The organism is Nocardiopsis sp. iso_25 (assembly GCF_056173305.1).
Window position 1 is genome coordinate 4,000,280 of the sequence record NZ_CM149667.1, and the last position, 57,671, is coordinate 4,057,950.

A 57,671-nucleotide genomic window follows, 5' to 3' on the forward strand; every position below is an offset into this window, starting at 1 on the left:
GCGCACGGCTTCCCTCCGGAGGCAGAGCTCGGAGGGAAGCCTCCGCGTCCGATGACCACAACCGGTCGCCTCATCCGTTACTCATTGAGGTTTGATTGTTTGTTTCCTGGCCGGGTACATACCCTCCTACCTGGAACTTCTCCACGAGGAGGGGCGCCATGGACGCCCACGACAAGCAGCAACGCCGCTTGAGGGCGGCCGCCCTGTTCGAGCAGGACCAGATGTCCGACGCCCGTATCGGCGAGATGCTCGGCGTCACCGTCCGCGCGGTCAACAACTGGCGGCGCGCCTGGCACCAGGGCGGCACCGACGCACTGATGAGCAAGGGCCGCACCGGCCCCCAGGGCTATCTGGACCCCGACCAACGCCACCGACTACGCCAACTCCTGCGCCGGGGCGCCAAGGACTACGGCTTTGCCACCGATGCCTGGACCCTGAACCGGGTACGGCGGGTGATCGCCGAGACCTTCGGGGCCACCTACACCGACCCCTCGGGGGTGTGGCGGCTGATGAAGGCGATGGGGTGGTCGGTACAGGTCCCGGCCCGCCGCGCCCTCGAACGCGACGAGCAGGCCATCGCCACCTGGATCGAGCAGACCTGGCCACGGATCGAAAAAAGGGGGCCCGGACCGGGGCCTGGATCCTGTTCGAGGACGAGGCGGGGGCGGGACTGACCGGGGCCCTGTCCCGTACCTTGGACTCCGGTGGGGCAGACCCCGGTGCTGCACGTGGTCAAGGGCCGCCCGGCGAAGATGTCGATGGCCGCGGTGTGCTGCTACCGGCGCGGCCATGCGCCGCGGATGCTGTTTCGTACCCGCCCGGGGTGGTACCACGACCGTGATCTGGTCGCCTTCGTGGACGGTGTCCACCGGGTGCTGGACGCGCCGGTGATTTTGGTGTGGGACAACCTGTCCGCCCATCGCAGCGGGCGGATACGCGCGGCGGTGCAGGCCCGGGAGTGGCTGGAGGTGGAGTATCTGCCCTCTTACGCCCCGGAGTTGAACCCGGTGGAGGACGTCTGGTCCCACGTGAAGGGCACAGGGTTGGCCAATCTCGCGGCGTTGTCCTTCGCGGAGCTGAGCGAAGCGGTTCGATCGGGGCTGCGTCGGCTGCGTTACCGCCCGGACCTGTTGGACGGGTTCCTCGCTCACACCGGACTCCAACTCGGAACCGAATAATCAAACCTCAGTCAGGTGACTGGACCTGGAGGTACCGCCTATGGGAACACCTCCGGGAGCAGGGCGCGGACGTCGACTTCGTGGGTCCCCACACAGGTCTGCACGATCTCTCCGAACCTGACCCGGAAGAGCACGTCCACACCTACCGAGATCCCGACTTCGACCAGGACCACAACGCGCTCTGGGGTCAGACCATCACCGAGGCCAAAGAGACCATCGGAAGCGAAGTCCTGGAGCACGATCCCGATCTGGCCCTTCTGCTTCTGGGAATCAACGACCTGGTCTGGTTCCAGACATCGCCCGAGTCGCTTGACGCAGAGCTCCGCACCTACATCGAAAATGCTCGGACAGGAAACCCGGAGCTTGATTTCATCATGTCCGAGCTTCTTCCCACCGCACGAGCGGGCGAGGACGAAGAGTTTCGGGATCTGGTCGCCGATTTCAACCAGAGGATGAACCAGATATCCTCGGACCTGTCGAACGAGGAATCCCTCGTCACGGTCACCGACATCGGTGGCACCGAAGGGTTCGACGTCGAGACCGACACCTACGACGGTGTGCACCCGAGTGCGAACGGCGAACTGAAGATCGCCGCAGCGTTCGCGGACGCCCTTGACGAGCGCTACTCCCTGGGCGCCCCCTACCCCCGCCCCCTCCCGGAACTCGGGGAGGAGGCCCCGGTCGGCGCTCCCGCGCTGGAATTGAGGGAGATCGCCCCCGGACAGATCGAGCTCTCGTGGACCCCGGTGGAAGGTGCCAGTTCCTACTGGGTATGGGTCAAGGAACCGGAATCCCCTGAGTGGGTCCGCCTGCCCTACCCGCTGTCCATGGAGTTCAATCCCTGGACTACCGACGGCCTGCTGCCCGGAGGAACGTACGAGTACAGACTACAGGCGGCCAAGGGGAATATTTCTGGCGATTTCTCCAACACCGTCACCTACCGCATCAGCGGCGACCTGCCAGACCCTCCCGAAGCTCCGGGCCAGTTCACCGTCGAGGCCGGTGACGGTGAGGCCCACCTCTCCTGGGAAGAGTCCGCCGACGCCACCGGTTACTACGTGCACGTCCGCAATCTGACGTGGGGCGAAGAGGATTTCACCCGCCTGCCCTACCCCGTCACCGGCACGGAATGGACGGCGGAGCTCCTGCTCAACGGGGCTGAGTACGAATTCAAGCTCCAGTCGGCTCACGGATTCCTCGACGGCGGGACGAGCGAGGCGGTATCCGTGACCCCGACGGGTCCGGTGCCGGATCCGCCGACACAGTTGACGGCCGAGGCCGGAAACGGTGAGGTCACTCTCCGCTGGTCGGAGTCCGCCAACGCCACCGGTTACTACGTGCACGTCCGCGACCTCACCCGGGGCGAGGAAGACTTCACCCGCCTGCCCTACCCCGTCACCGGCACGGAATGGGTCAACCGCGGTCTGGTCAACGGCGCGGACTACGAGTTCAGGCTCAGTGCCGCGAACGGCTACATCGAGGGCGGGCGGAGTTCCACGGTCTCGGCCACACCCACGGTGGAACCCCCCGGACCCCCCACCGGCCTGACCGCCACAGCCCAGAACGCCCAGGTCAAACTCGAATGGAACCAGGCGGAAAACGCCACCGCCCACTACATCTACATCAAGAACCTGACCGCAGGCGAAACCTCGTTCACCCGCCTCCCCTACCCGATCGAAGGCAACACCTGGACCGTCGAAGCACTCACCAACGGAGCCGACTACCAATTCCGGGTCCGCTCCATGAGCGGACTCATCGAAGGCGGACAGAGCTCAACGGTCTCAGCCACACCGACCGGCCCCGCCCCCAGCGCTCCGACCGGCTTCAGCGTGCGTTCCGGCAACCGCGAGGCGGTGCTCAGTTGGAACATGCCGGACAACGCCACATGTGTGTACGTCCAGGTGCGCGATGTGACTCATGGAGAGTCGGGCTTCACCCAGCTGCCCTTCCCCGTCTGCGCGGACAGCTGGATCGCCACCGGCCTGGTCAACGGCGCCACCTACGAGTACCGGGTACGTGCCTACAACGGCCTGATCGCCGGCGGAACGAGCAGCGCCGTATCAGTGAGTCCCACGGGACCGGGTGCGGCGGGACCGGAGGAACTGCACGCGTCCGGTGGTGACAACAGCGCCGCCCTGTCGTGGACAGGCGCCTCTCGGGCCACCGGATACTACGTCTGGGTCAAGGCGGTCACGCTCGGCGAGGACTGGCGTCGGCTGCCCATTCCCCTCGCGCAGACCAGTTGGATCTCTACCGGCCTGGTCAACGGAGCCACGTACCAGTTCCGGATCCAGTCGGTGGACGGTTACGAGGAAGGCGGGTACTCCAACACCGTCACCGTGACCGCGCAGGGGCCGAGACCCCAGGTGTCGGCACTGAACGTGTCGGCGAGGCTGGGGGAGGCCACGCTCTCATGGCAGAGGTACTCCTCCGCTGACGGCTACTACATCTACCTGCGCAATCGGAGTGCGGGGGAGTCGTTCGTCCGCATGCCCTACCCCGTGACCGCCGGTTCCTGGACTGCTGAGTACCTGGTCCCTGGAGAGACCTACGAGTTCCAGGTCCTCGCGGTCAGCGGGCTACAGGAAGGCGCCAGGAGCAGCGTCGTCAGGGCCACCATCCCGCGTCCGGGGACTCCGGGAGGGTTCTCAGCGACACAGGCGGGACCGTATGCGGCCTCCCTCGAATGGAACCGTGTTCCGGGAGCCGACGCCTACATCGTGTACCACGGAGTGTCGAACTCCGCGTTCGAGCAGCCGACCATGAGACCCCTGCCCTACCCGGTAACCGGCACATCGCTCACCGCCTCCTACCTCACTCAGCGAGGAATCCACTGGTTCGCCATCGCGGCCACGAAATACGGCGCCGAGGGAAGCCGGTCATCGGTCTCGACCATGAGCCCGCTCATGACCAACGTCAACTACTACAGCGCCTATATCCGGTATTTCGTCAACTCACCGGGACACGGGAACACGAGGCGCACCACCTGGGCACCCGCCGTCGGATCCAACAGCGGAATCCTGGTCAGCAGGGCGTTCATCGCAAACCGTGCCCCCTACGGCCCGATCAGCGACGGCCGGTTGTACAACGCCCACCCCGGGGCGAGCGCACGGATGCACGCTGCCTGGGACGCTTCGAGGGGACGGCTCTCCGCACTCGCGCAGCGCAGCTGCGTCGGGTCCATGTGCAACGGGGCGAGGCCGATCAGTTTCGCTTTCTCCAGCGTCCCGGACGGGGCTCCTCTCAGCGACAACCATGTTTGGAGCAACACGACCCCCAACGGGATCTCGATCACGTGGAAAGCCGTCAACTCCGACACCTACTGGGTGCCCGGACTCGCTGCCCATATCGATACCCGAACACTGTTCACGCATCAGGGCGGAAGCAATTTCAGCGTGTACCTCAGGGCTGATCATTTTCCCACGTACGAGGTCTACCAGTACCCCGAATACACCACGAACGGCAACCCCTCGGCACGGACCCTGACCCGCTGCGACCAGTACCACATCAACGGGCTCATGGACTCACCATCGCAACGGAGGACCTGCACATGAGTTCACGTGGAAACCTCTCTCCAGGGAATCCCCATGCCGATTAGCGACTTCACGCTCGGGATGTGCCTCGGCGGTCTCGTCGGACTGCTCGGAGTCCTCGTGTCGGTCTTCGCGGGGCTGCCGAGGACCGTGCTCTCGAACATCACCGTCATGGCTGTCCCCGCAGCTCTCGCCGTCAACGCGGGATGGGCCGTGGAAGTGCTCTCCGAGTACTCCCCCGACCTTCGCTGGGCCTTCCCCGGGCTGTCCGGGTTCGGCCTCGCCCTCGCCGTCGTCGTGTGGCTGCGGGCCGTGCTCACACCCCACGAGGAATACGTCCAGGTCCTGCTGAGCACGTCCATCGGGTTCTGCTCAGTGCCTCTGGGTTACCTCGCCTTTCTCATGGGCGGCCTCGGCGCGATTCCCGCGGCCACGGTGACCGGGTTCGCGAGCGCGTGGTTGGCCCTGATGGTCATGAGAGGGTCCGACGAGGGCCCGCGTGGTGGTTGCGCCGCGGCGGGAGCAGGATGCGTCACCCCCGTACTCCTCATCATTCCGCTCACATGGTTCTTCACCCATGTGTTCCTGACCCTCATGGGGAACTGACATGCGAGATCGCAGGGAACCACGACTGCTGGACCGTTTTCGGGGTCCCGCCCCCAGGGCGGTCCTCGCCTGCCTGGTTTGCGTGTCGTTGGTCGCGCTCGTCTTCTTGTTGCGCCCCGACAGCGCGGAGGAGGACGTCCGGGAGGAGGCCGTGGCAGATCCCACGATGTACGGGATGGAGTCTCCGGCCCCCTTCGTCGAGTCGGATGTGGAGTTCGTCCAGGACCTGTTGCTGCACCGACGCCAGTCACTGCACGTCCTCAACTCCTATGAAGGGGACAACCCTCGGATCCAGCAGATGTCATCCGGCCTGGCGACCGATTTCGTGCGCGAGGAACAGGAGCTGGTCCAGCTCCTGCAGGAATGGGGGAAGAGCCCGGAGACCGAGTTCGACGCGGCCGCGAGCCCCGAGGGAGACGGTTTCCTCGACCCTCAGGATCTGGAGGGCTTCCCTTCGTTGGAAGGCGGACAGCAGGACGCCCGGTTCATCGAACTGATGCTGGAGAACCAGCGATCCGTCCTCCGGCTCTCCACGGAGAAGCCCGGAGAGGATGCCTCCTCCGAAGTCCTGGACCTCGCTGGCAGGGCCTCCAACCAGGCGACTCCGATGATCATGGCGTTGGAGGGGATCGGCGAGGATCTCTGAGAAGGACCCTCAGGGACGCCCGGAGCCCGTCGTGTGCGGGGCCGCCCGAGCCCCCCGCGGACGACGGGGCCGCCCCGTGTCCGTCCGCTCCTGACCTCGTCCTCACGCGGTGAGGACGCCGCGTGGATGACAGTGGTCTTCACCGGTCTGGGCGGCGCCGAATTCGGTGCCGCCCAGACCAACCCCTGGTCGGGCCCGCCCAAGCTCGAATCGCTCATGGAGCAGGGCGGTGTTCAGTGGCGGGCCGGTCCCGCTGTCAGGAGCCGTTCCAGGATTCCGGCGCCAGGGATTTCGGGCAGTCCGGCGGAGGAGGCCACCCAGTAGGACATGGTGCTCTCGCCGAACCAGATGACCAGGTGCGGGTGGCGGGCCTGGAGGGCGGCGGACGTAGGAGTCGGCCTGCGCATGAACAGTGGTGGCCGCGGCCAGGGCTTCGGCCAGTGCCCCGACTGGGTCGGCCCCGGGCACCATGACGAACAGCACGTTCCAGCGTTAGTTCCGCAGTCGTGGCAGGAGTCCGGGCCTGGGCAAGGGAGGACTTACCGCTGCCGGAGGCGCCGATGACGGCCAGGAAGCGCTCGTGGGGGTCGGCACCGACCCCGTTGAGACGGCGCATGGCCTCGGTGGTCCGGGCGGCGCGTCCGAAGAAGATAACGGCCTCGTCCTCGTGGAAGGCTGCCGGGCCGGGATAGGCGAGCGCCCCGGTTCCCGGGCGAACTGGGGAAGCGGCGGGTGTTCCAGGCGGTAGGCCATGAAGTGGCCGACGAGCAGGACCACGAGGATGAGGACCATGTCTCGTGCCGGGTGCCTCGTGCAGTAGCAGCGGACGGTGTCCGGGAATCTGGTCGTCTCTCGGGAGTCAGCGGACCACACGCACGAGAGCGTCAGTCCTCTGTTTGACCTCAGCTGCCCCTTTGTACCTGTCTCCGCTGGTACCGGAGCCCGTCCAACAGCGGTCGGCGCCCCTCCCTGAGGGCATCGACCGCTGTCCGCCAACAACCCCTACGTGATCTCGGCGAGAACGTTGCGGACCTCGCGCCACCCCTCCGAGTCGAAGGGCGCCCGAGTGCGGTAGGCCCCGGCCTTCCAGGCCAGCAGACGCCCCAGCCTGTTCGCCAACCACCCCATCTGCGCGACCGGGTACCCGGACACCTGCCAGGCGTCCACCCCGAGCTGGGCCAAGCCGCCGCGAAGGAGTCCGGGGGCGACCTTCGCCATGCGTTTGCTGGCGCTCACGTCCAGCCGGAGAGAGGGCACCAAGTCCAACACCATGTCGATCATGGCCCGTGAAGGAGCGCGGAAGCGGTCGGGCACCCTGGTCATGGTGACCCTCGTCCCGCCAGGCTCCTGTCGGATGTCGATCCCAGCGGGACGGCCGTCCTCCGCCCTGCCCAGGGCCCACACGAGGAAGGCGAGCCCCTGGGCCTCACGCAGGGCGACGGTCACCTCGGGCTTGCCGTACCCGCTCGGACGAGCGGGCGGACCGAAGCGCACCCACGTCTCGGACACCCCTGGAAGCCGCTGCGCCACATCCAGGACCCCGGAGTACGCCTTCATCTCCTTGATGCTCCGGAGGATCCTGGCGATCTGAACGAGACCCTCGACCAGCTCACCCGTGTCGTTCGGCAGAACCTTGGACTCCGGCGTCATGGCGGCCTGGTCCAAGCCGAGAGCCAACCGAGCACACACCCTGCTCAGAGCCCGGGGTGTTGCGGCCTCTTCCTTCCGCGCAGCCTCTCCGTAGTAGGCCGCCAGAGCCCCGAGCCGCCTCTCATCGGGCTCCCCGCAGAGCTGTTCCGCCTGCCGCGCCCAGACGCGGAACCCTTCGGTGTTTCCAGTGCGCAGCAGGCCCGCGCCCAGGTATCCCTGTTCCAGGCAGTCAGCACGCTCCTGACCGGATGTCAGGGGAACGAGCCCGAACTGTAGACCGAGCAGCAACCGAGCGGGTGGAATCTGGTCAGGGGTGAGGTCCCACTCCACCGGCTCTCCGATCCGGTCCAGGATCTCCGTCACACCGGTGATAGCGCTGTCGACATCAGTACTTGACGCACCAGGGACTCGCGGCCCCTCCGCCTCACCCAGCACCGGGTGTCGAAGCAGCAAGTAGGTCTGCCAGTTCTGGGGGGTGCCACTCATGCGCGTGGCCTTGACGCTGTACGTGAGACCGAGCATGGCGCACAACTGGGAGAAGTCGGTTTCGGTCGTCGTCCTCGTACCCGGGCGCTCTCGGGAGGGTTCGTCCGGCCGCAACGGCACGGGCTTCGAGCTCTCCGCAACGACGTTGACGACCTCCATCCTGCCCTGGCGACCGGTCTCCACCCAGGAGCCCACCAGACGCGCCGTGAGCAGGGATTTTCTCTGCCGGAGATTTCCAGCGGACAGGCCTTTCCCAAAGCATTCACGCACCATGGCGTGCCACGTCCTCTTCTCCAGGGGGTCAGGCGCACGGTCCTCCTCCCGGCTGAGGGCTGTGGTCCGCCCGAAGACCTCAACGGCGTGGGTGTGCGTACGCAGCAATTCCCCCAGCACAACCGCGTAGTGGAAGCAGGTGTCCGTCTGGAACACCCCGTCCGACCGTGTCAGGCTGTCCAGCTTGTCGCCGATCCCCTGGAGGACCCGTTCCGCACCGCGTTCCGGCAGGCCCAGGGATCGGAGCCTCTCCAGTGCCTGACTCTGGTGGTGGTCCGGAACCTCACCTGGAGTTGGGGATGGCGCGTCGACTTCCTCCGGCCTGTGTGCGGCGCCGGTCGGCGGCCACCAGTCATAGCTGTGCAGCAGATGTTCCTTGGCGAAGTTCTGGGCGGCCACGGTGATCGCGCTCTTCTTCGTCTGCGCCTGCCCCTCCGCCGCACGACCCCGGTCGTCCCTGACCACTGCTCGGAACACCAGTGGCTTTTCACGGAACTTGCCGCAACTGATCGTGTGGTGGTCCTTCCCCAACCGTTCGGAGACGAAATCCTTCCACCCGATCTGTTGCCACCGCAGCGCGTCGAGAAGTTCACCGCAGGCACGCTCCACCAGGGAACGCAGTTCTGTCTCCTGCCCCCGCAGGGCGAGCACCCCCAGAGCACACAGGAGCAGACGTGCGGTCTCCCGGTCATCGCTCCGTGCGGGCTGTTGCCGTACCTCCGGCCGGGCGACCATCGTGGCGAGCACCCGTTTACGGGCCTCTGCGCTCCACTTACGCTCGGCTTTCTCGCTCGCGGGGAAGTAACGGCGCGTGAACACGTCCGCGAGGCACACGGCGAGCCATCGCTCCCCGAGGCTCTCAAGAAGCTCCAAGGCGTAGACCAGACCATCGTGCGTCTCCGGGGAATCGGACGCGGATCCCACCTCGGCCAAGGCGAGGAGCGGCCACTGTCGAGGAGAGTCTTCGCCCTCCGCGGTCCGCTTCTCCGGAGTCAACCGGTCGACGAGGTCGGAGAGCGACGCCAGCAGGTTCCGAAGCGTTTCCGGGTCGGGCTGCGATGGTTGATCATCAGGCTTTTTCTGCGGTTTCTCCAGCGGTTGTGAATCTTGGTACTCGGCAGCGTCGGGCTGCTTGACGCTCGCTTTGGGAGGTCTGGCGGGTTCCCGTTTCGGTGGGTCGGGCTCTTCCAGCCGGGTGAGCCCTTGCCCACACAGGTGCCACCGGGCGTCCGTCTTCTTGTCCACCTCGATCCACGCGGGAGGCACGAGCCGGTGAGGGGCGCCTTTCTTCAGTGTGCCCACCCGGTCGGGAAACCACAGGGCCGCTTCGCGGGTGCCCCCCTCCAAAGGGACCTCGACGTCGACGGGAAGGAGAAAGGAGTGGCCGGGTGGCGCGGTCGTCTTCTCCACGATGGTGCCCCTGGATCGGGGACGCACGATGATCTGTTCCACGTCCAAGGGCAACCGGGTGAGCGGCGGTGCCTCGGGTGCGGGTTCGGGTTTGAGTTCCGGAGCGGGCGCGGGCTTACTCACTCCGGCCTTGGGCATGTCCGGTGTGGTAAGCCCCCATTTGGTGAGAACACACTTCTCGAGGTTGACCCATGTCGTCCTCTTGCCTCGGAGGGTGCCGACCTCCGTGCGGTATCTGCTCCCGCCGCTCCCGCTGGCGCTGAGTCTGAGGACCAGACCGTATCCCCGGTCCTGGACCACCACCCGGTCACCTGAGACCTTGGATCCGTACAACCGGGTGTGCCAGGTCAGGTGGTTCGGTGTGTGGGGCTTCGACTTGCCCGGAGTCTGAAAGTGGACCGTGATACGGCCTTCTCCGGAAACGGTGTCGATCACCGCCTCCCGACAGGTTCCGCCCGCCTCGAAGTCACCGGTCAGCACGGCCTTGCGCGCGGCCACACCCTGTTGCGTGGACAGCCAGCGCCTCAGGTCACGCACGATGTAGAGGTGGTCGGCGCTGTCACCGTCGGTGTGCTGGCGATGGCACCTGTGTGGTTTGACGGCGTCGGGGATGTGCGCGAAGTGGGGGATGCGCTCCTGGCCGACCCGTGTGGTCAACCGCTTGCCGCATCCACCGAGCCAGTAGCCGCACCAGAAGCTGTTTCCGACGTACCTGCTCTGGTAGCGCAGCGCCTCCTGCCGTCCTTCCGGCATCTGCGTGGCCTCCTGGGAGCGCGCCCCTCCCACCACAGCGGTCTGCACCTTGCGTGTGTCGCTCTGGCCTGCCCGCACCGCACCCCTGCCCCTTCTCCACCCCACCGCTCCCGATGCCACCCGGAAAGTCAGCACCCGAGCCGCGGGAATCGCAACAAGGTGACCATCCTTACCGCCCTGGGGCCAGAATGGAAAAGCCCCCGTAGGGAACATCATGGCAACGAAACGTACTCCATCCAGGGATCGCTCTGGCTCTCCGCAGCACGGGCTCGCCCTTCGGTGCCGGGGCACGCGCACCCAGCGATAAGAAACTGACCCCAGAGCAGAAATTCGATCGCCTGTTCGGCAGCATTCAGTGACATGAACATCACTCACTCCTTGCTCTCACGGTTCCGCACATTGATGTCATTCACTACGAAAAACGCACGCACCACAACGGAATCTCTGGCATGGTGGGACTCCCCGGCAACCGCGCCTTGCTAGGACACCTCATTGATCAAGCGCATCACCCATGTCAAGGACTTCCGCTGCTACCAGAACTGGAGGCCGCACGACAACGTCAACGTCTTCGCGAGGCTCAACCTGGTCTATGCCCCCAACGGCACGGGAAAGAGCACCTTCGCGGAACTACTCAGCGGTGTCCCCAAAGATAAGCAATGGTCACACGGCATGAAGGCCGTGATCCAGCCGGGTGCCGACCCGAAGAAGACCGACACAATCGACGGCCCCGGGCACTGGATCTGGGACAACGTGCGGCTCTTCAACGCCGAGTACGTTCGGCGTAATCTGCGCTTCGACGCCAATGACGACGAGACAACTGGCCCGGACGCACCCGCACTGCTGTACCTGGGTGAGCTCGAAGTCGAGCAGAAGGAGCGCAGGGACGCGGCCCAGGCCGAGATCGAGCGCCTGACACCCGAACTGAAATCCCTGAGGAAGAAGCGGCGTTCGGTCGAGAGCAAGCGGGAGAAGCTCTGCACCGACCTGGGAGGCCGGGTCGCCAAACAGCTCAGCGCTGTGAGCAGCCGCTTCCCGCGGCACTTCAACAAGAGCCACGTCAAGAAGGCCCTGGAGCAGCCGCTGACCCCCTGGCGAAACCTTGAGGACACCTTCGGTCAGGACCGGACCCTGCTCGGTGGTGCCTCCCAGGAGCGGATCAGCCCGGTCAGCTCCACCGAACTGTCCCTCGACGGTCTCTGCTCCGAAGTCGGTGCCCTGGTGACACGCACCGTGACTTCCGAGGTGATCGGAACGCTCAGGGACCGTTCCCGGCACGAATTCTGGGTTCGTGAGGGCCTAGAACTGCATGAGGGACTCGACACCTGCCTGTTCTGCGAGGGCGAGCTCGACGATGATCGCCGGAGGCGGCTGGAGCACCACTTCGACGAAGGGTACACACGGCTTCTGGCGGACCTCGATCGCGCTCTCGCGAAGACAGGCCTGCTCCGGGAGCAGGCCTCACGGTTCTCCCACGACCTGCCTCGGCGGACGGAGTTCTTCGAGGACCTGCGCGGGGACTACGAGCAGACAGCCAAGAGGGTCGCGAGCTCGATCAATACGTTCCAGAACGGTCTGGAAGGTCTCGCCGACCTACTGCGGCGAAAGAAGGGAGCGATGTTCACCCCTCTTGATCCACCGCCCTCCGCCATCGAACGCGTGGCCGTCGACACCGCCGAGATGAACCAGATCATCGAAGAGCACAACCAGCGCACGCAGACACTGGAGGCCGACCGTGAACAGGCCGCGGAGCGCGAGTTCCAGCGCATGCTGCGCGACCTCGTGGGACCGTACCGGGACTACCAGAACGAGGAGGGCTCACTGGCGAAGGAGATCAGCGACCTCTCGGAGGAACTGAAGGGACATCAGGCCGTTCTACGCGAAGGACCCCAGAAGGAACGTGATCCCGAGTATTTCCTCAGCAAGCTGAACGGGGACATCCGTAGTCTGCTGCGACGTTCGGATCTGACCTTCGAGTACCGCGACGATCGCTACCAGGTTCTGCGTCACGATCAGCCCGCGCGCCACCTCAGCGAGGGCGAGAAGACCGCGATCGCGCTGATCTACTTCCTCCAGAGCCTGAGGGAGAAGGAGGGGGACCTGAGCCGTTCCATCGTCGTGGTGGATGACCCCGTCTCCAGCCTGGACGAACAGCTCATGTTCGGTATCTACTCCATGCTGATCGGCAACCTGGACCCGGAGGGAGGGATGTGCCGACAGCTCTTCGTCCTCACCCACAACACCTCCTTCCTGCGGCACTGGAACAAGGATCTCAAGAGCAACAACCACTCGGTCACCTTCCACCTGATGCGGTCCGTCGGTGACTCCAGTGGGGCTGGACGCTCACCGAGCCTGATTCCGGTGGATCCCAAGAACAGCCGCGAATCCGTCATTCTGGAGACCGAGTACCTGCTGGTCTTCCACAACGTCGCGCACAACCTCTTGGACGCCCTCGACGACACGTCCGTGGGCGCCGACCTCCGACTGCTCACGTCGGCCGCCAACGACGCCCGCAAAGTGCTGGAGCACTTTCTCCAGTTCAAGGCACCCAAGCAGGCCACCGACCTCACGGGAGCCATCAGGCACGTGCTCAAGAGCAATCCCGTACTGGCCAAGCGGCTGACCAGCTTCGTCCACGGCAGCTCCCATCGCGACGCGGACATGGCGAGCAAGCCCATCCTCGACCTGGCTGCCCGGGACACGCTCTCCGACGTGCTCACCCTGATCCGCGACGTCGACAGAGACCATTTCGAGGGCATGTGCCACCGATTGGACATCACCGACCGGATGGATCGGCTCACCTCACCGTAGGACCCCGCTCAGGAGAACCCGGCAGAGCGGACCCGGCCCTGGATCTGCTCGGGGATCACCCCCGGCCAGCACAGGTAGCCGATGACATGCATGATGCGCGGGGCCCCCACCAGCATGCTCGGGTGGGCCGGATGGGATGCTCGTAACCGCGCCTGGGCGTTGGTGGACATCGTCGAACGGAACCTGGCGCCTCCTCAGGCCCCCACGGAGACCGTGATCCCGCTGCTCGCGGGCTTGGCCGAGGTACTGCCGTGGGTCGACCGTGTGGGGGCGGGGATCGGCCCGCGCCGTGCGCACGGAGACGGTGCCGGGCTGGGAGGAGGTTCGCGGACTACCTGAACCGGCTGGGGCTCACCGAGGACGGAGTCACCGCGTGGAGACCGTCTCCCCCGCGCCGCGGGCGTCCGCCCAAGCGGGCCGGGAGCTGATCGTCCCCGTGCGCGCCGTCGCCTGTCCGGTGACGGTGCAGCCGGTACACCCGGCCCGATAGCGATTCTCGGCCGGGCCGGCGGCTCGGGTGGGGCTGGTTCCCACCCACTCCGAGGCCGCCCCGGGCTTCGCTCTACGGCCCCGCCCGACCCGGGCCGGGTGGGGGAAGAGCACTACTGTGCTGGGGAGCCGAAACCGACGATCGCCGGGTGTCGGCGACGGACCTGGCCACCGGCGAGCCGGTCCCCGGGATGACCTACGAGCACTACCGATACCGGGAGATCAGCGAGCGCCTCACCCTACGCCACGGCTACCTGGCATGGCCCACCACCGAGGAGGTCGTCGAAGTCCATCCCGACGAACTCACCGTCGTCGACAAGTCCTTCATCTACGTACAACAGGCGGATGACGGCTCCTGGGTGGGAAAGGTCCGCCTCCGCAGCGGGGTCCCCGAGGACCGGGACGTCGAAATCACTCACGCGGCCGGGCACACCTACCTCGCCGAAGCCGGAGACATCATCACCCTGCCCGACCTGGAACCGGTGCTCCCGGAGGACCCGTGGACGATGGTGTCGCGGATGACCGAGTGGGGCGGCCGTCCGGTCGCCGTCCTCGTCCAGGAGCGAAGCTACTCGCAGGGCCGACTCGTCATCCACCAACTCGGTACGCATGTGCTCGGCCACCGCAGCGCCCCTACCGCCGGACGCTCTCAATCAGAGTCCTTCCGGTCCTGACCTCCGGCCTGCGGCGGCCGATTCGGTCGGTTCAGCTGCTGGCCGGGGCGCCTTGTCGAACCGGTCCGTGCCGAGAGTGTGCCGGGGGCTCCGGTCGCCCGGCCCCGGTCGACGTAGGGGTCACGCATCACGGGCGGTTCGTCGATGGCTTCGGGCTGAACGACGACTTCTGAGACGTCGTGTTCATCCTCGTCCTGGCGGCGTTCGTACTCTTCCGGGGGCAGGACCTTCTTCCACCTGCGTGTCCGCATAGCCGGCAGCTCTCCGGCGTCTTCCCGAAGAGCTCGGTACACCGCGTACATCTGGAAGTATCCCATCACGAAGAACGGCAGGCCGACGAGGACGACGATCTTCTCCAGCGCTCCCAGACCGCCGGTTCCGGAGAACACCAGCAGAGTGGCGGTTACCACGGCGATGGCGACGGCCCAGAAGATGCGCTGCCCCAACGGGTTGAAGTCCTCATGGCCGTTGGCCATCGTGTCGGTCACCAGCGCCGCGGAATCCACCGAGGTGATGAAGAAGACCACCACCAGGACGATGGCGAGCACCGAGGTGAAGGGGGTGGCGGGGTAGTGCTCCAAGAACGTGAACAGCGCCCCGGGGACGTCCTGCTGCTCCACGACACTTTCGACCAGGCCGCCCTCACCGTTGAGCTCGATGTCGAAAGCGGAGAACCCGAAGATGCCGAACCACAGCACCGAGAAACCGGACGGAATGAGGAGTACTCCGGTGATGAACTGACGGATGGTGCGGCCCTTGGAGATCCGGGCGATGAAGATGCCCACGAACGGTGACCAGCTGATCGTCCAGGCCCAATAGAACACCGTCCAGTTGGACTGCCAACCGGTGTCGGCGAAGGTGTCGTTCCACAAGGCCAGTTCCGGCAGATTCACTATGTAACGGCCCAGCGCTTCGATGGTTCCCTGGAGCACGAAGAGAGTGGAACCGGTCAGCAGGATGAACACCAGCAGACCCACGGCCATCCAAATGTTTATGTTGGACAGGCGTTTGATGCCGCGGTCCAGACCCAACGCGACGGAGATCATCGCGGCCCCGCCGACGACGCCGATGATGACCAGTTGCCACACGGCGTTCTCCGGGATGCCGAGCACACGGTTGACTCCGCTGTTGATCTGCAGAGCACCCAGTCCGAGGGAGACCGCGACGCCAAAGACCGTGCCGACGATGGCGACGATGTCGATGAACTTACCGATCGGCCCGTGGATCCCCTCACCGAGAATCGGCTGGAAGATTGAGCTGACACGCGGAGGCAGGTTCCGCTTGTGGATGAAGTAGGCGAAGCACAGCGCTGGCAGGGTGAAGATCGCCCAGGTGTGCAGGGTGAAATGATAGAGCGTGAAGTTCATCGCGTCCGCGGCAGCAGCTGCTGTCTCCGGCTCCACGCCCAGGGACGGCCCCCTCGGCGGATCACCGAAATGACTGATGGGTTCGGCCACGCCCCAGAACATCAGGATGCTACCGATGCCAGCGGCGAAGAGCATGGCGAACCAAGCCGGACCGGAGTGCTCGGGCTCTTCGTCGTCGGGGCCCAGCTTCACCCGCCCGAATCGGCTGGCGGCAACATAAACCAGGAAAACCAGAAACAAGGTGAGGCCGAGAATGTAGAACCAGCCCAGGTTGGCGTACAGCCAGTCCGAGGCGACGGTGACGGCTGCATCCAGCGGCTCGGTGAAGATGATGGTGACAAGCACGAACACGATGACCACCGCGGCCGCGCCGAAGAATACCGGCGGCGAGGTACGCAGCCGCAGGGCGTCGTGTAGACGGATCAGCACGTAATCGACTCCTCGAACTGGACGCTGGCTTACCGGGGCCGTGGCCAGGCGACCCTGTGAGCGTACTGTTCCCGCCCACGTCCTGCTTCTATCCGGGAAGTCATGTCGCCACCCTCGTCCGGAGAAGGACTGCCTGACTTCGCTCCCCATCGCCTCTCGTTCCCCGGCCTACCCTCGACCACGGGCAGCACACCTTCACACCGAGCCGCACCAAGGGCCTACGAACCCGCGCTGGCCCACGTCGGCCCCGCCCGGTTTCCCCGACGGCGTGACTCCGGGCAGGACGGAGGGGGAGGCCGGGACGCCACCCTCGTCACCGCCCACTCCGACAAGGAGATGGCGGCCCCCACCTGGAAGAAGACCTACGGCCTCCATCCGCTGTGCGCGTTCACCGACCACGGCGAACGCCGCCCCGCGCGAGAGCACGCCCGGCCGCCCGTCAGGAGCGACACGATCAACCCGTCGTACGGCCGATCCGCTCGTACACGGGCGCCAGCTGGGAGGCTACGCCCGGGGTGGAACCCTCCCAGTGCGCGAGCGGATCGAAGGAACGGGGCGGGGACAGACGCACGGGCTCCCCCACGGTCCAGAAGTCGGCGACGTGATCGACCAACGGCGCCACCTCCACTCCCGGTTCTCCGCCCGGCCCGCTCCCGCTCCCCGAGGCGTCCAGGACTGCGACCACCTCGTCCTCGGCCCTTCCCAGCCACGCGAAGAGCAGCAGCGGGGCGTCGTCGAGCGCCGAAGCCCACGTGTACAGGACCGCGACGCCGTGTTTGCAGGGATGCCCCGGTCCGGCCAGGTGCAGTGGATGTCGAGGTCGTCGACGGAGTCGGGGAAGAGCCGCACCCCGTGGCGGGCGAAGACCTCCTCGACGTCCCCGGGAAGTTCGTCGGCGAGCAGGTCCGCGGTGGCGTCGGGATCCTGTGCCAGGTCCTCCGGGATCCGGCCCCACCGAAGCCGGTACATGCCATTCCTCCGGCCCGGGCTGGGACCACGACCTCACACAGGCATGACCGGCGGGTACGTGCGCGGGAACCCGCGGGACCGGCGCTGATCGATCCCGCGTCCACCACTTCGGAGAGGCGACAGCATGGCCGTCACCACCCAGGTACGCACCTACACCGTCCGAGAGGGTCTGCTCGACGAGTGGGTCCGGCGTTGGAGGGAGGAGATCGTTCCCCTGCGTCTGGAGTTCGGCTTCTCCCTCGGCGGCGCCTGGATCGACCGGGAGAGCCACCACTTCATCTGGGAGATCTCCTACGACGGCCTCGAGTCCTTCGCCGAGCGCAACCGCCGGTACTGGAACTCCCCCCAGCGCGAGGCGATGGACCTGGACCCCGAGGACTACCTGGTCTCCACCGACGTCCGCGAGGTCACCCGGGTCCACTGACCCCGCCCCAACCGAGAGCAGGTGCGCGCGGCGCTCCTCCGGAGCCAAAGCCCGGAAGGCGCGCCGCCGTGCCACGCGCGTCAGTTCTGATCACTCCGCGTCCTCACGCGTGGTCGAGAAGACCGCGAACCAAACGGTGGACGTTCGTCCAGGGGTTCTTCTTACTCGGGTGGAGGGCCTCCTGGTGCCGCTTCTCCAACAGTTCGGCGCGTCTGATCGCCTCCTGCTGGGGCTGGCCGAGGAAGTGCTCGGGATCGAAGTCCTTGCGCCTGTTGTAACAACACCCCAGCCCCTCCATCTTCGCGATGGCCTGGTCCGTGGTCAGGTATCCCGCAGAGTCCCTCTGGTGCAGGTACAGCCAGAGCTCGAAGCACGGATTGGCGTAGGCGATCTCGATCCCGCTGTCCCGCGCCAGGCGTATCGCCCGGTCCAGCGAGTCATGGGGACGGGGTGCCTCGACGTCGATCACACACCACACCTCGTCGTACTCGGTGCCCTGGTCCCCGCGCCGCCTGTGCGCGGACTCCTGTCTCTTCTGCGCGGCCAGGACCAGGCCGTACGGCTCTCCGTGTCTGTCACCGACGTCGATCGACACGTTCGAGAAGCGCTGCTTCTCCTTCATCTTCGTGAAGTAGGTCGTCCCGCCATAGGTGTCTTCACAGAAGATGAGATATCTGCGCTTGAGGTTCTTCGTCCCGGTTTTCTTCGGGCTGAGAGAGGTGTTTCGCTTCTTCTTCGGCGCCACACCGGCACGTTAGCGCACGTTCGGCGACAAGACGGGTGAGTTCGTCACTTATGCCGCCATCGAAAACCGGCACAGCGGAAAAAGCGCCCAGAAGATACTTCTTCACCACATCATCGCGGTCATCGCGCACCTTGTACTCGCGCAACGCGACCAGTTCGGTGGCTCCGTCCGCCCCCTTCTCGGTGAACCACGTCTGGTCCCGGGTCAGGTATCCGAAGGAACGACGACTCAGCAGAGTGACGTCGTGGGTGTTGAACACGAGCTGGGCGCCACGGGGGTTGGTCTCCGGCTCGGAGAAGAGCCGCACCAGCTGTCCGGCCAGGTTCGGGTGCAGCCGGGCGTCCAGTTCGTCGACGACGAGCACACGCCCCTGTTCCAATGCCCGGACCACCACACCGACCAGTTCCAGCCAGGTGTGCGTACCGTGGGACTCCGCGCCGTAGGGCAGCTCCACGCTGCCGCCGGGGGTCCGGTGCTCGACGACGATCTCGGGTGACTGGCGCCAGCCCTCCGGGTCCGTGGGGGGCCCTTCGGGGTGGAGCACCCGAAAACCCGCCGCGAAGTGCGCCGCGGCCTCCTTGGGCATCTCCTTCTCCTCCGAACGAACACCGGTGATCCCCAGGTCCGCGTATCTGAGCAGGAGGGTGCACAGGTCCCGTTCGGGCCCCGTGAGCATGCGCAACGTCAGGTCCAGGCGTACGGGAGCGTTCGTGTCGAAGGCCATCGTGATCCGGTCGACCCAGTCGTAGACGCTGGTGAGCAACGGGTGGTTGCCCGCCGCTCCCGCTGACACGAAGAGGCTGTTGGGACGGACGGACTCCTGAACCATCCGGGTCCGGTTCCCGAAGCCCCGACGCAGGCCGGGGCCGAGCTCGATCTCCTGGCCCTCACGCTCGAAGAGTGTCCGCATACGGCCGCGCGGCCAGCTGTACAACCACTCCGAGGTCACCGCGCCGTCGTCCACCGCGAAGCCGTACTCGTGGCGATCACCGTCGAGGACGAAGTCGAAGGCGAACTCCGATGGCCTGGCCACCGCGGCCTCGTCGAGGAGGAAGGGAACACGGCCGGTCCCACCGCGGGGGTGCCACCGGTTGTGCGAGTAGCGGACAGCGTCGCGCGCGTAGGCCATCGCCGTCATCAGGTTGGACTTTCCCGAGGCGTTCGCGCCCAGGACCCCGACCACGGGCAGCGCCTTCAGCCCGGTTCCGGGGATCTCCCGCATCGCGAGGTCCTCGTGATCGTCGGCAGCGACCAGACTCAACTCCTGTTCGTCCCGGATGGACGCCCAGTTCGCCACACGGAACCGCAGGAGCACGGTCGCCACCTCCCTGACTCTCACAAAGGATTTCGCTAGTCACCGTAGCCCGTCCGACTCACTTCTATGCATCTTTCCAGCATCAAATTCGGAGAATTTTTCCCTGAGCCAATCTGGAACGAACACCGGCAAGTGTGTTCAGCCCTACGGGGCGGCCTGGGACACCGATGCCGCCCTCGGGCCCCGGCGCCCAGGACCTCGATGACCGCATCCGGCCATATCCCCAGCGCCGATGCGCATGTGCGTGACCTGCGCGTACTCCCGGGAGAAGCTCCTCCACCACGCACCCTGGAAAGTGACGTGCGCCACGCGGGGCTCACGCCCCTCCTCATGCTTCCCCGGTCATTCCTCGTCTTCACCTGCACATACGCGCATATCCACGCCATGCCGACCTGACCTTTGGAAACCACGCAAAGGATGGGAAAACGTCTCACCCCTGTGGAACTCTCGGTGAGTGCGCGGCCACCAGACATGCGGTCCGCCATCGCCCTCCACCGCCCCCGACGGAGAAGGAGCCCCCACATGTCCGCGTGGAACATCCAGGTGTCCGAGGTCAACGGAGTCCTGCGCAACGTCTCCGGTCTCATCGGCGACGAGGAGGGCACCACCGGGCTGTCCGGTGAGTACACCGACCTCGGCACGCGTCTGGAGGAGGTGAACTCCGCGGCTTCGAGCGTCCCCATCAGCATCGCGCTCGGGGAGTTCGGCACGCACTTCCTCGGCATCGTCGGGGAGATGATCACCCTGAGCGCGAGCGCCACCGGGGGCGCGGGCGAGGCCACGATGCACTACGCGAACGGCAACCTGGAGATGGCCAAGAACGCCCAGGCCAACGCGGGAACGGTGCCCGAGCCTTCCGAGAACCAGCCGCACTGACCCTCCGCCCGGGGGCTCCCCAGGGCTCAGCGCTGCGCCGGGCAAGGCGCCGTGGCCAACGTGCCCCTTTCCATCCCCGTCTCCCCTGACGCCCCTCCGGCTCTCTGCCCTCCCCCATCCCCGAAGGCCCCATGGAATTCACCTCCTTCTCCACAGAGTCGTGCGCACCCGCCGGCGACGGCGGGATCGTCCCCGGCCTGGTCCCCATCCCCAATGTCGACCCCGACGAGCTCGACGAGGCCGTCGGCCGACTGCGCGCAGTCGGCGAGGCCATCGAGGAATCGGGCGAGGGCATCACCTCCACCTGGGCCTCCCTCACCGGCGTCTACGTGGCGCCGGAGGCCGACACCCTGCTCAGCGTCCTGGACCCGGTCTCCTCCGACGGGTCCGCCGTCGCGACCGGCGTCAGGGACGCCGCCAGCGCGCTGGAGACCTTCGCCGAGACCGCACGCGAACTCAAGTCACGCCTGACCGGCCTCAAGGCGGAGGCCGAGGCCTTCCGCGCCGACGTGGGCTGGGACAGGGAGTGGCTGGAGGACGAGGACGAGCGCGAGCGCAACAACGACCTGAACAACCGGGTCGCAGCGGCCGTCCACGAGTACCAGGAGGCCGAACGCGCCTGCGCCAACGCAATCGGCCAGCACTACGGCGGTACTTTCTTCACCGGCCACAGCGACAAGGCCGGGCACGACCAGACCTCCACCGGTGGTGACCGCACCTGGCAGGTGTACGGGACGGCCTCGGCCCCCGTGGACCAGGCCAACCCCTGGGGTTCCGCGGTGGACGAGCCACCCGGCGCATTGGAGAACGTCTTCTGGGGCCTGGGCGACATCGCCGTCGGTGCGGTGGTCGGCCTGGGTGTCACCACCGGGCTGTACCGGGACGGCCGTTTCGCCTATCCCTTCGGTACCGAGCACGGCCAGAACCTCCTCACGAACTGGGAGGAGGCCAAGGGCAGCTTCTGGGCGCTGGCGGGCTCGGACGGACAGGGCGAGTGGATCGCGCCGGAGAGCCTGGACGCGCAGTACCACAACGCGAAGGAGGCGTGGCAGGCGTACGGCGACGCCATCGTTCCGGTGAGCGAGTGGGAGGGCAGACCGGAGTACACCCTCGTGAACGGCGCGGGAAACGTCGCGCTCATGGCTTCTCCCCTGGGCTGGGGCAGGGTCTTCCTCGACGGCCCCGACCTGGGGTCGGGGGCCGGGTCGGGCTCGGGGCCCGACGGTAACGGCTCCCCTGACGGCGGCCGCGGCACCCACAGTGTGGACGGCACTGGTAACGGACTCCGCGGCACCGACACCGTGGGCATGGCCACCACCGCTCCCACCGGGGACCAGTCCGACCCGGGCAGCGCTATTGGCGGGATGCACGAGTCCCTGTCCGGTCTGGAGAGCCAGTCCGGCGGAGCTCCGAGCCCTGAAGGGACACCGTCAGGTCCACCCGCTCCGGCACCGTCCCCGGAGGCCCCCACCGGACCCAGCGGGAACACTCCCTCGCTGGACGAGGGCGGGACGGCTCTGAACGGCGGAGACACCCCGGCGGGAAGCGAGGCCGACGCACCGCGGGACGCCGACGGCCCGACAGCCCGGGAGTTGCATGACGGCACCGCGGACAGCGGTGCCGACACCTCCAGCGCCCCCTGGGCGGCCGCCCCGGTCAACGATGGTTCCGCGCCAAGCGCTGAGAGCCCGACCACCCCGGTCGGCGACGCCCCCTCCGACGCCCATTCGGACGGGGACCCCCACGCTTCCAGGGAGAGTGACGGAACCGCAGCCACCGATGCCGGAAACGGGCGTGGAGGAGGAGACAACGACGGTTCCGGACCGCCGCTCGGCGATCCCGGCCCCGACGAAGGCGCGCCAGACTCGGATGGCTCGGGAGACGAGGGTTCCCTCCTCAAGGAGGACGAAGGCAGCCTTCTCGTACCGGGTGTCTCCCCGGAACCCGATGTCAGCACTCCGCTACAGGATCGGCCCCTCGACTCGACGAGCGACGATCCCGCAGTCAAGGAGCTCATTCCCCAGGACGGGAGGCTCTTCGGTGAAGGCGTCACGCTCGAGCCGAACACCCGTTACACACTGCTGGAAGCCGACGGCCAGCGTTCCACCGAGTACATTACCGACGGTGAGGGCGCGATCAGGGAGATCCGGGCGGGCTCCGAAGGGTGGAGCGCCAAGCACCCCGAGTTCCTGAATCCGCGGCCGGACATGACCTACGTGGTCGATGACAGGTACACGTTCCGTACCGACGGGCTCGGCAGGACCGTCTCGGCCGAAGGAACCCTGACCCGACAGGAGAACGAGCGGAACGCATCCAGACAGGACGCCGTCGGCGACGCCGGGGAAAACTACTTCCAGCTCTTGAACGAACAAATCCGACAGGATTTCCTGGCCACGGAAGGGCGCGAACCAGAGCCGGGCGAGGTACCACAGTACGATGAAATCGAATACCAAGGGGGTCATCTCATCGGTTCCCAGTTCTTCGGGATAGGCGAGAACCTCAACATGACCCCCATGAGGTACGACATCAATCAGAACCGGACCTTGACTGCGTTCCACGACCGTGCCACGGAGGATCTTGGGGGCATCAGGGGATCTTTCTACAACATAGAACGGACCTGGCGCGGAATCTTCAGACAAGGATCCGACTGGCACGGATTCACCGACCCCAGGTTCAACGACGGCTCCTGGGAAGCAGCATATTCCCTCAACCCTGGCAACCCGAAGATCGACGTCAAGATAACGAATCTATACGATCCCCAGATGCCCCTGATCAAGGGCCCAAACAATAAAGAAAAAACTATACTTCCACCCCCGAGCGAGATTGTGGTCCAGTGGAGTCTGAACGGAGTGAAAATGGATCCGATCACATACTCCAATGTACCACCACTCAAATGAAAAGGAAAATAAATTGGTAAGCAAATTCTTCAAGCGCGGACACCTGAATCACGAACAACAGCAGAATATCCTCAAGGAGGTCGGAGGGGCGATCTTGACAGTAGTCCCCGAAGGATGGGAGAAGATCACCCATACCGAAAAATCAGTAATTGACCATTCGAGCCGATCGACCATCATAGAGTTCACCAATGGTGAACAGGTGAAAGAATGGGCTCCACCTCAAATCGGACCACTACTCAACGACCTCCGTGCCGGGATGTACAAGGACGGCAAGGGAACCTGGTTCTCCCTTGAGTACGTCATCACCCGCCCAGGTAAGTTCAAGGTCCGCTACAACTACGACGAGGACCCCCACATCCTCTTCCCGACGGCCTGGGGCTTCACCAACGACCTGAAGTACTTCCCTCGCGACGAGGAGCACATCCCCGACTGGCTCCACGAGAAACTGCGCGAAGAAGCCGAGGGCAGAGCCACCGGATAGACCAGCCACGCCCCCCACATCCGTTCTTGAAGGAGCCCCTTTCCGTGAGCCGTACTCTGGTCGCCCTCCTGGAGCACCCGCCGGGCGTCCCCGGGCTGACACGCGCCCTTGCCGCGGCAGGGCCGTCACTACGCGTGCGCCTGGTCACCGACGGCGCGCTCGTCCAGCTGCGCGACGAGGCGGGGCACCTGGTCGCGGCGGTGCACGCCGCCCAGCGGCTCGCGGTGTCGGCCGAGGCCGAACGACTCCTGGACACCGCGCTTCCCGACACCCTGCCCGCGCAGCCCTGGTGGGTGGAGGCCCGTACCACCGAGGCGGGTCTGGCGGACCCGACCACCCGGCAGGCGATGCGCCGCTTCGCCGACACCCTGGTCGAGTGGTACGGCGGACTGGTGTGGCAGCCGGAGCAACACCTGCCGCAGCTCGACGGGCTGCCCGTCCGGGACACCGGGCATCCGGTGGTCGCCGCGCTCACCGAGGAGGCCGCCGTCGTGGTCGAGGACCGGCCCGTCGTTCCGGTCTCGGTCTGGCTGGCCGACGCCCTGGCCGCGCACGCGCGCCAGGGCCGCGCCCTTCAGCTGGTCACGCCCCCGGACTCGCGCCTCACCGAACCGCTGGCGACCCTGCTGACCGCGCCCCTGGCCCGCTGGGCGGTGGCCGACGGCGACGGGTTCCGCGACGGGTTCTCCGGCCGCCCGCTGCACTGGGACGAGCGCTACGGTCTGATCGCCGACCCGCCCGGCACCCCGGTGGCCGACTCCCCGCTGCGGGCCGAACCGGCTCCGGAGGAGACCGACCACCAACTCCAGGTCACCCTCAAAGCCGACCACCCGGCCGATCCGAACCTTGTCCTGGGCCAGACGATCGAGCTTCTCACCGAGACCCTGGCCGGAGCCGTGCCCTCCCTGTTCGGCCCCACCGAACCCGCCACTCTGGCATGGGAGACCAGCTCCCTCACAGGTCTGTGCCGGGACCGGTCTCCCCGTCCCTCGTGGCTGGTGTTCGCCGGCGCGCCCGCGTCAGTGCGTCCGGAGGGCGTACGCGCCTTCTGCGGCACTCTGCGGATACGCCGGACCCGGGAAGGCGTCCGCGAGATCGTCACGCTCACGGTGAACCATCCGCCGGAGCAGGAGCCGGACCTGTCAGCCCTGGTGCCGATCGTGCGGGAGCTGACCGAGTGGGGCGTACTGCACGTGATGGAGGTGCGCCGCCGCCGAGGCCGTACGGACCTGACCCGCAGCCCCTACCGGACAGGTGGGCCGACGCCGGTGGGCGTGGCCCTGGGGGTGGAGACCGTCGCTTCCCTGGGAGTCGACCGCGCTCTGGACGCACCCGTGCGCGCCGTCCCGGTCGGTCCGCCGATGACTCCGGCCGTCTGGTACGACCTCACCGGTGGCGGTGACCACGACGGCGGGGGCTGGGCTGGCTTCGGCGCACTCCTGGCCCATGTGAACCCCGACAGGGACGCCGGACGACAGTCACCGGGACAGGGCGAGGAAGCGGACACGGACACCGTCCCGGTGGTCAGGTTCCGGATGCCCGCGGCCGCCGACTGACCGGAGCCCCTCGGAGGGCTCTACGATGCCGGGGAACCGGAACCGACGGAGGGGACCCGATGCGCGAGACGCGTCTGCTGGGCGAGGACTGGCACGGGGCACGCCTTCAACTGGTCCGGGACACCTTGCTGGTCGTTGTGGACGACGACTCCGACCCCGGCCTCCCGCACGACAGCTTCCTCGCGGCCGCCTTCGACCTGCCGAGCCGCCGCCCCCTGGGACCCGTACACTCCTTCCGCTCTCCCGTCCAACTGGTCGACCTTCCCAGGCTCGGACCCGAACCGGTCCTGGCGTTCGTCGCTCCCAAGGTCCTGACGATCGCCGACGTACGCGACGGGTCCGTGCTGAAGACCTTCGCTCTGCCTCGCACCTACACGGACGAACGCTTCTATGAGGTGTGTGCCCTGGCTCTGGGCCGCTGCGGAGGCCGTGACCTGCTCTTCCTACACGAGGACGATGAGGGGCTCTACCACCGTTCGGTGACGGCGGTGGACCTGGGCACCAGTGAACCGATCCTCGGCATGGCCTGCGAACACTACCGCTACCGGGAGATCAGTGAGCGGCTCACTCTTCGGCACGGCTACCTGGCTTGGGCCACCACAGAGGAGGTCGTCGAGTTCGGGGCCGAGGACTTCAGCGTCGTCGACAAGTGCTTCGTCTACGTGCAGCGGGCGGACGACGGCTCCTGGGTGGGAAAGGTGTGTCTGCACAGCGGGGTTCCCGATGGCCGGGACGTCGAGATCGCTCACGCGGCCGGGCGCACCTACCTCGCCGAGTCCGGGAACATCGTCACCCTGCCCGACCTGGAACCGGTGTTCCCGAACGACCCGTGGGTCCTGGTTTCGCGGGTGACCGAATGGGGCGGCCGTCCGGTCGCCGTCCTCGTCCAGGGCCGGGGCTACTCACAGGAGCCTCCAGGACGGTTGTGTCATCTGTTCCTGGACACGGACACCCCGGAGAAGGCCGTCATCCCCTGGTCGGTGCCGCCACAGGTACACGACCTCCTGGCCACCCCCGACGGCACGATCGTGGTCTCCTCAGCCGAGGGCGTCCACGTGCTCGACGTCGACCCCGCGCCGTGACGGGACCGCGCGCACCTCGTATGCGAATCCGCCATAGGTTACCCGCGAACAGGGAATTCAGGGACCAAATACCCTTGTCTCCCTCCCGCCCCATGACCGGATGCGGACAATCCACATTCCACTTCAGCAAAAGCTGAGAAACAGTCTCACCGCTACATCAGAAGACGAAAAACCACCCTTGGCACCACACATCCCCTGACCTGCCCTTCAGGCGACACGGCAATCCGGGATGGATTCGAAGGAACACGGCACACCTGGCAAGGAAAGACGATAGTGTCCGTGGGCGACACGATCATCACCCAGGGAATACGTGCTTTCGTGCTATTTTCGTCAGGCGCACGTACACCCCCCGAACAGTGCGTGGAAGGGCTCACGATGACACGCCCCTGGGAAGCGGATCCCGCTGCGGACATGGCACGGAGACTGGGCAGATCACCGGCGGAGCTGGGCAACACCGACCACGTCGACGGCTGCCCCGACATCTGGGAACTCTCCAACGGCGACATCGCGGTGATCGGCCGTGACCTGACGCGGACCTATGCCCATCGGCTCCCGAACGGGGCCGCGATCGCGGAGGACGAGCGACTCATCGTCATCCCCCGTTCCACACTGATCTCAGCGAAATCGGATATTCCCGATGCTTGACACCATCGACTCCCTTACCGGAGATCACCTGGCGCTCACCGACTACTCCAGTGACTTCAGGAACCGTTTCGGGTCGCTCAGGAACACCGACGTCTACAAGCTCGAACGGCAACAGGAGTTCCATCAACCGGAAAGCAGGAGTTGGCTGGCCTTTATCGACGGGCGCCGGGACGAGTCCCTGCGCCTGTTGGAGGACAACCGCCCCGCTCTTCGGAAGGAATTCACCCGTCTCGCCCAGGCGGGGTGCGGTGTCCGCCGGGTCCGGGTCGTGGAGAAGCCCTTCCCCGTCTACCTGCTCTGGGAACTGCACTCCCTGCGGGTCCGGGCCCAGTGCGGCGAGGACATCCGCGTCGTTTCTCCCGAACGGCTCGCGTCCTTCGAGCGGGACCGTCCCGTTCCGGAGATCGTCACCCTCGGCGACGAGGTGACCTACAAGATCCTCTACGACGAGCAGGGCGTGCTCCGAGGGGCGGTCCGATTCGCCGACCCCGACGTCACCGCGCGGTGCAGGTCGGAGATAGCGGCCCTCCACGCGGCCGCCGAGGCCCTGGAGGACTACTTCGTCCGCGAGGTGGGCGGGGCGGACATCGCCGGTGTCCGATAAAGGCACGCCCCGACAGGGCGGGGAGCCGGAGAAGGAACCGTCCGAGAGCACACGGTCGCGGATGGCGGACGTCTCCGGCCGCGCGGTCCAGGCACGCGACGTCCGCGGCGGGGTCCACTTCCACGGACACGGGTCGGGCCACTCCCCCACCCCGGTGCCCCGGCAGCTCCCCGGCGACGTACGCGGGTTCGTGAACCGTGCCGGCGAACTCGAGATCCTCAGCACGCCGGTGCGGGGAGCGGAACAAGGCGGGGACGGCCCCTCCGAGACCACGGTCCACGTCATCGCCGGGACCGCCGGAGTGGGCAAGACGGCCCTCGCGCTGCGCTGGGCGCACCGGGTCCGGAACCGCTTTCCCGACGGACAGCTCTACGTCGACCTTCAGGGGTACGGCCCCGGGCTGCCCATGGCGCCCGAGCAGGTGCTGGACCGGTTCCTGCGTGCGTTCGGGGTCCCCACCAGCTCGATTCCCCCCGACACCGACAGCCGCTCCGCCCTCTACCGCTCCCTTCTGGCCGAGAAACGCGTCCTGATCCTGCTGGACAACGCCTCGACCGCGGCGCAGGTCCGCCCGCTGCTGCCGGGTTCCTCCGAATGCGCGGTCGTGGTCACGAGCAGGGACCGGCTGTCCGGCCTGGTCGTCAGGGACGGCGCGCAGCGCCTCACCCTGCGCACCCTGGATCCCGCCGAGGCGGTGGAACTCCTGGAGCACGTCACGGTCCGCCACCGGCCGCAGGACGACCCGCAGGAGGTGGCCGAACTCGCCCGGCTGTGCGGACAGCTCCCGCTGGCCCTGCGCATCGCCGCCGAGCGCGCGGCGAGCCGTCCCCACATGCCGCTGGCCGACCTCATCCAGGACCTTCGCGACGAGTCCTCGCTGTGGGACGCCCTGGCCACCGATGACGAGGAGGAGGCCGGCACGATCCGTTCCGTCTTCGCCTGGTCCTACCGGGCCCTGCCAGAGGGCGCCGCACGCCTGTTCCGGCTGCTCGGCCTGCACCCCGGCCGGGACTTCAGCACCGGAGCCGCAGCGGCCCTGGCGGACCTGCCCGCCCGTCGGGCCCGGCGCACCCTGGACACCCTGGTGGGCGCCCACCTTCTGGAGCAGACCGGCCCGGACCGCTACCGGTTCCACGACCTGATCCGCTCCTACGCGATGGACCAGGTGCGCGACGGGGAGGAGCCGGGGCCGCGGAACGAAGCCCTGGAGCGGCTCCTGACCTGGTACCTGCGCACCGCGTACGCCGCGCTCGGGGTGGTCGACTCCAACCTGCGGCGTCCCGGACCGGACGAGCTGCTGCGCGATGGGGCGCACGAGAGTCCCGTCTTCACCGGCAACGGCGACGCGGTCCGGTGGTTCGAACTGGAGGGAAAGAACCTGATAGCCGCGGCGGCGACGGCCGCTGCCTATGATCTGGACGGCCTCGTCTGGCGGTTTCCCCTGGTCCTGCGGCACTTCCCCGCCTTCCACAGCCTCGGTGCGGAGTGGACCGCCGCTGTCCGCCGCGGTCTGGAGACGGTGCGACGCGAACATCGCCCCTCGGTCGAGGCCGACCTGGAGGAGGGCCTGGGCATCGCATGCCTGCAGTCCCAGCTGCCCGATGACGCGATCACCCACCACGGGCGTGCCCTGGAGCTCCGGCGCGAGCTGGACGACGCCCTCGGTGCGGCCATGTCGTTGAACGCCATCGGCCTGGTCCACCTGCGCGAGCACCGGCTCGGTGAGGCCCGCGACCATCTGGAGCGTTCCCTTGAGTCTGCCAGGGCCCTCGGGGACGGGCTCTGGGAGGGGATCGTCCAGGGAAACCTGGTCCGCTGCCTCCTCGACCTGGGCAGGCCGGAGGAGGCGGCGGTCCTGGCCGAGCAGGCCATCGCCGTCCACTGGCGGACCGGCAACCGAATGAGCGAGTTCGCCTGTCTGACCTCGTTGAGCGCGGCCTGGCGGGAACTCGGCCGGGCCGACCGATCACTGGGTTTCATTCAGAAGGCCTTGGAGCTTGCCCAGGAACTCGAACACACCGTCCGGGAGGGGTACGCGCTCCTCGAACTCGGCAGGACCCACGTCCTGCTCGGGCAGACGGAGGAGGCTCTGTCCTGCTTCCACGAGGCGGCGGTCCTGCACCGCACGATCGCCGACCACGTGCGCGAGGCCGAGGCCTTCGAGGGAGTGGGCGAGGCCTACGGGGCACTGGAGCGCCCCGAGGAAGCGGCGAAGTTCTACCGGCAGGCGGTCAGCACGTACCGCAGGTACCGGGACCGGTGGAGGCTGGCGGTCTGTCTGGACCGGCTGGCCTCCGCGCTGGCCGCCTCCGGGGAGGCCGAGACGGCCAGGGGGCACTGGCGCGAGGCGCTGCAGGCCCTGGAGGGGTTCTCCGACCCCAGGGCCGCACGCCTGCGCGGGGAGGTCACGACGGCCTCGGCGCAGGCGGGTGATGTACCGGAGCCTGGTCCGGATGGCGGGGCGGACGGCGGCTGAGGCCCGTCCGGACACGCGGCGCCCGGGCGCGGATGCGTGGCCGGAAGCGGACAGCCGGGTGCCCCGGAGTACGCGCACGGGAACGCTACGTGCAGTCGCCCACGCGGACCCCGAGGTGAAGCGGTGCCCCCTTCCCCAGGACCGAGCCCCTCCCCAGCCCTCGACCACGCTCCCACCGATCCACTGGCCGCCGTACGCGGCCGTGTCCTACTCCATGTGAAGAGCCCCGAGCACGCCCCTCTGGTGCAGGTGTCCTCGTCCACCGGTGGTGTGGTCTTCTCCGGACGAAGAGCGGCCTCCCACGTGCGGGACTTCGTCAGAGCCCGCGAACGCCCCTGCCCCGTGGTCCTGGACCCCTCCGCGTACGAGTCCCACGTGGCCACCCCCGAAGCACCCTTCCTCCTCCGGGAATCCAGTCTCTTCGAGGAGGACCAGCTCAGGGAGACACTGCACCAGCTCACCATGAGCGGCGCCGACCTGGTCCTGACACCGACCGGTTTCCTGACGGCGGACGAGAACGGAGCAGAGGCCCTACGACAGGCAGCGGGGCGGGTCGACGCCCTCGACGCCGCCGATGTGGTGTTGGCTGTTCCCCTGGATGCCCTCTGGTTGAGCCGTCGTGAACAGCTGGTGTCCCTCCTGCAGCGGATACGCGCTCCCAAGGCGCTGATCCTGGGTGCCCGCGGCAATCCCGTCGAGTCCGCGTCCCGAGCACAGGCGTTGAGGGAGACCGTCTTCGAGGCGGGAGAAACCGCTCTCCTGCGCACCGACCTGGCGGGGTTGGACGCGATGGTCCACGGTGCTCCGTTCACGTCCATCGGCGACACCTCCTCCACCCGGCACACAGTGCCGCCCTGGGAGGACCCACGGGTGTTCACCAGGAACAGGAGCCCGAACGTCCTGGACCCGAACCTGATGGCCTACGTACGGGGGATGCGGCTCGCCGAGCAGCCCGTGGGCGAACTCCTGCGCTGCACCTGCGTTCCCTGCGTCGAGGCGGGAGAGGCGAGGGGCAGCGGCGCAGTCGGCCGACTGCTGAACACCCTGCACGATCACTCGGACACGGCGCAGGCCCACGCACACAACATGGCTGTCTGGTCGCGGTGGTGGAGTGACCTGAGCCGTGAGACCACCCGCGGAGGGGCTGAGGCCCGGTGGAGAGCCCTGTGCGCGGGCGCTCTGCACCGCTATGGCGAGTACAACGGGCGATTTCTGCGCGCGAACGGTCCGTTCACCCCGTCGGGTGCGCTGAGGTACTGGGCTGGAGAGGGGGGCTGAGGCCTTTCCGCGCGTCCAAAGCCCGGTGGACGCGCTCAGCGAAACGCCAGCGCAGGGCGGCCTCCGCTTCGGAGGCCCTCACCCGGGGTTCCACCAGGACTCGGGCCTCTTCACCCCGCGCCACGGCAAGACCGATGCCGTGGTAGTCGGCCTCCAGCACCGCCCGTTCGAAATCGTCCCCGGGGGTCCCGCACACCGCCATGCGCGGCACTCCCGGGCCGAGACGGCAGGCCTGATCAAGGGCTTCGAAGGGCTCTTCGCCCCACACGGCGGCCATATCCACGTGCACAGGTATGTCGGCCAGCCTCAGGATGCTCCGGTCGCTCCTCCTCAGTGCCCAACCGGGCACCGCTGGGAGAATGGCTCTCTCCCTGCTGGTGAGGGAATCGAGGGGTAGCCGCTCCTCCAGGGGGAGCGCCTGCAGGACCTCGAACACCCCGAGCCTGTCTCCCAGGGTTCGGCCTGCTCTTCGTCGCAGCGCCTCCTGGGCGGCCACCGGGCGGCAGACGACCGTCGTTTCCACTCCCCGGGGACTGAGATCGACCACCGCGGACGGCCCCTGGACCGAACCCACGCACTTCGCGGCGAGAGTGGAGCGTAGGCGTCGTCGGAGATCCATGTCCCGAGTCTGCCAAAGAGACCATGGTGCGAGGTGCCTTTCCACAGCAGGACCGTTGTTGGTCCACCCGAGTCACCGGTTTTCCTCCCGTGTCCCCCCAGATGGGGGATGCGGTGTTCTCCCCGGTGAAGTGGGAGGAGGGGACCCGGAGGTTGGTGGAAGGGTTCTCGCACGGCCTCTGGCATCGGCGGGCAAGGACCCGGGGCCGGGGTGCCCCGCTCTCCTCAGGCTCCGAGGAGAGCGGGCGCATACGGCGTGTGGAGCCGTGTGCGGTCAGCGGTTCGAGGGCGAACCGCAGCACTTCTTGTACTTGCGCCCCGAGTCACACCAGCAGGGCTCGTTACGGCCGGGAGGCCACGCCCGCGACCTCGGGTCGTCCGCGGAGAGCTCCAGGTACACCCAGTCAAGGGCGGTGTCGATGTTCACCGGGTCCTGGCCGGAGCGCTCGGCGAACTCCACGATCTCCTTCACCCCGTGCAGCGCCACGCTCCGCCGCGCCTCCGGGTGTTCGCGGTCCTGCTCCCGGAGGGTTCGTTCGATGGAGCGGTAGTAGACGTCGGCGCCGTGCTCGACGTACTCCCCCGTGAGCAGTCCCCGGGCGCAAGCCTCGTCGAAGACCTCGCGGGAGTAGACCGGTTCCACCTTCTCCTGCGGGCCCTCGTCCTCCCGGGCCCCGCCCTCGTCACCGGAGAAGCCCGCCAGGCCCTCCAGCTGCCGCTGGGCCACGGCCAGGGCCACGTCGTCGTGCGCGTCGCGCGTCAGACCCAGATTCATCCGTGCCAGCAAACGGCTGACGAGCGGCGCCAGGGAGAGATCGTCCTCGTCCCGGAGGTCCTCCGGTGACGCGGCGAGCAACTGGCGGGCGGCGACGTTGTGGCAGCGCAGCGCCTCCTCCCACCGTCCCAGTTCCTGGAGGTCCTCGCCGAGCAGTTGGGCGGGCCCCTCGCCCAGGCGGCCGGGGCGGAGCAGATCGGAGGTGATCCGCTCCGCCTCGGCGGTGTCCCCCGCGTCCCGGCTCTCCCGCAGGAGTTTGACCAGTTCGACGGAGGCGTACTGGCGGTCCTCGGAGGTGGGGAGGTGATCGCGCACGGCCCCCAGCAGGCGACGGGCCCGGTCTCCGCGTCCCGCGCGGTTCAGGTCCTCGGCGAACTCCATGACGAGCTCGCCCGTGCGGTCGGGTTCGGCGGCCAGGTCGTCCAGGAGTCGGCCGGGAAGGTCCAGTTCCCGAAGCGCGGCCGTCAGGGGCGCGTCAACGCTGGTGGTGGCGGGATCGTGGTCGGTCATAGCAACCAGCCTAGGGTTCGCGGGAACCCCGGGCGGTTCGTTATCCGGAAGGCGCCGTCCTCCTCCCCGTCCAGCCCACGGCGGGTCTGCCCGGTGGTGCTCGCGTCCTCGACCGGCCGCACGGCCCCGTTCTCGGCACGGGAACGGGGCCGTCGCGTACGTGCGGCGTGTGGGCTCAGGCCTGGTCGGCGTGCACGCGCTCCCCGGCGATCAGGGCCGCGTTCTCGCCGCGCCACGTGTCCGCCTCCCGCCAGATCACCGACACCCCCAGGGCGCCGAGCAGCGCCGGGGCCGACCAGTCCTCCTCGGGAGGAGCGGGGAGGACGAGGCACACCCGGTCGGCTTCCGCTCCCCGGGCCCAGCGCGCCTCCAGCAACTCCAGGGCCTCACGGCGCAGCCTTTCGTAACCCGTGTCCTCCTCGGGCAGAACGCGGTACAGCACGGACAGGCCGGAGAGATGGCAGAGTACGTCGCCGTTCTCCTGGTCGTCCGGTCGGCTCCCCGCCCGGTACAGGTCGGCGATGAGGCTGTGGCGCAGGAAGCCGTACACGCTCTGGTCCCGGGCCTCCCCCCGCTGTGCGATTCCGGCCAGGAAGAGGCGCAGGTGCTCGGCCGCGGTGGGGTCCTGGGGCCCGGGCTGCGGCGGAACCGGTGGTGTGGGCGCGCTCATCGGCTGCTCCTCGATCCGCTCGGTCGCGGTGTCACGGTGCCTTGTGGTGGTGTCGCTGTGCCTTGTGCGCTGGGAGATCCGGGAGTCGATCCCCGCCCTGTGCTGGGCCCAGCTGCGTTCGGCGTGCACGGTCTGGTAGTCGACCACCGACGCGGCGGACCGGTCCAGGACCAGCCGGTAGCCGTCGCGCTCCAGGTGCCAGCACCCGTCCGTGCGCCGGGCCTGTCGGCCCTCGGTCAGGAAGTCGCCGAGCATGGCGCGGATCTCCACCTCGGCCTCCCTGGCCGTGGCCCTGTGGCGGACCGCGAAACGGGCGCGCGCCGCGGCGCTGACGGTGATCGCGGCAGCCCGCACGGAGGGCTCCAACCGGGCTCCGGTGTCCAGCCCGGAGGGCGAACCCAGCACGGTCGGCTGGCCCTCCGGGCGCCGGGCCCGCCTGGTGCGGTAACCGCCGCATCCGGGCCGCCGGCACCAGCCGTCCGGGGAACTCGTGCGGTTGCGGCACCGCTGACCGTCGGCGTGGTGACGGGTGCAGGTCCTCTCGTGGTCTGTCACGGGGGCGGACGGGTCGACGAGGGTGTCGGGCAGAGGCCCGGTGTGCAGGACGGTCAGGGTCTGGGTGCACCGGGTCAGCGCGACGTAGAGCCGTCCGTGGCCTCCGGGGCCGGAGTCGGATATCTGGCGCGGCTCCACCAGGATGACGTGGTCGAACTCCAGGCCGCTGACGTCGGAGGCCGCCAGGGCTCGGACGGTGCCCTCGGCGGGTGCGGGGCCGGTCGCCAAGGCGTTCGCGATCGGCTGCAGGTACGGGGAGGCGTCGTCGGCGACGATCGCCACGGAGCGCTCGCCTCCCTTGACCAGCAGTTCGGTCGCGCGCTCACGGACACCATCGATCAGGTCCTCAGGGGCGAGACGGGCCATGGTCAGTTCCCCGTCCCGGGGCTCGCGGAGCGTTTCGGGGAAGGTGGTCAGTTCGGAGGCGGCCACGGCGGCGGGGACGGCCGTGTGCATCACCTGGCTGGGGATGCGGTATCCGAGGGTGAGTTCCTGCAGTTCCCAGCCGTCGGGCAGTTCCAGGTGGTCGGTCAGGGCCGCCCAGTCGGTGTGGCTGTGCGTGCCCGTGGACTGGGCGAGGTCGCCCAGGATGGTGAGGGAACCGCTCGGGCAGCGGCGGGCCAGGGCGCGCAGCTGCATGGGGGTGAGGTTCTGTGCCTCGTCCACCACGATGTGCCGGTAGCGGTCGGGGGTGTCTCCGTTGAGGAGGATCCGCAGTTCCTCCAGACAGAGCAGGTCGGCGCTGGTCCAGGACTCCTGCCCGGTCCGGTTGGCCGCGGGCCGGTACAGGGCGGACTGCTCCTCGGCGGTGAGGACGCCCTCGGACGCCTGTCCCAGGACCTGGGCGTCGCCGAGCAGCCTTCGGTAGAGGCGGTTCTCGGAGACCCGGGGCCAGGTGGCGTTGACGGGTCCGGCCAGGGAGGAGGTGATGCGACGGCGCAGTGCCTGTCCCTGGCGGCGGTGCCGGTAGGAGATCTGGTCGAGCATGCGGTCCACGAGCAGGTCGGTGAAGCGCTGGCGGCGGGCGTTGAGGGGTGCGTCCGACTCCAGCACTTCGGCGAAGGTCCGCTCGATGTCGGCCTCGGCCACGGCCAGGGGGCTCTCGTCGACCCGGATTCTGAGCTGATCGCCGTCGAGGAACTTCGACCAGGCCCCCGCGCGTACCGTCTGGCGGACCGCCTGGCGCAGGACCCCGGCCATCCGGGCATCGGACTTGATCCGGTGCTGCTCGGCGGTGTCGTGACCTCCGCTCCGCCCCGGGCACAGGTCGTCGACGCGCAGCGAGGTCACACCGCGTGTGCCCAGTGAGGGCAGCACCTCGCTGACGTAGTCGAGGAAGTACTGGCTGGGGCCGACGACGAGGATCTGGCCCGGGGTGAAGTGGTCGTTGTCCAGCAGCCAGGTGACACGGTGCAGGCCGATCGCGGTCTTGCCGGTCCCCGGACCGCCCTGGACCACCAGCGCCCCGGGCCGGTCGTGGCAGACCAGGTCGAGCTGGTCGCGGTGGATCGTATCGACGATGTCGCGCATGAGACCGTCGCGGGAGCGGTCCAGTTCCCGGAGGAGGAACGGGTCCTGTGCCGTGCCCGCCTCCTGCTCCTTCCGGGCCCGGATCGCGGCCGCCACCTGGGCCGGGGAAGCCTGCTCCGAGGAAGGCTCGTCGGCCTTGCGGACGAGTTCGTCGTGGTAGTCCACCACGCGTTCGCCGTGGCAGCGCAGGCGTCGGCGAAGCGTCACCGCGCCCTTCTCGGTTCCCCGCTCACGGCGCCAGCGGACCGCCGCCGGGCTGGACCACTTGATGACGAAGACGTTCCCGTCCTCGTCCCGGACACTTCTGCGGCCCACGTAGAAGGTCTCGTCGCCGCTCTCCTCCTGAAGGTCCACACGTTGGACGACGAGCTGCTGTCCGCCGAGTTCGTACTGCGCGACCCAGCGTGCGTACTCCTCGTGCTGGGCCGCGCTGTCCTTGGCGCTGGCGGCGGCGTCGGCGGTGGCCAGCCGTGTGGTCTGGCCGCGCTGCCGTTCCAGACATCGGTGGGCCCGGTCCACAGCGGTCTGTTCCTGCTCGATGATCCGTTGGCGGGCGTTGCTCCCCATCGTTTCGCCTCCCTCACGGAGAAAGGTGCGGTGGGCGGCGCCACGGGGGGCGTTGGCGTCACCCTGGTCGGACCGGTCACGGAACAGTCGGCATGCAGAGCCGGGGGGCTCGCGTTCGGAACTCGGTCCGGCTGTCGGGGCTGTGTGCACTCACAGAAACCGTAGGTTCATGACAGCATAGATCGGACTGTGAATACAGCCAACCATGATTACGAAGAAGTTTTTCGACTCTGGTGACCGTGTGTGGCCACACCACTGAGGCGCCCGTTCCCCCGCCCTCGCCTCGACCGCGACCTTCCGGGCAGCGGCACAGGGACAGGACGGAGCCACCGGGCCTGAGGTCACCACGACAGCCCGCACACGGCGGGCCACGGACGCCCATGTCAGCGCCCATGGCCCACCGGTCGGAGTCAGCCCTGCGGCCACCTGTTCCGGAGGCGTTCGATGAGGTCGCGACGCTCGAAGGCCTCGAGGATCTCGGTCAGACGCCGCAACATCGAGGTTCGCTCGTGGTCCTCCAGATCGGACAGGAAGGCGTCCAGGACCGGATCGCCCTCGCTCTCCCGAAGTGTTCTGATGCTCTCGCTGTCCTCCTCCGGTGTGGCCATCAGATCGAGGGCCGCACCGGCGTGCTCGACCTCGTTGAGGCGGTCCGGATTCTGCTCGAACCACCACACGCGCGCCACGAGGGGATCACTGAGGACGTCGCGCCGTAGCTCACGTACCCGGCGCATGCGTACTTGGTGAAGGGCCGCGCGGATCTCCTCCTGTGTACCCACGCGCTCGCGCTCCCGTTCCAGGGCCATGTCATCCGGATCCACAGTCAAGGCCGCTGTCACCGCGAGGTCACGCACCTCCTCCTGTTGGAGGAACCGCCCATCCGCCAGCGCACAGGCGATGTCCGCCTCGGCTGTTCCCCTGTCTCCCAGGTGGAACTGGGCGCTCCGCTCGGAAGCGACCCGGATGACCTCCCGCTGGATGTGTGCCAGGGCCCTCGCACGGGCGGAGGCGCCAGAACCGTTCCACGCGACCGTCGCCTCGAAATCGGCCTCGAACCACATCCCCTCCGAACGGCTGGGCACGCGAGCCTGGAACACGCGTGTCTCGTCCGGGGCCCGGAAGGCGATGCTCCAGATGGGTACGTCGCCCCGCGTACGGAGCCGCTTGTCGGTCACCGGTCCTCCTCGTTCTTGTTCAGTACACGGTGCAGTTCCTCAAGCACCGGTGCCCTCCGTGTATGGGCCTGTCGCCAACGCCTCAAGTTGCGTTTCAGAGTGAGGAGGAATCGCTCGTTGGCCCCAGCCGCGCGCAACAGCATCCGGGAGGTTTCGGAGTCGACCTGTCTCTGGGACAACACGCCGAACCAGGACCAGAGGGCACGACCAGCTTCAGTTCCACCAGAGCCCGCTCCCACCCAGGCAGCGGCCACGACGTCTGGGGCGACCTCTCCCCGTTCCAATTCGCCCATCACCCTCGGCACCGTTCCACCGCCGCGGTCAGCCAGAACCCGCCCCAGAGCCAGTGCCGCGACGAACGCCCTGCGGCCCCTCTCCGCCTTCGCGGTCCACTCGGCCAATTCCTCCAACACCACAGTGGTGTTGCCCGGCTCACCAGCGATGTCTTCCAAGGCTTGGACCAGACTCTGCTCCCACGTCGCCGACGCCTTCTCGGCGACATGCCTCAGCCGTGTCAGGGCAGTTCCCGGCTGAACTCTGCCGTAGACCCGGCACACTTCCACCACGGTCCGGTCGCGCAGGGACACCCCGGACGAGGTAGCCACCTTGTATAGATGGGAACGCACCGCCGGTCCCAGCCCCGAAGAGACGGCGGCTTCGGCGATCACGGGGATCACGTCCCACATCAGGGTCGGAGAGCTTCCCCAGCGGTCGATCATCATCGTGACCGGAGCTGGATCACCGTGGCGTTGTGCCAGGCGCAGCCAGCGGCGACCGGATGCGGCCCTCTCCCTCCAGTCAAGGTCTCTGACGGCTTCGCTGGACCACTCCTGGAGGGACTTCCGCGCGCTGGGATGCTCTCTCCACAGGTAGTCGAGCGCGTCATCACCGAATCCTGGACGGTTGAAGTGGATACGGTCCTCACGCACGTGCGCGCGGATCTCCCGCAGATGGGTGGTCAACCCGTCTCCCGAGACGGGTGTCCGCCACATCGACGGAATCTTCCAGTGATCAGCCAGACTGTGGGCCTGCCGTACAACGACCGTGCGGCGTCCGCCCTCGAGCAGTGCCACGGCCTCCAGAAGCACACGCTGGAACTCCTTTTCCAGATCATGGTGTGCGAACCAGGTGGTCAGTTCCTCCGTGGCGTCGGCGAACCCCTTGAGAACGGAGTCGACCCACGTGTGGTAATCCTCTTCGGACACAGGGAGAGACGGCTGAGCCCTCTTCGCCTCTTGGGCGAGTCTGGTGCCCCGCTCGGGTTCTGCTCCCTCCAATGCTTTGCGGACCTCGGGGGCGTTGGACCACCGCTCCGCTGCGCGGATACCGCAGCGGCTCTCCATCACCTTGCGGAAAACGTCGACGGCACATGCCGGGCCGTCTATGCGCAACCAGGCGTGGTGCTCGGCCAGATAGTCATCCCGTTGGCCTGGACGCGCGATGATGACGAAGAACGCACCGGCCTTGCGCATCTCCTCCACGAGTGCACGCAGGCCAGCGTGTTGAAGCTTGGTAGGCCTGCCCAGGTGTGTCAGGTCGAGGAAACGGGAGTGGTTGGACTCGATGTTGAGGCCCGTGAACCCTCCGTCCCGGTCCTCGGGGTCGGCGACCACCTCTTCGACGGGGATGCCCCCACGCAGTGTGGCGAGGGCGTGCACCGCGGTGATGCCCCTACCCGTTCCGGGCTCTCCGGTGACCACTCCTGTGCCGTGTGCCTTCAGCTCTGCCAGGAAGGTCTCGTAGCGACCGGCGTCACTGGGGCAGAAGGTGGTCATCACGTCGTCGACACGGGACTGGCCGATCCGCGTTGCCTGGCGGAGACGGCGTGTGGTGGACTCCCCGATGTGCTCGTGGTAGTGGACGCCTCCGGGAATGCTTCCCGCACTCACCACCTGGCCTCGGTTGTCACGGACGGTGTTGCTCGATGACCACTGCTTCGGGGGTTCCCTGTCGGACACCGGATGTGATTCGGACTCGGCCCCGGAACCGGGTTCCGCTTCGCTTTCCGGTGGCTTCTCCTCCTCGTTCCGAGCGTCCTCAGCGCTCATCGGTCATGCCCCCGAAGGAGACGCCGCCGTTGACCGTTCCGGCCTGGACCACCTGGCCGCGGTCGTTGTGGCCGACGTTGTTGCCCGTGGTGGGGACGGTCCCGCCCGGCGCGGCGGGGGACTGCCCGGCCGGGCGACTCCGCTCGGGCGCGGGGGCCACCCCGGGTTCGGCGTGCGCGCCGGGGACCCAGGAGGGGGTGGGCACGAACAGGTAGCCCTCGGCCTGGAAGTCCTTGGAGGGGACGGAGGCGTGCACTGGCCGCCAGCGGCTGGCGCGGACGGGGGCGAAGCCGCCGAGCACGACGTCCTCGTAGACGCGGCGGGAGACGATCGTGGCCAGCAGGGTGGTGTCGGGGTCGGAGGCCTCCAGTTCGCGCCGCACGGGCTCGGAGTCCAGCAGCCGGTGGGTGCTGATCATCGCCTCTCCCATGGCGTCGATGCCGCTGCCGTCGCCGGTGTCGGGCAGGGGGCCGACGTCGATGCTGGCGCGCAGCCGCATGCGCAGGTTGCGGTCGAGGGCGGCCAGGTAGGGCTGGGTCCGTTCCAGCTCCTTCTGCAGCTCCTCCAGGAAGGGGCTGATGAGGTAGGGCAGGTGCTCGGGCTCGGCTCCCATGACGTAGCCGTCGCCGCTGTGGCGGGGAAAGCGCGCGTCCTTCCACACCGGGAGCATGTCGGCACGGGTGAACGCCTCCTCCAGCACCTGCGGTATCAACCGGCCGATGTACTGCTGGTGGCGGGCGCTGCTGGCGCTGAACTTCTCCATGTCCACCGCCAGCACGGCGCGGTAGGGAGGGAGGGGCTCGCTCTTGCCGATGCGGGACAGGTCGATCTCCACCGGGGACTCCTGGGGGTGCGGGGGCCCTCTCTCGGGCCGGACGGGACCACACTCCCCGGCACACGAGTCCCGTGGTGTTCAGTTCTGAACACAGGAGGCGTGGAGTGTCCGCCGTCACACCGGTTCGTCTCCGGCCGCCAGGGCCTCCAGCGCCTCCAGGTCGAGGATGGCCACGTACTGCCGTCCGGTGCGGATGACGCCCCGCTCCCGCAGGGAGGTGTAGGCGTGGTGGAGGGAGGTGCGCGACATGCCCGCGAATCCGGCGATCTCGCTCTGGGCCAGAGGGACTCCCAACAGGCATCCGCGCGTGACCGGTGCGCCGTCCTCGGACAGGGGTGCGGGGAGGGGTTCGCCCATCACCGAGGCGAGGTGGAGCAGGGCGGCGGGCAGCCTGCGGTCGGCGGGGAGGGAGGACTGCTGCACCCTGAGGCGGTCGCCCTCGTCCTGACGCATGAGGGCGCTGTGCCACAGCGCGTTGCCCAGACCGAGTTCGTCGACGACCCTGCGGAAGCGGTCCGCGGGGAGGAAGGCGGTCGTGCTCGGGCACAGGGCCGTGACCGTGGCGTTCCTGGGGCGCTCGGCCCCGGCGAGGACGGACTCCCCCAGCATCTCCCCGCGGGTGCGGAAGGCCAGGGGGACGCAGGAGCCGTCGGCCCTGATGGAGACCACCTTGGCGCGGCCGTTCAGCACGAGGTGCACCCCTCCGCCGACCTCGCCCTGTCGCAGAAGCGCCTCCCCCCGGGCGAACCTGCGTGTCACCGCCGACGCGGTCAAGCGCTCCCACTGTTCGTCGGTGACCAGTCCTCCGAAGCCGTGCCTGTCCACGCTCGCGACTCTCCTCTTTCCCAGGGCTGTGACCGGCAGGGCGATTCTCACCGGTCGTGTCCGCCCGGGCGCGGTGGTGGCCGGGTCCGGCCACCACCGGCAAGGTCCGGTTTCAGGGGGAGCCGAGGAGCGCCCGTGGGACCTTGCCGTCGGAGGCGGCGCGGGTCACCGGTTGGACGGTGAGCCGCAGCACTTCTTGTACTTGCGTCCCGAGGCGCACCAGCAGGGCTCGTTGCGGCCGGGCGGCCACGACCGCAGCCTCGGGTCGTCCGCGGAGAGCTCCAGGTCCGACCAGGTCCGGACGGTGTCGTCGTCCGCCGGGTCCAATCCGGAGCGCTCGGCGAACTCGACGATGTCCTCCACGCCGTGCAGTACCACGCCCCGCTGCGTTCCGGGGTGTTCGCGGTCGCGCTCGCGCAGACTCCGTTCGGCGGCGCGGTAGTAGGCGTCGTCGCCGTGCTCGGCGGCCTGCCCCGTGAGCAGTCCCCGGACGCGGGCCCCGTCGAAGGCCGCGCGGGAGTAGAGCGCCTCCACCTCCCGGGCCGGGCCGTCTTCCTCCGGCCAGCCCTCTTCCTCGTAGGGCAGGCCCAGCGCGCCCTGCGCCTGCCGTTGGGCCACGACCAGGGCCACCTCGTCGTGGCCGTCGTGCGGCAGGCCGAGGTTCATGCGCGCCAGCAGGCGGTTGACGATCGGCGACAGGGAGAGGTCGTCCTCGTCGGCGAGCTCCTCCGGCGGCTCGGCGAGCAGTTGCCGGGCGGCGATGTTGAAGCAGCGCAGCGCCTCGTCCCAGCGCTCCAGCTCCCGCAGGTCCTCACCGAGCAGGTCGGCGGGCCCCTCGTCCAGGTGGCCCGGACGCAGCAGTTCGGAGGTGATCCGCTCCGCCTCCGCCCTGTCCCGCGGGTCCGAGCTCTCCCGCAGCAGGTCGGCCAGTTCAACGGAGGCGTACTGGCCGTCCTCGGAGGTGGGAGGGTGCTCGCGCACGGTCTCCAGCAGGCGGCGGGCCTGGTCGTCGCGTCCCGCACGGCGCAGTTCCACGGCGGAGTCCATGAGGACCTCGCCGGTGTCGTCGGGGTAGGCGGCCAGCTCCTTCCGGACGCGGCCGGGCAGGTCCGGTTCCCGGAGCGCGACCGTCAGGGGCGTGTCGCCACCGACCGGGGCGGTGGAGGAGGCCTGGTCGTTCATGGCCACCAGGTTAGAAGCCGCCGGAACGGCGGACGACCCGTTTCCCGAAACAGGGAGGGCGAAAGGTGTTTCCCGGCGGCGCGCGACGGAGCTCACAGCATTCGACGGAAACTTTTCCTGCGGGCGTCGAAAAAGAAGGAAAGAAACACGGTCACAGAAACACACCAGCACCATGAACTGCACGGACAGAGCACCGACGCGCCAATCACGTCGGATGTCAGGATGCCACGGACGTACTTCGCATTCACTCCGAGGCCGCATCAGGCCATTTTCCCGCGCAGAACTCCGAAACCGTTCATGATGGGAAACGTCCCCCACTAACTGAATCAGCCGGGAGCAGCCATGACGCGTACCTGGGGAAGTCGGTATCGAGCGACCGAAGAGCGGCCTCCGGGCCGGAGCCAGCGACTCACCGCCCTCACGACCCTGTCAGTCCTCTTCTGTCTGGGGACCGGCTCCGCCGCGTGGGCCTCGGAGAACGACGGCGAGAGCGCTGACCTCGTCGCGGCTCCCGACGTGGTCTTCGAGGAGGAGTTGGGCACGCTCTTCGACCCCGTGGAGACCGTGCCTGACGCCCAGGGCGTCACCGGCCACCTCTTCGGCAACGGTGAGGACACCGCCTACCTGTTCGCCCTGCGGGACGCCGAACCCTGCGCCCTCCCGGAGGGCGCAGGCGGCACCGATGGCGAGGGGAGCCGGGGAGTCCGGGTGACGGTCGCCGTGACGGAGATGGGCTCCCAGGAGTGGGTGACCGTGGAGCCCCTCCGAACCGACGTGTACTACGCCGCCCCCGATGACCTGGTCGTGGAGATCGTCGAGCCCTTCCGCGAGTTCGTCTACGGCGCCGCGCGCGTACGGATCGACTGCCTGGCTCCCGGCGGCGAGTGGGAGCGGGCCGCGCTGACCGGGCTCAACCTCACCTCGGTGAGCCAGAGCGGCGGAGGGGCGGAGTTCTTCGTGGACCGGTTCTCCCCCGTGGTGGAGGACGGGGTGGTCCCGCTCGACCTGAACACCGAGGAGTACGTCGCGGGCGACCAGACCACCCCGGTGATGGAGGAGCTGCGGGCTGAGCTGGACGGCGAGCCGGTGGAGCTGTCGGGCACGGGCAGTACCGGGCAGGTGCTGGTACCCGAGGGAACGGAACCGGGCCTGCACGTTCTCACACTGGTCCGGGAACACGAGTTCACCCCGGGATGGGTGGACGTCCCCGTCATCACCGGGTTCGCCGCAGCCCCGGCCGCACCGGCGCCCGTGGCCGTGGCCGTGCAGGACCCTGGCCTCCCCCGCGTGGACGAGCTGCGCACGGACCCCCAGACCCTGCTCCTCGCCCTGGGCGCGAGCGCGGTGGCGGCCGGTGCCCTCATGCTCATGGTCGGGTTCCCCTCCGACATCTTCAACAAGTCGGTGGAGGCCAACCAGGGGCGGGTGCGCCAGTGGTGGAACGGTGTGCGGGCGGCCCTGGCGGGGCGGCGGGGCAGGCCTCGGGCGGTCTTCACCCTGCGTTCGGTCCTGGCCTTCCTCGTGTTCTGGGTGGCGGCCGCGGCGCTGCCGGTCCTGTTGAACTGGAACCCGGGCCCGCAGGCGACTCCGCTGCTGGACTTCCTGGGTCTGCTGGTGGCGGTCTTCTTCGTCACCGCCTTCTACGCCGGGATCGTCGACGACCGGGATACAGCGTGGTCCGGCGTCCGGGGCCGGTTCGAGGTCCTGCCGACGGGCCTGGCCATCGTGGCGCTGTGCTCGGCGCTCTCAGCCGCCCTGGACTTCGAACCGGGGTACTTCTACGGGCTGATCGCCGGGTTCGCGGCGGTAGTCGACCGGCGGTCGCGGCTCGACATGCCGGTGCGCGTGCGGGAGGACTTCGCGCGCGTGCGCGAGGGGCGGGCGACGATGCTGGGCGCGGTCTTCATCCTCGTCCTGAGCGCGGCCTGCTACCTGGTCTGGAGCGCGTTGAGCCCCGCGGCGCAGCGGGAGGACGCCTCCTTCGTGCTGCGGCTGGCCGACAAGGCCCTGTTCTCCACCGTGCTGCTGGGCGTGCAGACCGTCGTCTTCGGGCTCCTGCCGATGAAGTTCCTGGACGGGTACCGGCTCTGGAGCTGGGGCGCCGTTCCCTGGGCGGCGGTGTACCTGCCGGGCCTGTTCCTCTTCGTCTACCTGATGCACATGCACCCGGCCCAGGTCTCGGCGCAGACCGTCCCCGAGTCCCTCGTCAACACCCTGGTCCTGTTCGCGGGCTTCGGTGTGCTGTCCCTGGCGGTGTGGCTGTTCTTCGTCTGGCGCTCCCGGCGGGACGAGCGGCCCGCGGCGCGGTCGACGCGGAACGGACTGCCCGCACCGGCTCCGGTCCCCGGACCGGGCGAGGCGCCCCCGGTGCCCGTGGGGGCCGCAGCCGCGGTGCCCGATGCCGGGCGTGAACAGGTTCCGGACCTCCCCGCCGCACCCGCGCCGGAACCGGAGGACGATCCGAGCGGGAGCCGGAAGGAAGGGCGTTCCGGCACCTCCGGAGAAGGGAGTCCGGAAAGCGCACGGGAGGAACCCGCGGAAGACACGGAGGGACCGACGGGGTGAGGAACTCCGGCGCAGAACCTCCGCGGGGGCCGCCCCTGTCCGGGGTGCCCGCTGGGAGCGACCGGTTCCCTCACTCCGCGTCCTCGGCCAGCTCCTGCCAGCGCACGGACGAGACCTCCGGCTCCAGGCTGAGCCTCCTGACCAGCTGTTCCACGGCTTCGTCCTGGCGTGCGCCCGCGAAGACGTCGGCGTACACGGACACCAGGTCCTCGCCCTCGTCCAGGTGGCGGCAGTCCAGGGAGCGCAGTGTGAACTCGGTTTCGGACAGCGCCTGGAGCAGCAGGGCCCGTACGTGGGGGTCCTGGGCGTTCGTGCACACGATCCGGATCCGGTAGACGGTCTCCTCGTCCTTGGAGTTGGCGGGCGAACTCTTCTGCAGCCGCCGGGCCACCGGGCGCAGCAGGACGTTGGCGGCCACCACCGCCACCGCGCCCATCGCCGCGACCAGGTAGACGCCGCTTCCGGCCAGGACTCCCACGGCGGCGGCGCACCAGATCGTCGCGGCCGTGTTGATGCCGCGGATGTTGATGCCGTCGCGCAGGATGACGCCCGCGCCGAGGAAGCCGATGCCCGACACCACCTGGGCCGCGACACGCGTGGGGCTGACCTCGTCCACGGCGTAGGCGGCCAGCAGGACGAACAGCGCCGACCCCACGGCGACGAGCGCGTTGGTACGAAGGCCGGCCATGCGAGCCCGCCACTGGCGTTCGACGCCGACCAGGGCGCCCAGTCCGAACGCGCAGCCGAGCCGGAGTGCGGCCTCCCACCATTCCAACATCGGCCCACTCCCCCACAGGTCGCCCGTCCGATCCGCTTCGCGGGGATCGCGCGGCGCCGGAACACCGACGCGTACGCGATATCACGCCCATCTCACCGGATACTGGACACGGCTACCCGCTCCTCACCCGCGTACACCCGTCCTACTGTGAAGCCGCCCAACCATCACGGACCCCCAGATCAGAAGTCCGCGAACAGGGTTTTCACCCGGCGCGTGTGTATAGTCGTGACCGGTCTGCTGTCGTCCCGGACGGGTGGGGAAGCCATGGGCACCGGTGAGGTGGAGGTGAGCTCGGCCGACATCGCCAGGATCGCGGGCGTGAAGCCGACGGCGGTGAGCAACTGGCGGCGCCGCCACGACGACTTCCCCCAACCGGTGGGGGGCACCGACCGCAGCCCCCGCTTCGACCTGGGGCAGGTGGAGGAGTGGCTGTCCACCCACCGCCAGGTCCCGAGCATCGACCCCGACCAGCGCCTGTGGCAGGCTCTGGACTCCCTGCGCGGCTCCGTCCCCGTCGACGCTGTGCTCGTCCAGGCCGGGGTGCTGCTGTGGCACCTGAGCCGCGATCCTGAGGCCGGGAAGCACGGCACCGGGGAAGCCGGGGAACCGGACGGATCCGCGCTGGCGGTGCACGCCCGGTGGAGTTTCGAGGATCTCCTCGAAGGCGCGGGTCTGGCCGCTCTGTCCGCGCGCCGCCCCGAACCCGTTCCGGACGCCCACCTGGGTCCGTTGGCCGACGCGGCGGTGCGCGCCGCGTGGGAGAGCGATCCGCGGGCCGCCTTCGAGCGCCTGCTCAGCCGCCTGGACCAGCGCTCCCCCTCCGGCTCGCACACGGTCCCGCCCGAGCTGGCCGACCTCATGGCGGGTCTGGCCGGAACCGGGAACGCCGGAACCGCCCGCGAGGACGGCGGAGGCGAGCACGCCGGGACGGGGAACACCGCAACCGGCCCCGAGGACACCGCGGCCCCGGAGGAGGACAGCGCCGGGAACGGGGACGGTCCCGCCGGTACCGTGGCCGACCCCGCCTGCGGGCGGGGCGGGCTGCTGCTCGCCGCCGCGCGCGGTGGACGGCGCGCCCTGCTGGGCCAGGACCGGGACGCGGCCTCGGTGTGGCTGGCCGCCCTGCGCCTGGCCTTCGCCGGCGCCCTGACCGGGGAGGCGGACCTGCGGGTGGCCGACGCGCTGCGCCTGCCCGCGTTCGCCCCGAACGCACCGGACGGCGCGGAAGGCGCCGACGCGGTCGTGTGCGCCCCGCCCTTCGGCGAACGCAACTGGGGCGTCGAGGAACTCGCGGAGGACCCCCGGTGGACGTACGGGGTCCCCCCGCGCCTGGAGTCCGACCTGGCCTGGGTCCAGCACTGCCTGTCCCTGGCCCGGCCGGGGGGCTCGGTGGTCGTGCTGATGCCCCCGGGCGCCGCCCAGCGCCCCTCGGGGAGGCGCATCCGCCGGTCGCTGCTGCGCGCGGGCGCCTTCCGCGCGGTGGTCTCGCTCCCGCCCGGGTTCGCGGCCCACTACGCCGTTCCCCTCCAGCTGTGGGTGCTGCGCCGACCGGAGCGGGACGCGGTCCCCGCTCCCGTGCTGCTCGTGGACACCGCCCCGCACGAGCCCGGGCAGACCTGCCCGCCGGGCGGGGTCCTCGGCCGGATCGACCGGCTCTGGCGGGAGTACCTGGCCGACCCGGAGGGGTTCGACGAGCACCCGGGGGTGGCGCGGGCGCTGGAGGTGGCCGACCTGCTGGACGAGGACGTCGACCTGACCCCCCGCACGCGCCTTCCGGTTCCGCGCGCCGCGGCGGGCGACCTGGACCTGTTCGCCGAGCGGCGCACGCGCCTGGAGGGCGCGCTGCGTACGCTGCGCACGCTCCTGCCCGAGGCGCCGCGGGTGGAGCCCGGCGGCGAGGCGGTCGGGGTGGTCACGCTCGGCGAGCTGGCCCGGGCCGGGTCGGTGACGATCCGGCGGCCCCTTCCCCGGCGTTCGGCGGAGGAGGCGGGCCCGCGCACCAGCGCCAGGGTGATCAGCGGTGAGGACGTGGCCCGCGGGCTGGGGGCCTCGCGCACGGAGGAGGTGGACGCCGACCCGATGCGCAACCCCCCGATCCAGGAGGGCGACGTGCTCATCCCGGCGGTGGCTCCGAGACCCGCCGCGCGGGTGGCGACCGGGGACGACGCGGGCGCCTACCCCGGCGGCGGCCTGTACGTGGTGCGCACGAACCCGGGCGCGGTGGACCCGTGGTTCCTGGCGGGGTTCGTCACCAGCTCCGGGGAGAGCCGGAACATCACCCGGATGAGCAGCAGCATGCGGGGCCACCTGAGGATCGACCCGTCCCGGATGCGGCTCCCGGTGCTGCCGGTGGAGGAGCAGAGGCGGTACGGGGACCTCTTCCGGAGGGTGGCGCGGTTCCGGGAGGCGCTGCTGGAGTTGCAGGGGTGGGGCGAGGAGTTGGCCGACCAGGCCGTCGACCTGGTCGCCGGGCGGTGGGAGACCCCCTCCTGAGGGATGGGGAACGCCGGACCGCCGTAGGCCCGGCGGCCTCGTACGCGTGACGGCTTCGGGATGTCGAATGCCTTGAAACCCTCCGCGGCCCGGCTGCCCTCCGGCCGTGGTCGGGCGGCACCGGCCGCCCCGAGGGCGCGTACGACGGGGACGGTGCCTCAGGAGCCGTCGGTGACGCGCTTGCCGTCCCCGTCCCGGACGATGGTGAAGGAGTCCACGAGCCGGCCGTCGGCTGTGCTGGACCGGTACTCCAGGGTGTCGCCGTCCACCGACACCGTCTGGAAGGTCTGGGTGTCGGTGCGCTGCACGCGCACCTCGGCGCCGTTGTCGGTCCAGTTGCCCTCGGCCGCGTCGTAGGTCTTGGGGCCGGTCACCGCGACCACGTAGACCGGTCCGGTGTGCGTGCCGGAATCGCCGGTCCGGTGCTCGGCCATGTTGCCGCGGGTGTAGGAGTGGTCGTGTCCCTGCAGGACCAGATCCACGTCGTACTCCTCCAGCACCGGCAGCCACGCCTCACGCAGCGGCGCGTTGTCGCGGACGGGGTCGGCGGAGAAGACCGGGTGGTGGAAGGTGACCACGGTCCACTCGTGGGGGTTGTCGGCCAGCACCCCCTCCAGCCACCGCCGCTGCGTGTCCAGCCACCGCTCGGTCTCGTCCGAAGGCACCTCGCGGTAGTTGGAGTTGAGCACCACGAACCGCACGCCCTGGTAGTCGGTGTGGTAGACCGTCCCGGCCAGGTCCGCGCCCTGGTCGGGGCCGTTGCCCGCGCCGCGGAACTGCGGAACCCAGTGTTCGCTCAGTCCGCCGTCGTACTCGTGGTTGCCGGGCGTGGCCACGTGGTTCATGCTTCCGGTGGCCGGGCCGAAGGCGTCGAACCACTCGTCCCACTCCGAGCCGCTGTCGGCGGAGTCGACCAGGTCGCCGGAGTGCACGGCCAACTCGGCGTCGGGCGCGGCCTCCAGGCCGGCCCTGACCACGGGGGCGGCCTCGTCGGTGATGTCGTTCTGGATGTCGCCGAAGTACAGGAAGCTGAAGGGTTCGGCCCCCTCGGCGGCGGTGGTGAAGGTGCGCCAGTCGCTCACCGCTCCGCCCGCGTCACCGCCCCCGCCGCCCCCTCCGGCGACTTCACCGCCTTCGCCGCCTTCGCCGTCCGCACCGATCCGGTAGCGGTAGGCGGTGTCCGGTTCCAGGTCGGTGGCCGTGGCCGTGAAGGTGGAACCGGGCTCCTCCCCTCCCGTGGCCCGCCCCTGCACCCGGGTGGGTTGCGCCGACTCGTCCTCGGGGCCGATCTCCAGGAAGGCCTCCCGCGCACCGTAGGCGCGCCAGGTCACGGTCTGGGAGGTGCTGGGGTCGGCGGTGGGTGAGAGCAGGACGCGGTCGACGGGCCGCTCAGGCGGGGCCTCGGGGGTGCAGGCGCCCAGCCCGACCGTGAGGACCGCGCCGCCGAGGGCCGCGAGCGCGCGGAACGCAGCGGAGCGGGACCGGAGCGGGCCGGACCCGGCCGAGCGGTCCCGCGGGGATCGGGGCGGCGCCGGGCGGGGCCGCGGAGCGCGGGACGGAGCGTCGGGCATGAGGAGGACTGTCCTTTCTGACGGCGGACCGGTGCCGCTGGCGCGAAGGGGCGGCGGGGAGCCGCCCGTGTGACGGCTCCCCCGGTCTACCAGGCCAGCTACCCGATCAGGGAGTCGAGCATGGGCCCGAACTCCTCGTCGGAGGTCAGCAGTTCCACCGACCTGTGCTCGTGGTCGATCCTGGCCCCCACGGGACGCAGGTCGGGCGGCGTGCCCTGGTCGCGCGAGCGCGAGCCGGGGTGCCACCAGTAGAGCTGGGCGCTGACGGGCTTGTCGCCGTCGGCGGTGAACCGCTCGGCGACCTGCTGCATGTGGTCCAGGGCCGCGATCGGGTGGCCCTGTCCCAGGGGGTGGGCCAGGAGCACCTCGGGAACGGGGAAGGCCACGAGCGCGCCGTGCGGCAGGTCGCCGAGGTAGCGGTCGAGGGCGTGCGCGTGCGCCGCCACGTAGGGGTGCTGGCCGCCGATGTGCACGATGCGCGCACCGTCGGCCTCGTGCTCGCTGACCTCGACGGTCTCGGCCACGGAGGCGGCCACCGCCTCGGCGAAGACCTCGCCGTCGGGACGGCCGGAGCGCTCGTGCACCTGGCGGGGCAGCGGCCTCAGCGAGTCGGCGGCGTCCACGACCACGGTCTGCCACAGCCCAGGGGCGACCTCGCGGGTCAGGAGGGATTCCAGCACACCCTCGGGGAAGGCGGAGGCGGGGTAGAGGCGCACCCGGAGGCGTCCGTCGGTGTCGCCGCCGCCCTGCCCGGTGGCCTGGCTGAGCTGTTCGACGGACGTGCGCGCGAACTGGGCGGTGTTGTGCGCGATCTGCTCGGGGGCGGCCTCGCTCAGCGCGGCGCGCAGTCCGCTGATGTCGGCGCTGGCGTGGTTGCCGTCGGGCAGCGTGACGACGAGCGTGTCGGCGCCCTGGAAGGCGGCGCCCACCCCGGCCTCGGCGAAGGCCGCCGCCAGGGAGACGGCCACCGTGTCGTCGGGGTCCGGTGCGGAGGGGGCGCCGGCCGGGTCCGCGTTCCGCGTACCGGTGGAGGGCGACTCCGCGGAGGAGCCGTCGGCGCCCTGCTCCCGCTCACGCGCGGCGCCGGCCATGAAGCTGGCGAAGCGGGCGGCCAGGTCGGTCCGCTGCTCCTCCCCGACGATGACGGCCTGGTCGAAGGTGTCCCCCATGTCGGCCTCCATGAGGACCGCGCCCCCGAAGTCGAACACGCGCAGGCGGGTCGGCGGCAGGAAGACGGCGCGCAGCCCCTCCTGCTCGCACGCCCGCACCAGGGCCGCGCCGAACTCCTCGCGCGTCCGTTCGGGCTCCAGTTCGCGCGCCTGTTCCAGCCGGGCGCCGAGCCAGTCGGGGATGCGGTCGTGCGCGCGCGGAAAGCGCTCCAGTTCCTGGGCGTAGATGAGCGGGCTGGTCCCGGGCGGCAGGTCGGGCTCGGTGTCGTGGTTGTACTCGACGTTGAACCGGTGCGAGTGGTGGACCGAGAGGACCATGGAGAGCCAGGTGCCCGCGCCCTCCTGGAATCCGGACCGCTTGAGCGTGTCGACCAGGTCGCCGACGCCGCCGGGCACCTCCAGCTGCCGGACCTGGCCGTCCGCCTCCTGGACGGCGAGCATGTCGGCGCGGTACGCGCCGATCACCCTGGCCAGGTAGGTGAGCTGTTGCCAGCCCTCCGGGACGACCGCGACCAGTCGCCCGGCGAGGTCCTGGAGGACCTCGCCCTGTTCGAGGGGGCCGGGAGGTTGGGGAGTCATGTGGGGCTCCGTGTCCGTGTGGGTGCGTTCGGTCGGTTGCGCGCTTCCTTCCTATCGTGCCGGGAGGACGGAGCGTGACCTCGCCCGTACCTGACGCTGTCCGCCGCGTGCCGCCGCCCGTTCACGCGGTCCGGGCGCCGCTTCGACCCTCCGTCGCGGAACCGCTACCGTGAACTCCGCCCTGTCGTGGCCGTCCCACCCCGCCGCGGTCGCGCTCTCTCCCCCGGACCTGATACGGACTTTCATGAATTCCCTACGTATGCGCCACAACGCCTCCCTCCTGGTCGGCGCCCTCCTTCTCGCGGTGACGGCCTGCGGCGGCGGTGAAGGCGAGGAGGCCGCCGCCGACGAGGAGAAGGTCGTGCTGGACCTGGCCGAGTTCACGCGCGACGGGGTTCCCGACAGCGTCGACAGGCTCCGCCCCGAGGACCTGCCGGAGAAGCCCACGAGTGCCGAGCCGATGAACGTGCGCATGGCCTGGAACGCCATGGAGATGGCGCACAAGGCGGGCAACCACGTGGACCCCGACGCGACGGCCGAGTGCCCCGGCCCGGAGCTGGAGCCCGAGGTCGGAGCCACCCTGACCTGCGACGTCGTGTACATGGGCGAGGAGTTCACCTGGGACATGGAGGTGACCAGCGGGGGCGTCCTCATCCAGTACGAGCAGACGCTGTCGCCGGTGCCGGTGACCCGCGAGCGGGTGGAGCACCTGGTGCGCTGGCAGGTGCGGGGCGAGTACGTGCGGTGCGACATGCCCGAGATGGTGACCGCCGAGCACGGTGAGGACGCCGGTGTGACGTGCGAGTCCTGGAACGACTACGCCCACAGCACGCACCGCGTCACGGTGAGCCAGGACGGCATGCACGGGATCGAGACGCCGGAGAGCGACTACGGGGCCGAGGCCGCCTGACCTCGGGGTGGGCGGTCCCGGGGCCCCGGGGCCGTGTACGGGACCGCCATACGGACGGGGCCCGCTGGGCTCCCGGCGACTTCACCGCCCTGCGGGCGGGTGCCCGGACACCCGCCCGGGCCATCGGGGAGCGGGTACCCGCCCGCGCCGTCGGGGACCGGGTGCCCGGCCGGGACGGAGGGCTGCCCGCCGGGCCCCTGCCGTCCGCGGGGCCCTCAGTCCGCGAGCGCGTCGAGGTAGACCCAGGCGCCCTCGTGGCGCACGAAGCGACTGTTCTCGACGAGCGCCTCGTCGCGGGCGCCCTCGCGGTAGGAGGCGCGGAAGGCGACCGTGCCCTCGTTGTGGAACGGGGTGCCCTCGGTGGTGGACAGGATCTCCAGGCGCACCCACTCGGTGCCGGGATCCAGGTCCAGGTGCCGCGGCCTGGTGCTCGGGTGCCAGGTCCGCAGGAGGTGGTCGCGGTCGCCGACGGCGAAGGCGCTGTAGCGGGAACGCATGAGCTGTTCGGCGGTGGACGCCGCTGCCCGCCCGCTGTGCAGGCGGCCGCAGCAGTCCCGGTAGACCGACGGGCCGCCGCAGGGGCAGGGCGCCTCGGGGTCGGCCGCGGGCCGGGGCGGGGACGTGCGGTGGCGGGTTCTGCGCTGCGACATGTCCTCCATTGTGGCGTCCCGCCCCCGCTGGCGGTGCCAGGTCCGGAGCGGGGGCGCCGCGGAGCCGGGCCGGGCGCTGGCCCGGGTCTGGCCGCGGAGCCGGGCCGGGTCCTGACCGGGGTCGGCCCCCGGGGACCGCAGGCGGTGAAGCGAGGCCTGCGTTCAGGCGCGGCCCGAACCGTCGGAGCCGTCCGATCCGTCGGACAGGGGCTCCAGCGGCGGGTCGGTCGGCGGCGTCCCGATCCGCACGTCCTGGCCGGTGAGGCCGGAGTGCACCTCGGCCGCCACGGACTCGACGGTGTCCACCCCGTACCGCATTCCGTCGTTGTCGTCGGTCAGGACGACGATGTCGTAGTCGCCCACCGGGGTGTCGCGGAAGCCGCCGATGCTGTGCACCCGCCAGAGGCCGGTGTCGGTGTGGGGCAGCCAGCCGTTCTTGAGGTGGACCTCGGCGTCGGCGGGTGCTCCCGAGGGCACACCCCAGCGCTGTTCCCCGATGATGTCGCCCATGAGGCCGCGCGCGAACTCGCGCTCCCCCTGACCGAGCACGTCGTTGTCGGTGCGCAGCAGGCGGAGCAGGGTGAGCTGGTCGGAGACGGTGATCCCCATCAGCCCGACGTAGCCCTCGGGGTCCGGTTTCGTGGCGTCCATACCCGCCAGATCCAGGAACCGCTGGATGCGCTCGGCGCCGATCCGGTTGCGCAGCTCCGTGGCGGCGTCGTTGTCCGAGACGGTGATCATGGCCGTCACCAGGTCCCTCTCCTCAGCGGTGAGCTCCCGGTTCTCGTCCATGGCGGTGCGCAGCAGCGCACCGAGGACGACGACCTTGCCGACGCTGGCCGCGTCGAACTCCGCGTCGGGGTCGAGTCCGCAGGTGAGGTCGCCGCCGTGCGCGGAGACCCCCACGGCGACGGTCCCCTCCCGCTCGTCCACACGCTCGCGGATCCCCCCGTCGAGCCGTCGCGCGAGGTCGGGGTGGGACTCGGAGGTGCAGATCGGCTCCTGTGCGGTGTCCGTTGCTGCGACGGACGGTGCGGCGGCGGCCGAACCGGCGGTGAGCGCGGCGGCGAGGACCACGGCGGCGGACCGTGCCGGGCGTCGGTACCCGGCGGGTGTGCGGTCGGCGGACATGGAAGGGGCCCTCCCTCGTTCGGCGGATCGGGGCGGCGCAGCAGGCCGCGGACGGACCGACGGACACCCTTGGGACTCAAACGAGTGCACAGGGTGATCGACCGGTGCCCTTCGATTCTCGGTGTCCGGGCTCCGCCACGCGTGAGCGACACGGGGTACCGCGCCTCCGCGAAGCGGTAGCGCGGAGGGGGCACGAGGAGAGCCGCACCGCGCACGGAAAGGCGCGGACCGCCGGTCGGTTCCCACTCGCCCTCCGACCGGAGGTCCGCTGGAGACGGCCCCCGTCCGGGCCGTCCGCTCTATCCCACCTCGACGGTGTAGGTCTCACCCAGGCCGAGGGCGACGGCAGCTGGAAGGGCCGACGCGATCGGACCCAGCACCCGCCCGCAGACGCTTACTCCAGCGTCCACTCGCAGTCGCCGGACAGTTCCAGGGCGACGTCGCCCTCCTGGACCACGACGGACCCGGGTCCCTCGATGTTGTTGTTGGCGATGATGTCGTCGAGTTCTCCGGACAGGCCCGACAGGCGGGCGTAGTAGCACATGGGGAGGATGCCGTCCGGGTCCGGCCCGTCAGTGGTGTACGTGCCGGGCTCGATGTCCTCGCCGACGCGGTGGATACCGTTACCGATGCCGGAGGGGGTCTCGGGCTCCTCCTCCGCGGGCTGCTCCTCGACAGCCTCCTCCGCGGCCGGTTCCTCGGCGGCGGCGGTCTCCTCGTCGGCCTCCTCAGCAGCGGACCCTCCGGCGGTCTCACCGCCCGCCTCCTCCCGGGTGGCGGAGGGCTCCGAGGCCCCGCTGTCGAGGTCGTCCCCGCCCAGCACGGCCACGCACCCGACGAGCAGGAACAGGAAGAGGAGGACGCCGAGGCATCCGCCGCAGCCGAGTCCGACCTTCTTCCCGGTGGACATGCCCCGGTTGGCGGGCGGGGGCGGCGGGCCGTAGGGCGGCTGGGGCGAGGTCATGGTGTGCTCCGGTCTGTGTGCAGGGGGCAGCACGGGGCGCTGCCGGGATGTGCGCCGCCCACCGGGCGGATGCGCTCGGCGGGCAGGGACGGAGACAGGAACGCGCATACACGCCCGTCCTCGCGAGACCCGTTGAGCTTCGCTGTGTTCTCACCATACACAGAAGTTGTGAATAGGGCCAACCACTATCGCGCACACGCATGTTCACAGCCGTCCACTCGCACAGTCATCCCTGAGAAACGGAGTGTGTCTGCCGAGGGCAGTTCACGTCCGCACGAAACCGCAAGGATCCATGGACGGTCCCCACCCTCGCCGCCAACACCCCCGCGCCGCCCGCCGTGGCAGCACGCGACCTCCGGCCGGGCCCCGCGCCCCACCCGCACCGGAAGCTGAACGCACCAAGGAGATCGACCGGGCCTTCACCGAGGGGCGGATCCGGCGGAGACCGGTCATGGCGCACCGCCGACAAGGTCCACCCCTCAGCTGGTGCGGGTGTCGGAGAGTCAGGCAGCGGGATGGTCGGTGAGGGGCGCGGTCCGCGCGGTGGCGTCGAGGTTCGCGCGCAGGGCCTCGACCTTGTCGGTGACAAAGGCGTGCGAGTCCGAGCCGAGCACCTGGCGCAGCGGGCCCTCGGCGCCGCTCACGACCCGCTCGATGATCGCCGTGGCGCCCTTGACCGGGTCGCCGAGCTGGCTGCCCTGTAGGTTCAGGTGGTTTTCGACCATTTCACGGATGCCCGGGTAGGCCTCGGTGGTCTGGGCGGGCAGCGCGAGGGAGTCCCGGGTGAGGAAGTCGGTGCGGAAATAGCCGGGCTCGACGATGGTGACCTTGACGCCGAAGTCGGCGACCTCACCGGCGAGGGCCTCGCTGAGGCCTTCCAACGCGAACTTGCCGGCACAGTAGAGCGCCCACCCCGGAAGGGAGACCAGCCCGAGCACAGAGGAGACGTTGACGATGTGACCGCTCTTCTGCTGACGCAGAACCGGCACGGTGGCACGCAGGACGTTCCACACGCCGACGACCTGGACGTCGAGCATGTCGCGGACGTCGGCGGGGTCGGTTTCCTCGACCGCGGCCAGGTAGCCGTAGCCAGCGTTGTTGACAACGGCGTCGAGGGCGCCGAAGCGGGCGACGGCCTGGTCGACGGCCTGCTTGACAGCAGCATCGTTTCGCAGATCGACGGCCAGGGGGAGCAGCCGCGACGTGTCGACGCTATCGCCGATCGCCGACAGCAGCCGGTCGGTGGATCTGGTGGTCGCCGCGACGTTGTCGCCGCGCTTGAGCAACTGGGTGACCAGCTCAAGGCCCAGGCCGCGAGAGGTACCGGTCACGAACCAGGTCGACGGGCGATTCGACGGGAAACTCATGATCATCCTCAATCTCGGAGTTCGGGGAGACGCCGACGGGTGGTGTCCCGTGCCGGCGTGACTCCAAGACTGGTTCACGGCACAAGGCCGCGGGAACTGATCTCGGGCCCTGTGCGACCTCGCACGCCGGAACCTAGGACTCGGAGGTCCGGTCGCAAGCGGCCCAGGTGGATTCTGCCGACCCCGTGGATAATGGGGTCGTGGCACAGACGAATCGCGAACTCGCCGATTTCCTACGCCGTGCTCGGAGCCAGGGCGACCCGTCACGTGCGGGACTGCCGCCCGACGGGCGCATACGCCGCGTCCCCGGGCTGCGGCGCGAGGAGGTCGCACTGCTGGCCGGGGTGTCCACCGACTACTACGCTCGTCTTGAGCAGGGTCGGCGTATCACGCCCTCCCCTGCCGTGATCGAGGCGATCGGTCACGCGCTCGGACTCGACGCCGCAGGACGGACACACCTGGAAGACCTCATCGGGGTGACGGCGGCACCGACCCGGCGACGGGCCCCTGGCGTCCAACGCGTGCGTCCAGGGCTCCACCAGCTCCTCGACGCC

At 69.1% G+C, this 57,671-nt stretch carries 44 protein-coding genes and 1 pseudogene (1 of these 45 cut by a window edge); 22 read left to right on the forward strand and 23 right to left on the reverse strand.

Annotation, left to right across the window (positions count from 1 at the left end; all coding sequences use genetic code 11):
* The first annotated feature begins 158 nt into the window (after positions 1 to 158).
* From AC0VX6_RS17290 to AC0VX6_RS17310, 5 genes are all read left to right on the forward strand, one after another.
* Positions 159 to 674: a winged helix-turn-helix domain-containing protein gene (locus AC0VX6_RS17290; protein WP_475465213.1), complete on the forward strand. Its 516-nt coding sequence runs from the start codon at positions 159 to 161 to the stop codon at positions 672 to 674.
* 30 nt (positions 675 to 704) lie between these two features.
* Entirely contained in the window at positions 705 to 1,178 is a 474-nt protein-coding gene (locus tag AC0VX6_RS17295; RefSeq protein ID WP_475465214.1) for a transposase, read from the forward strand.
* Positions 1,179 to 1,258: 80 nt separating this feature from the next.
* On the forward strand, positions 1,259 to 4,732 hold the full coding sequence (locus AC0VX6_RS17300) for a fibronectin type III domain-containing protein (RefSeq protein ID WP_475483695.1): 3,474 nt from the start codon (positions 1,259 to 1,261) through the stop codon (positions 4,730 to 4,732).
* Positions 4,733 to 4,765: 33 nt separating this feature from the next.
* The gene (locus AC0VX6_RS17305) at positions 4,766 to 5,317 is read left to right on the forward strand and encodes a hypothetical protein (RefSeq protein ID WP_475465219.1); all 552 of its coding nucleotides are present in this window, start codon (positions 4,766 to 4,768) and stop codon (positions 5,315 to 5,317) included.
* An 82-nt stretch (positions 5,318 to 5,399) separates the two neighbouring features.
* A complete protein-coding gene (locus tag AC0VX6_RS17310; RefSeq protein WP_475465220.1) occupies positions 5,400 to 5,963 on the forward strand; it encodes a DUF305 domain-containing protein in 564 nt (187 codons plus the stop codon).
* Between the two features lie 233 nt (positions 5,964 to 6,196).
* Here the strand turns inward: AC0VX6_RS17310 and AC0VX6_RS17315 are convergent, their stop codons facing one another.
* The 3 genes and pseudogenes from AC0VX6_RS17315 to AC0VX6_RS17325 form a co-directional block, all read right to left on the reverse strand.
* Entirely contained in the window at positions 6,197 to 6,370 is a 174-nt protein-coding gene (locus AC0VX6_RS17315) for a hypothetical protein (protein ID WP_475465222.1), read from the reverse strand.
* Between the two features lie 125 nt (positions 6,371 to 6,495).
* A pseudogene (locus AC0VX6_RS17320) lies at positions 6,496 to 6,804 on the reverse strand (nSTAND1 domain-containing NTPase); the annotation flags it as partial.
* Positions 6,805 to 6,965: 161 nt separating this feature from the next.
* Positions 6,966 to 10,583 (reverse strand): competence protein CoiA family protein, encoded by a 3,618-nt coding sequence (locus tag AC0VX6_RS17325; protein ID WP_475465223.1) that lies wholly within the window; start codon positions 10,581 to 10,583, stop codon positions 6,966 to 6,968.
* A gap of 444 nt (positions 10,584 to 11,027) precedes the next feature.
* On the opposite strand from AC0VX6_RS17325, the gene AC0VX6_RS17330 reads away from it, so the two are divergent.
* Positions 11,028 to 13,343 carry an AAA family ATPase gene (locus AC0VX6_RS17330; protein ID WP_475465225.1) on the forward strand — a complete coding sequence of 772 codons (2,316 nt, stop codon included), beginning with the start codon at positions 11,028 to 11,030 and terminating at the stop codon, positions 13,341 to 13,343.
* Positions 13,344 to 13,351: 8 nt separating this feature from the next.
* Here the strand turns inward: AC0VX6_RS17330 and AC0VX6_RS17335 are convergent, their stop codons facing one another.
* Entirely contained in the window at positions 13,352 to 13,513 is a 162-nt protein-coding gene (locus AC0VX6_RS17335) for a hypothetical protein (RefSeq protein WP_475469474.1), read from the reverse strand.
* Here AC0VX6_RS17335 and AC0VX6_RS17340 point away from each other — a divergent pair.
* Together AC0VX6_RS17340 and AC0VX6_RS17345 are read left to right on the forward strand one after the other, a co-directional pair.
* Positions 13,458 to 13,682 (forward strand): DUF7008 domain-containing protein, encoded by a 225-nt coding sequence (locus AC0VX6_RS17340; RefSeq protein WP_475469390.1) that lies wholly within the window; start codon positions 13,458 to 13,460, stop codon positions 13,680 to 13,682. The two genes, AC0VX6_RS17335 and AC0VX6_RS17340, sit on opposite strands and share 56 nt — an antisense overlap.
* Positions 13,683 to 13,981: 299 nt before the next feature.
* Positions 13,982 to 14,506, forward strand: coding sequence for a hypothetical protein (locus tag AC0VX6_RS17345; RefSeq protein WP_475465227.1), 525 nt, complete (start codon positions 13,982 to 13,984; stop codon positions 14,504 to 14,506).
* Here AC0VX6_RS17345 and AC0VX6_RS17350 read toward each other — a convergent pair.
* Positions 14,482 to 16,302, reverse strand: a complete 1,821-nt coding sequence (locus tag AC0VX6_RS17350) for a BCCT family transporter (RefSeq protein ID WP_274973721.1) — start codon at positions 16,300 to 16,302, stop codon at positions 14,482 to 14,484. The two genes, AC0VX6_RS17345 and AC0VX6_RS17350, sit on opposite strands and share 25 nt — an antisense overlap.
* Before the next feature lie 454 nt (positions 16,303 to 16,756).
* A complete protein-coding gene (locus AC0VX6_RS17355; protein ID WP_475465228.1) occupies positions 16,757 to 16,915 on the reverse strand; it encodes a hypothetical protein in 159 nt (52 codons plus the stop codon).
* A 480-nt stretch (positions 16,916 to 17,395) separates the two neighbouring features.
* Here AC0VX6_RS17355 and AC0VX6_RS17360 point away from each other — a divergent pair, with 480 nt between their 5' ends.
* Positions 17,396 to 17,695: an NIPSNAP family protein gene (locus AC0VX6_RS17360; RefSeq protein ID WP_475465230.1), complete on the forward strand. Its 300-nt coding sequence runs from the start codon at positions 17,396 to 17,398 to the stop codon at positions 17,693 to 17,695.
* A 103-nt stretch (positions 17,696 to 17,798) separates the two neighbouring features.
* Here the strand turns inward: AC0VX6_RS17360 and AC0VX6_RS17365 are convergent, their stop codons facing one another.
* Together AC0VX6_RS17365 and AC0VX6_RS17370 are read right to left on the reverse strand one after the other, a co-directional pair.
* Entirely contained in the window at positions 17,799 to 18,317 is a 519-nt protein-coding gene (locus AC0VX6_RS17365) for an RloB family protein (protein ID WP_475465232.1), read from the reverse strand.
* 34 nt (positions 18,318 to 18,351) lie between these two features.
* On the reverse strand, positions 18,352 to 19,764 hold the full coding sequence (locus AC0VX6_RS17370; RefSeq protein WP_475465234.1) for an AAA family ATPase: 1,413 nt from the start codon (positions 19,762 to 19,764) through the stop codon (positions 18,352 to 18,354).
* A 513-nt stretch (positions 19,765 to 20,277) separates the two neighbouring features.
* Between AC0VX6_RS17370 and AC0VX6_RS17375 the strand changes: the two genes are divergently transcribed.
* The 9 genes from AC0VX6_RS17375 (at position 20,278) to AC0VX6_RS17415 (ending at position 31,650) form a co-directional block, all read left to right on the forward strand.
* Positions 20,278 to 20,631 (forward strand): DUF6507 family protein, encoded by a 354-nt coding sequence (locus AC0VX6_RS17375; protein WP_475465235.1) that lies wholly within the window; start codon positions 20,278 to 20,280, stop codon positions 20,629 to 20,631.
* A 131-nt stretch (positions 20,632 to 20,762) separates the two neighbouring features.
* Positions 20,763 to 23,528, forward strand: coding sequence for a DNA/RNA non-specific endonuclease (locus tag AC0VX6_RS17380; protein WP_475465237.1), 2,766 nt, complete (start codon positions 20,763 to 20,765; stop codon positions 23,526 to 23,528).
* Positions 23,509 to 24,009: a hypothetical protein gene (locus AC0VX6_RS17385; RefSeq protein ID WP_475465238.1), complete on the forward strand. Its 501-nt coding sequence runs from the start codon at positions 23,509 to 23,511 to the stop codon at positions 24,007 to 24,009. Before AC0VX6_RS17380 ends, AC0VX6_RS17385 begins: the two co-directional genes overlap by 20 nt.
* 44 nt (positions 24,010 to 24,053) lie before the next feature.
* Complete coding sequence (locus AC0VX6_RS17390; RefSeq protein WP_475465240.1) at positions 24,054 to 25,565, forward strand: DUF6177 family protein; 1,512 nt, start codon at positions 24,054 to 24,056, stop codon at positions 25,563 to 25,565.
* Between the two features lie 59 nt (positions 25,566 to 25,624).
* A complete protein-coding gene (locus AC0VX6_RS17395; RefSeq protein WP_475465241.1) occupies positions 25,625 to 26,647 on the forward strand; it encodes a hypothetical protein in 1,023 nt (340 codons plus the stop codon).
* 375 nt (positions 26,648 to 27,022) lie between these two features.
* Complete coding sequence (locus tag AC0VX6_RS17400) at positions 27,023 to 27,292, forward strand: hypothetical protein (protein ID WP_212644391.1); 270 nt, start codon at positions 27,023 to 27,025, stop codon at positions 27,290 to 27,292.
* Positions 27,285 to 27,896, forward strand: coding sequence for a DUF6879 family protein (locus AC0VX6_RS17405; RefSeq protein ID WP_212643863.1), 612 nt, complete (start codon positions 27,285 to 27,287; stop codon positions 27,894 to 27,896). Before AC0VX6_RS17400 ends, AC0VX6_RS17405 begins: the two co-directional genes overlap by 8 nt.
* A gap of 61 nt (positions 27,897 to 27,957) precedes the next feature.
* Positions 27,958 to 30,372, forward strand: coding sequence for an ATP-binding protein (locus tag AC0VX6_RS17410; protein ID WP_475465243.1), 2,415 nt, complete (start codon positions 27,958 to 27,960; stop codon positions 30,370 to 30,372).
* A gap of 216 nt (positions 30,373 to 30,588) precedes the next feature.
* Positions 30,589 to 31,650: a hypothetical protein gene (locus AC0VX6_RS17415; RefSeq protein WP_475465245.1), complete on the forward strand. Its 1,062-nt coding sequence runs from the start codon at positions 30,589 to 30,591 to the stop codon at positions 31,648 to 31,650.
* Here AC0VX6_RS17415 and AC0VX6_RS17420 read toward each other — a convergent pair.
* The 8 genes from AC0VX6_RS17420 to AC0VX6_RS17455 all read right to left on the reverse strand — a co-directional run bounded on the left by AC0VX6_RS17420 (position 31,604) and on the right by AC0VX6_RS17455 (position 42,940).
* A complete protein-coding gene (locus AC0VX6_RS17420; protein ID WP_475465247.1) occupies positions 31,604 to 32,197 on the reverse strand; it encodes a hypothetical protein in 594 nt (197 codons plus the stop codon). The two genes, AC0VX6_RS17415 and AC0VX6_RS17420, sit on opposite strands and share 47 nt — an antisense overlap.
* A gap of 345 nt (positions 32,198 to 32,542) precedes the next feature.
* Positions 32,543 to 33,553: an SEC-C metal-binding domain-containing protein gene (locus tag AC0VX6_RS17425; protein WP_475465248.1), complete on the reverse strand. Its 1,011-nt coding sequence runs from the start codon at positions 33,551 to 33,553 to the stop codon at positions 32,543 to 32,545.
* 175 nt (positions 33,554 to 33,728) lie between these two features.
* Entirely contained in the window at positions 33,729 to 36,875 is a 3,147-nt protein-coding gene (locus AC0VX6_RS17430; RefSeq protein ID WP_475465249.1) for a HelD family protein, read from the reverse strand.
* A gap of 410 nt (positions 36,876 to 37,285) precedes the next feature.
* Positions 37,286 to 38,050: a hypothetical protein gene (locus tag AC0VX6_RS17435; RefSeq protein WP_475465251.1), complete on the reverse strand. Its 765-nt coding sequence runs from the start codon at positions 38,048 to 38,050 to the stop codon at positions 37,286 to 37,288.
* Positions 38,047 to 40,098: a hypothetical protein gene (locus tag AC0VX6_RS17440; RefSeq protein WP_475465252.1), complete on the reverse strand. Its 2,052-nt coding sequence runs from the start codon at positions 40,096 to 40,098 to the stop codon at positions 38,047 to 38,049. Before AC0VX6_RS17440 ends, AC0VX6_RS17435 begins: the two co-directional genes overlap by 4 nt.
* Positions 40,088 to 40,933 (reverse strand): hypothetical protein, encoded by an 846-nt coding sequence (locus AC0VX6_RS17445; RefSeq protein WP_475465254.1) that lies wholly within the window; start codon positions 40,931 to 40,933, stop codon positions 40,088 to 40,090. Before AC0VX6_RS17445 ends, AC0VX6_RS17440 begins: the two co-directional genes overlap by 11 nt.
* A gap of 114 nt (positions 40,934 to 41,047) precedes the next feature.
* Entirely contained in the window at positions 41,048 to 41,758 is a 711-nt protein-coding gene (locus tag AC0VX6_RS17450) for a Crp/Fnr family transcriptional regulator (protein ID WP_274973738.1), read from the reverse strand.
* Between the two features lie 165 nt (positions 41,759 to 41,923).
* Entirely contained in the window at positions 41,924 to 42,940 is a 1,017-nt protein-coding gene (locus AC0VX6_RS17455; protein ID WP_475465256.1) for an SEC-C metal-binding domain-containing protein, read from the reverse strand.
* 342 nt (positions 42,941 to 43,282) lie between these two features.
* Here AC0VX6_RS17455 and AC0VX6_RS17460 point away from each other — a divergent pair, with 342 nt between their 5' ends.
* Positions 43,283 to 45,505, forward strand: a complete 2,223-nt coding sequence (locus tag AC0VX6_RS17460) for an FGLLP motif-containing membrane protein (RefSeq protein ID WP_475465257.1) — start codon at positions 43,283 to 43,285, stop codon at positions 45,503 to 45,505.
* Positions 45,506 to 45,575: 70 nt separating this feature from the next.
* On the opposite strand, the gene AC0VX6_RS17465 is transcribed toward AC0VX6_RS17460, so the two are convergent.
* Complete coding sequence (locus AC0VX6_RS17465) at positions 45,576 to 46,283, reverse strand: MgtC/SapB family protein (protein ID WP_274973741.1); 708 nt, start codon at positions 46,281 to 46,283, stop codon at positions 45,576 to 45,578.
* A gap of 264 nt (positions 46,284 to 46,547) precedes the next feature.
* On the opposite strand from AC0VX6_RS17465, the gene AC0VX6_RS17470 reads away from it, so the two are divergent.
* Positions 46,548 to 48,776: an N-6 DNA methylase gene (locus AC0VX6_RS17470; protein ID WP_475465259.1), complete on the forward strand. Its 2,229-nt coding sequence runs from the start codon at positions 46,548 to 46,550 to the stop codon at positions 48,774 to 48,776.
* 158 nt (positions 48,777 to 48,934) lie between these two features.
* Here the strand turns inward: AC0VX6_RS17470 and AC0VX6_RS17475 are convergent, their stop codons facing one another.
* Complete coding sequence (locus AC0VX6_RS17475; RefSeq protein ID WP_475465261.1) at positions 48,935 to 50,347, reverse strand: purple acid phosphatase family protein; 1,413 nt, start codon at positions 50,345 to 50,347, stop codon at positions 48,935 to 48,937.
* A gap of 98 nt (positions 50,348 to 50,445) precedes the next feature.
* A complete protein-coding gene (locus tag AC0VX6_RS17480) occupies positions 50,446 to 52,095 on the reverse strand; it encodes a serine/threonine-protein kinase (RefSeq protein WP_475465263.1) in 1,650 nt (549 codons plus the stop codon).
* Between the two features lie 244 nt (positions 52,096 to 52,339).
* Here AC0VX6_RS17480 and AC0VX6_RS17485 point away from each other — a divergent pair, with 244 nt between their 5' ends.
* Positions 52,340 to 53,005 carry a hypothetical protein gene (locus tag AC0VX6_RS17485; RefSeq protein WP_475465265.1) on the forward strand — a complete coding sequence of 222 codons (666 nt, stop codon included), beginning with the start codon at positions 52,340 to 52,342 and terminating at the stop codon, positions 53,003 to 53,005.
* Positions 53,006 to 53,220: 215 nt separating this feature from the next.
* On the opposite strand, the gene AC0VX6_RS17490 is transcribed toward AC0VX6_RS17485, so the two are convergent.
* The 4 genes from AC0VX6_RS17490 to AC0VX6_RS17505 all read right to left on the reverse strand — a co-directional run bounded on the left by AC0VX6_RS17490 (position 53,221) and on the right by AC0VX6_RS17505 (position 57,117).
* Positions 53,221 to 53,655, reverse strand: a complete 435-nt coding sequence (locus AC0VX6_RS17490; protein WP_274973746.1) for a YchJ family protein — start codon at positions 53,653 to 53,655, stop codon at positions 53,221 to 53,223.
* A gap of 162 nt (positions 53,656 to 53,817) precedes the next feature.
* Entirely contained in the window at positions 53,818 to 54,786 is a 969-nt protein-coding gene (locus tag AC0VX6_RS17495) for a serine hydrolase (protein WP_475465266.1), read from the reverse strand.
* Between the two features lie 394 nt (positions 54,787 to 55,180).
* Positions 55,181 to 55,750 (reverse strand): hypothetical protein, encoded by a 570-nt coding sequence (locus tag AC0VX6_RS17500; protein ID WP_475465267.1) that lies wholly within the window; start codon positions 55,748 to 55,750, stop codon positions 55,181 to 55,183.
* Positions 55,751 to 56,253: 503 nt separating this feature from the next.
* A complete protein-coding gene (locus AC0VX6_RS17505) occupies positions 56,254 to 57,117 on the reverse strand; it encodes an SDR family oxidoreductase (RefSeq protein ID WP_274973749.1) in 864 nt (287 codons plus the stop codon).
* A 200-nt stretch (positions 57,118 to 57,317) separates the two neighbouring features.
* On the opposite strand from AC0VX6_RS17505, the gene AC0VX6_RS17510 reads away from it, so the two are divergent.
* Positions 57,318 to 57,671: the start of a helix-turn-helix domain-containing protein gene (locus AC0VX6_RS17510; protein WP_274973750.1), read on the forward strand. The gene runs 549 nt beyond the window's last position; the window shows 354 of its 903 coding nt (coding positions 1–354); it begins with the start codon at positions 57,318 to 57,320; its stop codon lies off the right edge, out of view.

Coding starts and splice junctions, on each gene's coding strand:
- AC0VX6_RS17305 (WP_475465219.1), top strand. CDS start 4,766: ATGCCGATTAGCGACTTCACGCTCGGGATGTGCCTCGGCGGTCTCGTC.
- AC0VX6_RS17455 (WP_475465256.1), bottom strand. CDS start 42,940: ATGAACGACCAGGCCTCCTCCACCGCCCCGGTCGGTGGCGACACGCCC.
- AC0VX6_RS17380 (WP_475465237.1), top strand. CDS start 20,763: ATGGAATTCACCTCCTTCTCCACAGAGTCGTGCGCACCCGCCGGCGAC.
- AC0VX6_RS17315 (WP_475465222.1), bottom strand. CDS start 6,370: ATGCGCAGGCCGACTCCTACGTCCGCCGCCCTCCAGGCCCGCCACCCG.
- AC0VX6_RS17405 (WP_212643863.1), top strand. CDS start 27,285: ATGCTTGACACCATCGACTCCCTTACCGGAGATCACCTGGCGCTCACC.
- AC0VX6_RS17290 (WP_475465213.1), top strand. CDS start 159: ATGGACGCCCACGACAAGCAGCAACGCCGCTTGAGGGCGGCCGCCCTG.
- AC0VX6_RS17480 (WP_475465263.1), bottom strand. CDS start 52,095: ATGACTCCCCAACCTCCCGGCCCCCTCGAACAGGGCGAGGTCCTCCAG.
- AC0VX6_RS17360 (WP_475465230.1), top strand. CDS start 17,396: ATGGCCGTCACCACCCAGGTACGCACCTACACCGTCCGAGAGGGTCTG.
- AC0VX6_RS17375 (WP_475465235.1), top strand. CDS start 20,278: ATGTCCGCGTGGAACATCCAGGTGTCCGAGGTCAACGGAGTCCTGCGC.
- AC0VX6_RS17490 (WP_274973746.1), bottom strand. CDS start 53,655: ATGTCGCAGCGCAGAACCCGCCACCGCACGTCCCCGCCCCGGCCCGCG.
- AC0VX6_RS17505 (WP_274973749.1), bottom strand. CDS start 57,117: ATGAGTTTCCCGTCGAATCGCCCGTCGACCTGGTTCGTGACCGGTACC.
- AC0VX6_RS17410 (WP_475465243.1), top strand. CDS start 27,958: ATGGCGGACGTCTCCGGCCGCGCGGTCCAGGCACGCGACGTCCGCGGC.
- AC0VX6_RS17385 (WP_475465238.1), top strand. CDS start 23,509: ATGTACCACCACTCAAATGAAAAGGAAAATAAATTGGTAAGCAAATTC.
- AC0VX6_RS17400 (WP_212644391.1), top strand. CDS start 27,023: ATGACACGCCCCTGGGAAGCGGATCCCGCTGCGGACATGGCACGGAGA.
- AC0VX6_RS17465 (WP_274973741.1), bottom strand. CDS start 46,283: ATGTTGGAATGGTGGGAGGCCGCACTCCGGCTCGGCTGCGCGTTCGGA.
- AC0VX6_RS17495 (WP_475465266.1), bottom strand. CDS start 54,786: ATGTCCGCCGACCGCACACCCGCCGGGTACCGACGCCCGGCACGGTCC.
- AC0VX6_RS17470 (WP_475465259.1), top strand. CDS start 46,548: ATGGGCACCGGTGAGGTGGAGGTGAGCTCGGCCGACATCGCCAGGATC.
- AC0VX6_RS17485 (WP_475465265.1), top strand. CDS start 52,340: ATGAATTCCCTACGTATGCGCCACAACGCCTCCCTCCTGGTCGGCGCC.
- AC0VX6_RS17340 (WP_475469390.1), top strand. CDS start 13,458: ATGCTCGGGTGGGCCGGATGGGATGCTCGTAACCGCGCCTGGGCGTTG.
- AC0VX6_RS17430 (WP_475465249.1), bottom strand. CDS start 36,875: ATGGGGAGCAACGCCCGCCAACGGATCATCGAGCAGGAACAGACCGCT.
- AC0VX6_RS17365 (WP_475465232.1), bottom strand. CDS start 18,317: ATGAAGGAGAAGCAGCGCTTCTCGAACGTGTCGATCGACGTCGGTGAC.
- AC0VX6_RS17335 (WP_475469474.1), bottom strand. CDS start 13,513: ATGTCCACCAACGCCCAGGCGCGGTTACGAGCATCCCATCCGGCCCAC.
- AC0VX6_RS17500 (WP_475465267.1), bottom strand. CDS start 55,750: ATGACCTCGCCCCAGCCGCCCTACGGCCCGCCGCCCCCGCCCGCCAAC.
- AC0VX6_RS17460 (WP_475465257.1), top strand. CDS start 43,283: ATGACGCGTACCTGGGGAAGTCGGTATCGAGCGACCGAAGAGCGGCCT.
- AC0VX6_RS17425 (WP_475465248.1), bottom strand. CDS start 33,553: ATGACCGACCACGATCCCGCCACCACCAGCGTTGACGCGCCCCTGACG.
- AC0VX6_RS17475 (WP_475465261.1), bottom strand. CDS start 50,347: ATGCCCGACGCTCCGTCCCGCGCTCCGCGGCCCCGCCCGGCGCCGCCC.
- AC0VX6_RS17395 (WP_475465241.1), top strand. CDS start 25,625: ATGCGCGAGACGCGTCTGCTGGGCGAGGACTGGCACGGGGCACGCCTT.
- AC0VX6_RS17440 (WP_475465252.1), bottom strand. CDS start 40,098: ATGAGCGCTGAGGACGCTCGGAACGAGGAGGAGAAGCCACCGGAAAGC.